At 66.0% G+C, this 56,234-nt stretch carries 51 protein-coding genes and 2 pseudogenes (1 of these 53 only partly in view); 22 read left to right on the top strand and 31 right to left on the bottom strand.

The genetic code is table 11. The annotated features are described in order from the left end of the window. The 7 genes in view from AC1DE3_RS12315 to AC1DE3_RS12285 are tightly spaced (at most 4 nt apart) and all read right to left on the bottom strand, a layout consistent with a single transcriptional unit that may run on beyond the window. Positions 1-48 carry the 5' end (the start) of a hypothetical protein gene (locus AC1DE3_RS12315; RefSeq protein WP_476852402.1) on the bottom strand. It extends 2,055 nt beyond the left edge of the window, so the window shows 48 of its 2,103 coding nt (coding positions 1-48); its start codon is at positions 46-48; its stop codon lies off the left edge, out of view. After that, positions 45-2,117, bottom strand: a complete 2,073-nt coding sequence (locus tag AC1DE3_RS12310) for a hypothetical protein (RefSeq protein ID WP_476779719.1) — start codon at positions 2,115-2,117, stop codon at positions 45-47. The genes AC1DE3_RS12315 and AC1DE3_RS12310 overlap by 4 nt, the downstream gene beginning before the upstream one ends. Further along, the gene (locus AC1DE3_RS12305) at positions 2,096-2,941 is read right to left on the bottom strand and encodes a class I SAM-dependent methyltransferase (RefSeq protein WP_476779720.1); all 846 of its coding nucleotides are present in this window, start codon (positions 2,939-2,941) and stop codon (positions 2,096-2,098) included. The genes AC1DE3_RS12310 and AC1DE3_RS12305 overlap by 22 nt, the downstream gene beginning before the upstream one ends. Beyond that, on the bottom strand, positions 2,934-4,091 hold the full coding sequence (gene rffA, locus AC1DE3_RS12300) for a dTDP-4-amino-4,6-dideoxygalactose transaminase (protein ID WP_476779721.1): 1,158 nt from the start codon (positions 4,089-4,091) through the stop codon (positions 2,934-2,936). The genes AC1DE3_RS12305 and rffA overlap by 8 nt, the downstream gene beginning before the upstream one ends. Before the next feature lie 4 nt (positions 4,092-4,095). Further along, a complete protein-coding gene (locus AC1DE3_RS12295; RefSeq protein ID WP_476779722.1) occupies positions 4,096-4,500 on the bottom strand; it encodes a GtrA family protein in 405 nt (134 codons plus the stop codon). Beyond that, positions 4,497-5,291: an N-acetyltransferase family protein gene (locus tag AC1DE3_RS12290; protein WP_476779723.1), complete on the bottom strand. Its 795-nt coding sequence runs from the start codon at positions 5,289-5,291 to the stop codon at positions 4,497-4,499. The genes AC1DE3_RS12295 and AC1DE3_RS12290 overlap by 4 nt, the downstream gene beginning before the upstream one ends. Continuing rightward, positions 5,284-6,255, bottom strand: a complete 972-nt coding sequence (locus tag AC1DE3_RS12285; protein ID WP_476779724.1) for a glycosyltransferase family 2 protein — start codon at positions 6,253-6,255, stop codon at positions 5,284-5,286. Before AC1DE3_RS12285 ends, AC1DE3_RS12290 begins: the two co-directional genes overlap by 8 nt. A gap of 630 nt (positions 6,256-6,885) precedes the next feature. Here AC1DE3_RS12285 and AC1DE3_RS12280 point away from each other — a divergent pair. Both AC1DE3_RS12280 and AC1DE3_RS12275 read left to right on the top strand, forming a co-directional pair. Then, positions 6,886-7,155, top strand: a pseudogene (locus tag AC1DE3_RS12280) (IS3 family transposase); the annotation flags it as partial. A gap of 98 nt (positions 7,156-7,253) precedes the next feature. Further along, positions 7,254-7,517: pseudogene (locus AC1DE3_RS12275) on the top strand (DDE-type integrase/transposase/recombinase); the annotation flags it as partial. A gap of 406 nt (positions 7,518-7,923) precedes the next feature. On the opposite strand, the gene AC1DE3_RS12270 reads toward AC1DE3_RS12275, so the two are convergent. Continuing rightward, positions 7,924-8,586 (bottom strand): GntR family transcriptional regulator, encoded by a 663-nt coding sequence (locus tag AC1DE3_RS12270; RefSeq protein WP_476779725.1) that lies wholly within the window; start codon positions 8,584-8,586, stop codon positions 7,924-7,926. Positions 8,587-8,912: 326 nt separating this feature from the next. Between AC1DE3_RS12270 and AC1DE3_RS12265 the strand changes: the two genes are divergently transcribed. The 10 genes from AC1DE3_RS12265 to AC1DE3_RS12220 all read left to right on the top strand — a co-directional run bounded on the left by AC1DE3_RS12265 (position 8,913) and on the right by AC1DE3_RS12220 (position 18,678). After that, positions 8,913-10,445, top strand: coding sequence for an ABC transporter substrate-binding protein (locus AC1DE3_RS12265; protein WP_476852401.1), 1,533 nt, complete (start codon positions 8,913-8,915; stop codon positions 10,443-10,445). Continuing rightward, the gene (locus AC1DE3_RS12260; protein WP_476779727.1) at positions 10,442-11,398 is read left to right on the top strand and encodes an ABC transporter permease; all 957 of its coding nucleotides are present in this window, start codon (positions 10,442-10,444) and stop codon (positions 11,396-11,398) included. The genes AC1DE3_RS12265 and AC1DE3_RS12260 overlap by 4 nt, the downstream gene beginning before the upstream one ends. Further along, positions 11,395-12,213 carry an ABC transporter permease gene (locus tag AC1DE3_RS12255; RefSeq protein WP_476779728.1) on the top strand — a complete coding sequence of 273 codons (819 nt, stop codon included), beginning with the start codon at positions 11,395-11,397 and terminating at the stop codon, positions 12,211-12,213. The genes AC1DE3_RS12260 and AC1DE3_RS12255 overlap by 4 nt, the downstream gene beginning before the upstream one ends. Positions 12,214-12,245: 32 nt before the next feature. After that, a complete protein-coding gene (locus AC1DE3_RS12250) occupies positions 12,246-13,070 on the top strand; it encodes a creatininase family protein (RefSeq protein WP_476779729.1) in 825 nt (274 codons plus the stop codon). 73 nt (positions 13,071-13,143) lie between these two features. Beyond that, positions 13,144-14,199 carry an extracellular solute-binding protein gene (locus tag AC1DE3_RS12245; RefSeq protein WP_476852400.1) on the top strand — a complete coding sequence of 352 codons (1,056 nt, stop codon included), beginning with the start codon at positions 13,144-13,146 and terminating at the stop codon, positions 14,197-14,199. A 10-nt stretch (positions 14,200-14,209) separates the two neighbouring features. Next, on the top strand, positions 14,210-15,262 hold the full coding sequence (locus AC1DE3_RS12240) for an ABC transporter ATP-binding protein (protein ID WP_476779731.1): 1,053 nt from the start codon (positions 14,210-14,212) through the stop codon (positions 15,260-15,262). After that, the gene (locus AC1DE3_RS12235; protein ID WP_476779732.1) at positions 15,259-16,101 is read left to right on the top strand and encodes an ABC transporter permease; all 843 of its coding nucleotides are present in this window, start codon (positions 15,259-15,261) and stop codon (positions 16,099-16,101) included. Before AC1DE3_RS12240 ends, AC1DE3_RS12235 begins: the two co-directional genes overlap by 4 nt. Continuing rightward, positions 16,098-16,886 (top strand): ABC transporter permease, encoded by a 789-nt coding sequence (locus AC1DE3_RS12230; protein ID WP_476779733.1) that lies wholly within the window; start codon positions 16,098-16,100, stop codon positions 16,884-16,886. Before AC1DE3_RS12235 ends, AC1DE3_RS12230 begins: the two co-directional genes overlap by 4 nt. Before the next feature lie 9 nt (positions 16,887-16,895). Continuing rightward, the gene (locus AC1DE3_RS12225; protein WP_476779734.1) at positions 16,896-17,573 is read left to right on the top strand and encodes an RraA family protein; all 678 of its coding nucleotides are present in this window, start codon (positions 16,896-16,898) and stop codon (positions 17,571-17,573) included. Between the two features lie 139 nt (positions 17,574-17,712). After that, a complete protein-coding gene (locus AC1DE3_RS12220; RefSeq protein ID WP_476779735.1) occupies positions 17,713-18,678 on the top strand; it encodes a 2-hydroxyacid dehydrogenase in 966 nt (321 codons plus the stop codon). 331 nt (positions 18,679-19,009) lie between these two features. On the opposite strand, the gene AC1DE3_RS12215 is transcribed toward AC1DE3_RS12220, so the two are convergent. The 4 genes from AC1DE3_RS12215 to AC1DE3_RS12200 all read right to left on the bottom strand — a co-directional run bounded on the left by AC1DE3_RS12215 (position 19,010) and on the right by AC1DE3_RS12200 (position 23,106). Next, positions 19,010-19,792 carry an amino acid ABC transporter ATP-binding protein gene (locus tag AC1DE3_RS12215; protein ID WP_441509550.1) on the bottom strand — a complete coding sequence of 261 codons (783 nt, stop codon included), beginning with the start codon at positions 19,790-19,792 and terminating at the stop codon, positions 19,010-19,012. Next, a complete protein-coding gene (locus AC1DE3_RS12210; protein WP_441509549.1) occupies positions 19,777-20,445 on the bottom strand; it encodes an amino acid ABC transporter permease in 669 nt (222 codons plus the stop codon). The genes AC1DE3_RS12215 and AC1DE3_RS12210 overlap by 16 nt, the downstream gene beginning before the upstream one ends. A gap of 82 nt (positions 20,446-20,527) precedes the next feature. After that, on the bottom strand, positions 20,528-21,340 hold the full coding sequence (locus tag AC1DE3_RS12205) for a transporter substrate-binding domain-containing protein (protein ID WP_441509548.1): 813 nt from the start codon (positions 21,338-21,340) through the stop codon (positions 20,528-20,530). Between the two features lie 65 nt (positions 21,341-21,405). After that, on the bottom strand, positions 21,406-23,106 hold the full coding sequence (locus AC1DE3_RS12200) for a thiamine pyrophosphate-binding protein (RefSeq protein WP_476779736.1): 1,701 nt from the start codon (positions 23,104-23,106) through the stop codon (positions 21,406-21,408). Between the two features lie 105 nt (positions 23,107-23,211). On the opposite strand from AC1DE3_RS12200, the gene AC1DE3_RS12195 reads away from it, so the two are divergent. Continuing rightward, positions 23,212-23,967 carry an IclR family transcriptional regulator gene (locus AC1DE3_RS12195; protein WP_441509546.1) on the top strand — a complete coding sequence of 252 codons (756 nt, stop codon included), beginning with the start codon at positions 23,212-23,214 and terminating at the stop codon, positions 23,965-23,967. A gap of 321 nt (positions 23,968-24,288) precedes the next feature. Here the strand turns inward: AC1DE3_RS12195 and AC1DE3_RS12190 are convergent, their stop codons facing one another. From AC1DE3_RS12190 to AC1DE3_RS12175, 4 genes are read right to left on the bottom strand one after another with little or no spacing between them, the layout of a single operon-like run. Beyond that, complete coding sequence (locus AC1DE3_RS12190) at positions 24,289-25,536, bottom strand: aminotransferase class III-fold pyridoxal phosphate-dependent enzyme (protein ID WP_476852399.1); 1,248 nt, start codon at positions 25,534-25,536, stop codon at positions 24,289-24,291. Beyond that, on the bottom strand, positions 25,537-27,651 hold the full coding sequence (locus tag AC1DE3_RS12185; RefSeq protein ID WP_476779738.1) for an ABC transporter permease: 2,115 nt from the start codon (positions 27,649-27,651) through the stop codon (positions 25,537-25,539). Beyond that, positions 27,651-28,766 carry an ABC transporter ATP-binding protein gene (locus AC1DE3_RS12180; protein ID WP_476779739.1) on the bottom strand — a complete coding sequence of 372 codons (1,116 nt, stop codon included), beginning with the start codon at positions 28,764-28,766 and terminating at the stop codon, positions 27,651-27,653. Before AC1DE3_RS12180 ends, AC1DE3_RS12185 begins: the two co-directional genes overlap by 1 nt. A gap of 13 nt (positions 28,767-28,779) precedes the next feature. Next, a complete protein-coding gene (locus tag AC1DE3_RS12175; RefSeq protein ID WP_476779740.1) occupies positions 28,780-29,745 on the bottom strand; it encodes an extracellular solute-binding protein in 966 nt (321 codons plus the stop codon). Between the two features lie 93 nt (positions 29,746-29,838). Between AC1DE3_RS12175 and AC1DE3_RS12170 the strand changes: the two genes are divergently transcribed. Then, the gene (locus AC1DE3_RS12170) at positions 29,839-30,729 is read left to right on the top strand and encodes a LysR substrate-binding domain-containing protein (protein ID WP_476779741.1); all 891 of its coding nucleotides are present in this window, start codon (positions 29,839-29,841) and stop codon (positions 30,727-30,729) included. 94 nt (positions 30,730-30,823) lie between these two features. On the opposite strand, the gene AC1DE3_RS12165 is transcribed toward AC1DE3_RS12170, so the two are convergent. After that, positions 30,824-31,837 (bottom strand): LacI family DNA-binding transcriptional regulator, encoded by a 1,014-nt coding sequence (locus tag AC1DE3_RS12165; RefSeq protein ID WP_476779742.1) that lies wholly within the window; start codon positions 31,835-31,837, stop codon positions 30,824-30,826. Positions 31,838-32,041: 204 nt separating this feature from the next. Here AC1DE3_RS12165 and AC1DE3_RS12160 point away from each other — a divergent pair, with 204 nt between their 5' ends. The 7 genes from AC1DE3_RS12160 to AC1DE3_RS12130 all read left to right on the top strand — a co-directional run bounded on the left by AC1DE3_RS12160 (position 32,042) and on the right by AC1DE3_RS12130 (position 41,144). Then, positions 32,042-33,955, top strand: a complete 1,914-nt coding sequence (locus tag AC1DE3_RS12160) for an ABC transporter substrate-binding protein (protein ID WP_476779743.1) — start codon at positions 32,042-32,044, stop codon at positions 33,953-33,955. A gap of 73 nt (positions 33,956-34,028) precedes the next feature. After that, positions 34,029-35,015: an ABC transporter permease gene (locus AC1DE3_RS12155; protein ID WP_476779744.1), complete on the top strand. Its 987-nt coding sequence runs from the start codon at positions 34,029-34,031 to the stop codon at positions 35,013-35,015. 9 nt (positions 35,016-35,024) lie between these two features. Continuing rightward, positions 35,025-36,164 carry an ABC transporter permease gene (locus tag AC1DE3_RS12150; RefSeq protein ID WP_476779745.1) on the top strand — a complete coding sequence of 380 codons (1,140 nt, stop codon included), beginning with the start codon at positions 35,025-35,027 and terminating at the stop codon, positions 36,162-36,164. Continuing rightward, positions 36,142-37,224, top strand: a complete 1,083-nt coding sequence (locus tag AC1DE3_RS12145) for an ABC transporter ATP-binding protein (protein ID WP_476779746.1) — start codon at positions 36,142-36,144, stop codon at positions 37,222-37,224. The genes AC1DE3_RS12150 and AC1DE3_RS12145 overlap by 23 nt, the downstream gene beginning before the upstream one ends. Beyond that, positions 37,217-38,281 (top strand): ABC transporter ATP-binding protein, encoded by a 1,065-nt coding sequence (locus AC1DE3_RS12140; protein ID WP_476779747.1) that lies wholly within the window; start codon positions 37,217-37,219, stop codon positions 38,279-38,281. The genes AC1DE3_RS12145 and AC1DE3_RS12140 overlap by 8 nt, the downstream gene beginning before the upstream one ends. Next, a complete protein-coding gene (locus tag AC1DE3_RS12135) occupies positions 38,274-39,107 on the top strand; it encodes a 5-deoxy-glucuronate isomerase (protein ID WP_476779748.1) in 834 nt (277 codons plus the stop codon). The genes AC1DE3_RS12140 and AC1DE3_RS12135 overlap by 8 nt, the downstream gene beginning before the upstream one ends. 198 nt (positions 39,108-39,305) lie before the next feature. Then, the gene (locus AC1DE3_RS12130; protein ID WP_476779749.1) at positions 39,306-41,144 is read left to right on the top strand and encodes a GH39 family glycosyl hydrolase; all 1,839 of its coding nucleotides are present in this window, start codon (positions 39,306-39,308) and stop codon (positions 41,142-41,144) included. Between the two features lie 54 nt (positions 41,145-41,198). Here AC1DE3_RS12130 and AC1DE3_RS12125 read toward each other — a convergent pair whose 3' ends face one another. The 13 genes from AC1DE3_RS12125 to AC1DE3_RS12065 form a co-directional block, all read right to left on the bottom strand. Further along, positions 41,199-41,546, bottom strand: a complete 348-nt coding sequence (locus AC1DE3_RS12125; protein WP_476779750.1) for a hypothetical protein — start codon at positions 41,544-41,546, stop codon at positions 41,199-41,201. Between the two features lie 137 nt (positions 41,547-41,683). Then, entirely contained in the window at positions 41,684-43,369 is a 1,686-nt protein-coding gene (locus tag AC1DE3_RS12120; protein WP_476779806.1) for an IlvD/Edd family dehydratase, read from the bottom strand. Between the two features lie 188 nt (positions 43,370-43,557). Beyond that, on the bottom strand, positions 43,558-44,463 hold the full coding sequence (locus AC1DE3_RS12115) for a LysR family transcriptional regulator (protein WP_476779751.1): 906 nt from the start codon (positions 44,461-44,463) through the stop codon (positions 43,558-43,560). 12 nt (positions 44,464-44,475) lie between these two features. Then, complete coding sequence (gene fdxA / locus AC1DE3_RS12110) at positions 44,476-44,811, bottom strand: ferredoxin (protein WP_441509530.1); 336 nt, start codon at positions 44,809-44,811, stop codon at positions 44,476-44,478. 117 nt (positions 44,812-44,928) lie between these two features. After that, positions 44,929-45,708, bottom strand: coding sequence for an enoyl-CoA hydratase-related protein (locus tag AC1DE3_RS12105; protein ID WP_476779753.1), 780 nt, complete (start codon positions 45,706-45,708; stop codon positions 44,929-44,931). After that, complete coding sequence (locus tag AC1DE3_RS12100) at positions 45,708-46,874, bottom strand: CaiB/BaiF CoA transferase family protein (protein ID WP_476779754.1); 1,167 nt, start codon at positions 46,872-46,874, stop codon at positions 45,708-45,710. The genes AC1DE3_RS12105 and AC1DE3_RS12100 overlap by 1 nt, the downstream gene beginning before the upstream one ends. Next, complete coding sequence (locus AC1DE3_RS12095; protein WP_476779755.1) at positions 46,871-48,220, bottom strand: FAD-dependent oxidoreductase; 1,350 nt, start codon at positions 48,218-48,220, stop codon at positions 46,871-46,873. Before AC1DE3_RS12095 ends, AC1DE3_RS12100 begins: the two co-directional genes overlap by 4 nt. Positions 48,221-48,246: 26 nt before the next feature. After that, positions 48,247-49,080 (bottom strand): ABC transporter permease, encoded by an 834-nt coding sequence (locus tag AC1DE3_RS12090; RefSeq protein ID WP_441509526.1) that lies wholly within the window; start codon positions 49,078-49,080, stop codon positions 48,247-48,249. Further along, positions 49,077-49,901, bottom strand: a complete 825-nt coding sequence (locus AC1DE3_RS12085) for an ABC transporter ATP-binding protein (protein ID WP_476779757.1) — start codon at positions 49,899-49,901, stop codon at positions 49,077-49,079. Before AC1DE3_RS12085 ends, AC1DE3_RS12090 begins: the two co-directional genes overlap by 4 nt. Positions 49,902-49,905: 4 nt before the next feature. Beyond that, positions 49,906-50,925 (bottom strand): ABC transporter substrate-binding protein, encoded by a 1,020-nt coding sequence (locus tag AC1DE3_RS12080; RefSeq protein ID WP_476779758.1) that lies wholly within the window; start codon positions 50,923-50,925, stop codon positions 49,906-49,908. A gap of 151 nt (positions 50,926-51,076) precedes the next feature. Next, entirely contained in the window at positions 51,077-51,505 is a 429-nt protein-coding gene (locus tag AC1DE3_RS12075; protein WP_476779759.1) for a hypothetical protein, read from the bottom strand. A 26-nt stretch (positions 51,506-51,531) separates the two neighbouring features. Next, positions 51,532-52,560, bottom strand: coding sequence for an ABC transporter substrate-binding protein (locus AC1DE3_RS12070; RefSeq protein ID WP_476779760.1), 1,029 nt, complete (start codon positions 52,558-52,560; stop codon positions 51,532-51,534). Then, entirely contained in the window at positions 52,560-53,945 is a 1,386-nt protein-coding gene (locus AC1DE3_RS12065) for an amidohydrolase (protein ID WP_476779761.1), read from the bottom strand. Before AC1DE3_RS12065 ends, AC1DE3_RS12070 begins: the two co-directional genes overlap by 1 nt. 442 nt (positions 53,946-54,387) lie before the next feature. Between AC1DE3_RS12065 and AC1DE3_RS12060 the strand changes: the two genes are divergently transcribed. Next, positions 54,388-54,600, top strand: coding sequence for a hypothetical protein (locus AC1DE3_RS12060; RefSeq protein WP_441509520.1), 213 nt, complete (start codon positions 54,388-54,390; stop codon positions 54,598-54,600). Positions 54,601-54,746: 146 nt separating this feature from the next. Here AC1DE3_RS12060 and hydA read toward each other — a convergent pair whose 3' ends face one another. Further along, complete coding sequence (gene hydA / locus AC1DE3_RS12055; protein WP_476779762.1) at positions 54,747-56,228, bottom strand: dihydropyrimidinase; 1,482 nt, start codon at positions 56,226-56,228, stop codon at positions 54,747-54,749. Between the last annotated feature and the right edge of the window lie 6 nt (positions 56,229-56,234).

Genomic DNA, 56,234 nt, shown 5'->3' with positions numbered 1-56,234 from the left:
CGCCATAGGCGACCAGCCATGGCGCTCTGATTCCGAATCTCCGATCATTCCGCCAGCCCGACGGGAAACCGCCCGAGCCCTTTGCGGAGCCGTAGCGCCTGCCAATCGAGCGGAAGCACCGCAGTAAGCACCATGGGAAGATCGTAGGTGATAGGAACGGTCCAGACGCGCAGGTCGCATTGCTCGTGGGACGCGGGCAACCTGATCCCCGCGAAAGCTTGCGTCGCCCGATAGAAGGCCGGGAAGACGGCGATCGATCCCGGGGCCACATTGAGAGTGGAGTCCAGGCTCTGCCAACGGCCCGGGCGAGCATCGTAGATCAATTCGATCCGCGCCGGTGTGAGCGGACAGGTCGGCCCGTCGATCTGCAGCAGCATGCGCGCACCGAAGGCGCGGACCGCATGCTCGATGCCCACCTCAGCAATTCGGTCTGTCATGGAATCAGGCATGGCGGTCATTACGGACTGAGCGCCAGCCGGCACGGGCACACGCCAGAATGTTTGTCCCTCCTTGGTACCCTCATGAACTGGAAGGACTTCCTCCCGTGGTAAGGAAAGCAGATTAGCGAAGGCCTCGGTCAGGCGCCGTTGTTGCCACGCGGCAGCGGCTGAATAGCTTCCGGCCAACGCCAGGACAACGGCCGCACTAGCCAGCAGGAAGCGCGGCATGACCGCGAGATTTCGTCGCCACTGCCAAATAGCACAGGGAATTGAAAGCACGCTGATCACCCAGATGAACTCCAGGTGAAAGACGTGGCGGCCGGCGAATTGCAGGGCTGGATAAGTCATGAGCGCCAACAATAGGCCGGCCAGACCCCAGGCCTCCTGTGGTCGGTCGGCTGCGGTCCGCAGCAGCCAGCACATCATACCGACAACGCCGAGGATCGGCATCCACGGCTTGCCCAATGCCTCGTAAAGCATCGCGACCCATACGGTCAGCGGCGGCTCCAAGCGCGGCGGCGCGCCGGGCCCGAATTCCCCATGCGATGGACGCGCGAGCGTCGGGTAGGCAAGAATCCAGGCAGCGCCTTTCAATCCCTGCGCCATAAAATCCGCCGCGAAGTTTGGCCCCCATTCCAGGAGGTTTTGTGTGGAAAGGGTAATCGCCTGGCTCACTCCATGGATCGGTGCGCCCTCTGCAGCATCCCATCCGGGGCTACGAGGCATTTCCGCCGCGGCGACACCGCTCAAGGTGAGTTCGTCAAGATAAGCATGCCCCAGCGCATAGGGCGCCGGCCGGAGCGCCAGGAAGGCGCGGAAGGGCTCGGTGGCGCCCTGCATGGCGAGCATCCCGGCATTCCCGCCGTTTCCCAATGCGAGGATTGGCGCGGCAGCCAGCAGAAACATTGCGGCGAAGGAGCCAGCCGCGCCCATTCGTGCAAAGGATTGCGGGCGGGAGCCGATCGCGAGGAACACAACACCGAGCGGCAGCATGATGGCGAGGTCCGAACGAAACCCGTAGCCGACCCCCGCGACGAACCCTGCCACGCCCGCAACGCAGCCCGCCCGCCATGCGCGTCCCTTGGTTTCATCGGCGCGCACAGCCATCACGAGCAATGCAATGACCCAGAGAAAGAAAGGAGCCTTGGCGTAGTCGCGCAGCTGAAAGATCATGCTGGTCGCCACCGGGGACAACGTGATCACCGCGGCCGCGAGAATTGCCAGCCCGACCGGCAGGAACAGCCGCGCCAGGCAAAACGCCGCCGCCGCGTAGCCGGCCGTCAACGTCATCACGAGCGGAGCAAGGCTCATCTGGCTCGGCCCCAGCCAACGCCAAAGGCCGGCCGCCGCCCATGTAAGGTAGATCTGCATCCGGGAGAAAAAGCCTGGCGGCCCCGTCAGCAGATCTGCCGGGATGCTCGTGCAGTCAAAATGCGCCGCGCGACGGTATAGCAGGAAATCCAACATTTCGGGTGAAAGCGTAAGCGGGTGCACGAAACCGCGCCCACATGCCCACATCAGGGCTTCGGGCGTGAACATTTGATAGAAGAAAACCGAACCTGCCCGCCCGATGAGATCCCAACCGAGATAGGCACCCAGTGCCGCGAAGCATGCCAGCAGCAGGGTATGGGCCCGAGTGAACCTACCGTTACACATCAATCCCGGGTCGCCACGCACAGGCAGCTTGTTCCCATCTGGATAGGTCGTCCTGAATCCAGGCGCCGGAACTCCGCATCCAACATCTGGTCTATCGCGCGTGAGGCAAAGCCTCCCGGCACATGCTCCGCTTCGTCGCGCTGCGCGTCGCGCCCTTTGCGCAGGCCGAGCTTGCCAGGCAGCACGCGGAACAGCAGCACCGGCAGAGGCAGCGGCGCGAAGAGGTAGGAGCAGAAACTGGTGCGAAAGCCGGCAGCGCTCAAGGCTTTGGTCAGGCTTTTTCGGCTATACCGCCGAAAGTGCCCGGCCTCGATATCCTCGCTCGAGAACAGCGCTTGGTGAGCCGGCACCGAGATATAGATCTTCCCGCCGGGTTCGAGCAGGTGATGCACCTGCCGCAGTGCCCCCACATCATCCTCGATATGCTCCAGGACGTCGAACATGCCGGCAGCGGCGAAACTTCCTTGTCGGAAAGCAACATCCTCCAGCCCGGCGCAGATGACGCGGACGATGCCGCGCTCATGAGCGGCGAGGGCACCTTCCAATCCTGGTTCCAGAAGTGTGCACGACACGCCGCTGTCGGCGAGCCCTTTGGCGACAAAGCCATTACCCCCGCCGATGTCGAGGAAATCCCCGCCGGTTGAGAAACGATGGACCAAGCTCACGATACAACGATTGCGATGCCTGAACCAGAAGGAGCGCTCCTCGATCTGGCGGCAAAGGGCGTTGCCGTCGTCAGGGTAGGAGACTGTCGCGCGACTGCGGGAGAACCAGATGCCGGGTGGCCGAAGGTCCAGTGCGAGGTCGGGCACGGCGGGATCGAAAGGCTTGGCGGCGTCAGGCATCGACCGCCTCTCGATCGCTGTAGAAGGCGTGCACCGCATCCGCGACCTCGGCCACTTCGTGGTCGGTGAGGGCGTAGTACATTGGCAATCGCAGCAGGCGGCTGCTGATATCATCCGTCACGAGAAGATTACTTGCGGGAAGGCCGATCTTCTGCGCGAAAGGCGAGGTGTGCAGCGGGACATAATGGAACACCGACAAGATGTTCTGCTGCCGCAGATGCGCTATAAGCGCCGTGCGTTCCTCGATATTCGCCGCGAGGATATGGAACATGTGATAGTTTGTGGAGCAGTCCTGCGGGATCTTGGGCAGTCGTATCAGCCCCGCCCTCTCCAACGGCGCCAGTCGGGCCATATACTGATCGTAGATCGCGCCGCGCCTCCGTGTGATCTTATCCATGTTTTCGAGCTGGCCCAGCAGGAAGGCCGCCAGCATGTCGGATGGCACATAGGAGGATCCGATGTCCGTCCAGGTATACTTGTCGGATTGGCCGCGCAGGAACTGGCTACGGTTGGTGCCCTTCTCGCGGATGATCTCGGCCCGCTTTTCGAACTCGGGCCGGTTCACGACCAGGGCGCCACCCTCGCCGCAGCTGAAGTTCTTTGTCTCGTGGAAGCTGTAGCATCCCATATGCCCGATGGTGCCGAGCCAACGCCCGCGATGCTGCGCGAATACGCCCTGGGCTGCATCTTCCACGACCAGGAGCCCATGGCGTTCGGCAATCTCCATGATCATATCCATGTCGCAGGCAACGCCCGCGTAGTGGACCGGAAATATGGCCTTGGTCCTTGGTGTGATCGCCGCTTCGATCAAGTTGGCATCGATGTTGTGCGTATCGGGGCGGACGTCCACGAAGACCGGCTTCGCACCGCGCAGGACCACGGCATTGGCCGTCGATACGAAGGTGAACGACGGCATGATAACCTCGTCGCCCGGCCCAAGGTCGCAGAGCATAGCGGCCATCTCTAGCGCGGCGGTGCATGATGTCGTCAGCAGGACGCGCCGCGCGTCGAAACGCTCTTGCAGCAGTTTCTCCGCCTTGCGCGTGAATGGGCCATCTCCGCTGGCATGCCCGTCAGCCACCGCCTGCCCGACATAGATCAGCTCGGAGCCGACAACGCTGGGCTTGTTGAATGGGATACGGAAAGCCAAGGCGCTACCCTTTCATCATTCGGTTGAGCCTCGTGGCATCAGAAAACACCCAGAAGCGCTGCATCAGGAAAAAGAGAATCGCCAGCACCACCACCAGGAAACCCTGAGCGACCGCGTGCGGTACTCCGAAATAGCCGACAAGGGCAGAAAGACCGCCAAGGTTTAGCACATAGCCGATCGCGTAGGTCGCGACATAGCGATGGAACGCCGAGGAAGTCCGGCCATCATGCCCGAATGTGAGGCGGCGGTTGAACGCGAAACCGAGAACCATCGCTCCGACATAGGTCAGCGTCATGGCGGTTGCAGGTGTGAACGATGCGTGCGTGAGCAGCAAATACAGCAAGAAGAACGCGCCGTTTACCCCCAGGCCGACAAGCACATAGCGCACGAATTGCCAATGAACGCTCATGCGGCTGCCCGCAATGGGCCGAGTGGACACCAGTGAAGCGTGATGGCTGGAACCGGGAAGCGGAAGCCGAGCGACACGTAGAGATTATGCGCTGCGGTATTGTGCGATGAGATGCTGGTCGACACTTCCGTCACCCCCTCGGCAGCAAGGCCTGCGAGGACCGTCCGCCAGATGCGGCGTCCCAGCCCCTGTCCTCTCAGCCCGGGCGCAAGGCCCACGAGGCTCCAGAAGCGAGCCGTGGGCGAGGGGGCTTCGGTCACCATGAATGCCGCGATGCGGTTGCCCTGCAGGCAGACCAGCACCTGTTGCTCCGAGTTTTGAAAGGCATTCGCCGCCCAGGCCGCATAGCGGCGATCGCCGATCTCCCTTCCGACCTCGGGATCTGCATGCAGGCGGCCCGCATCGAAGATTTGGGAGGCCATCGCCACGATCTCCGCTTCGTCGTCTGGCGTTGCATCTCGGATCGCCAAGCCCGGGTCGGGCGTAAAACCAGACAGGTCCCGGAGAACGGGGCGATAATTGAGCTCGACAAAGCGGAAGCCGCGAGCTTCGAGGAAGCCGCATTCCGCAATGCGCTCGTGGTCCAGGCGGCAATTCACCAACAGGACACGGTGCCTGGCGCACCATGCGCGAAACTCGGCGAAGGTTGGCTCGGCCGTGGTTGCATCGGTCAGTCGGACCCCCGAGATCACGGCGCTCTCTCCCTGCAGGATGGGCCGATCCCAGGGCGCAAGATGGTAGCTCAGATCAATCCCCGGACCAGTGCTGCGCTCCGTGGTATAGCTAAACACCGGCTAGATCCCCAACCTGCAGCGAAGCCCCCCGGGCAGGCGCTCCTCCCGCAGTTTCGGCGATCAGGTAGACCGGCCGATCCATGCTGCGGAAATGCATGCGCGCTAGGTATTCGCCGATCACGCCCAAGCTGAACAACTGCGCGCCGGAGAAAATGGCTATCATGGAGGCCAGCGAGGCGAAACCTGGCACAGCATCTCCGCGCAGCAGATAGTTGACAATCACAACCAGCAGGATGCCCACGCCCAAGAGGACAAACACGAACCCGATGAGACTGGCGATCTGCAAGGGAAGCGTGCTGAAGCCCGTCATGAGGTTTACGGCATGGTTTATCAGCTTGCGGAGCGAATAACCGGATTGGCCCAGCGTCCGCGGCTCATGCCTGACCTTGATGGCGGTAAACCGCGATGTCGTCCAGGTTAGCAGGACGTCGATGGAAACCGAGGGGCTGCGATAGGTCTGAAAGCCATCACGCAGCCGGGTGCGGAAGACGCGCAGCGCGCTGACACTGCGCGCCGTCTCCGCCCCCATCGCCTCGGACAGCGCCAGCTTGGTCATGCGGGACGCCAGATTACGCAGAAAGCCATGCTGCTCCTGCAGCGGCGCGCCGTACACCACATCCCAGGTCGTGCCGAGGGCGGCGAGGAGTGACCCGATCTCGCTCACTGGATGCTGCAGGTCGTCATCCATGGTGAGGATGAGCTCGAACCGAGCGGCCCTAATCCCGGCGAGCAGCGCGTTGTGTTGGCCGTAGTTGCGGCCCATGCGGATGCCCCGCACCGCCTCATCCGCTGCGGCTAACTCGCTGATGACATCCCAGGATCCATCCCCGCCGCAGTCCTCGACAAAAATGATCTCGAACGAATGGGCGTGAAGGGGCAATTCAGCCTTTAGCTGGCGGTGCAGTTCACGGAGAGACGCCTCACCACGGAAAACAGGGATAACAACCGAGAGACTTACCATGGTTTGGCAAGGCCCCTTTCCATGATCGCCTGGCATTGGCAGCAACTTGCCCCTCCTTGCTCAGGGAAATGGTATAACTGTTGCATCACGCTCCTCAAAAGTGCGGCGCTTCATCGCCGCCCAAGCCTTCATTCCGCCGCCCTGCGAAGCCCCAACTCCGTCAAGGCGTCACCGCTCAGCCCTTGCCTTCTTCCACCAGGCAAGAATGAAAGCTTCAATGCCTTGAAACGCGCGGAACCGCAATTGAGATTATGACCGCCCTGGAGTTGGAGTTGACCCGGTTTTGCGGACACCCTTGATGACATTTCTGGAGTGTCCGACGCCGCGTTTTCGAGCCGCGTATCCGCCGGAGTTCCGGCGACAGATGGTCGAGTTGGTCCGATCCGGGCGAATATCTGACGAGCTTTCACGAGAGTTCGAGCCGACCCCGCAATCCATCGCGAACTGGGTCCGCTAGGCTGATCGAGATGCCGGCAGGCGCAGTGTGACGGAGCGACGACGGCCGAGCGCGAAGAGTTGACCCGCCTTCGTCGCGAGAACCAGCGCCTGCGCCAGGAGCGCGATATCCTGTCAAAGGCGGCAGCCTGGTTCGCGCGAGAGCAAGGCGAACCCGAACGGGTTTTCCGGTTCATGAGCGCGCACCAGGCCGTCTTCCCGATCAAGACCATGTGCCGCGTCTTCAAAGTCTCCGCGTCAGGCTATTACGCTTGGCGCGGCAGACCCGCCTCGGCGCGGGCGACAGCCGACTTCGATCTCACCCGCAAGATCCGCACGATCCATGCGGCCTCGCGCAAAACCTATGGTGCGCCGCGCATCCATGCCGAGCTCAAGGCCGACGGGGTCGCCATCGGCAAGAAGCGTGTGGCCCGCCTGATGGGCGCGGCCGGGCTCGTCGTCGCCAGCCGGCGCAGGAGCGTCACGACGACACGGCGCGATCCCGACCATCGGCCGGCGAACGATCTGGTTCGAAGGAACTTTTCGTCCGGAAGCCGAAGGAGCTATGGGTCGCCGACATCACCTTCGTGCCCACGCTCGTCGGCTTCCCGTTCCTGGCCGCCGTCCTGGATACCTGGTCACGTCGGATCGTCGGACGGGCCTTCTCGGCCGATCGGAAGACGCGGGTCGTGCTCGACGCTCTCAACATGGCGCTTGCCGCCCGCAAGCCCGAGAACGTCATCCACCATAGCAATCAGGGCTCGCAAGACGAATTCAACTGGTCGTCGCAATGGGGCATTGGTTGGCCGATTGGAGCAACGCGTTAAGGGCCTCTGCTGGCGTCAGACCCTCGACTCGGCGAAGCCTTGATCGCTATGAGGAGCCGTTCATGGAAGCGCCGTTCGGGTGACGCTGCACTGATCCTCGCCAACAAAGTTGACGGCCGCGATCTGTCCAAGCTCAGCTGGCCCGAACGCGGGAAGCTTGTCGTCGACTTCTATCGCAACGTGCTGCGTCCCGCCGCCACCAGCCGCCTGGCGACATCGAGGCCCGTGCAGAGTTGTTCGACGAATGGTCGGAAACGCTGGCTCGCATGAACGACGACCTCGATGAGCAAGGTAGCGAGCGGGTGCAGCGGACAGTCGGCCACATCTTGCTTTCGGTCGACTGCGGCGCGCGGCCCGGTTCCGGGCGATCCTCGCTGTCCCCAAGACCATGCCTCGGGAGCCCGGCTCAATCCGGCAGGCGCGAGATCACGCCGACGATCGGGCGCAGATGCTGCTCCAGTATGGCGAGGGCCTTCTCCTCGTCCCATTCGGCGAGCGCCGCGAACAAGGCATGATGCTCCTTGCTGATGCGCGCGATGCGGCTGGGGTCGGTGTGGATCGCGGTCATCGCGACGCGTTGCTGGCGCGCGCCAAGCGACTGGTAGAGTTCTGAGAGTACGATATTGCCGACGGCTGCGACCATGACGAAATGGAATTGGCGGTTCAGCTCGACCCGGTTGAAATAGTCGTCCTGCGGCATGCGTTCGAGCTCGTCGAGAATGGCCTGCATATCGGCAGGCAATGGAATTTCTTCCCGGCAGATGCGGCTGATCGCATGCCCTTCGATCATGCGCCGGGCTTCGTAGAGATCGAGCAATTCCTGGGCTGTGACTTGCCGGACGAGCGCGCCGCGGCGCGGAAGCAGGTCGATGAACCTCTCAGCTTCGAGCCGATGGAAGGCTTCGCGGACCGGCGTGCGCGAAACGCCGAGCGCCGAGGAGATTTCCTCCTCCTCGACAAAGGAGCCGCCGGGGAAGCGCCCGCGCAGGATCTGCTCCCGCACATAGAGGTAGACCCGCTCGCGGGTCGGCTTGCTGCGCGCGGCAGCCGTTTCATCTTGCTCGATCATTGTCATCGTTGGTGCCCCCATTCTGCGCGGTATAGGGCAAGTCGGCAGTAGACAGCAAAAAATCCACCACGTATACATGGCGCATCAAGAGCATGGATCGAGCGACGAAGCGCGCCGAAGCCACGCCGGGGAACCTCATGACCGTGCTGCCTCTCATGATGCTGCGAAGCCGGCTTCCGGATCGAGATTTCGGATTCGTCCGGCATGTCGAGAACGCTGGCGCGGCAATTGCTCGTACCCGAACGGTTCCGCCACTCGTCTCCTTCCCAGGCCACGAGCCGGGATAGTCCGGCGGGCCATTGGACAAAGCAGCAGAGGATCAGCCGATGACCATCTCTCGCCGTTCCGTCCTTGGTGGTGGCCTTGCCGCTCCACTCCTGGCTTCGCCCTTCCTGAGCAGTCCGGCGCGCGCACAGCGCTCCTCCGGTATCATCCGCTACGGGCTCTCCGCCTTCCCGCCCAATCTGCAGCCATGGGTTTCGACCGGTGCATCGGCGGGCACTGTGAAGATGCTGACCCATCGCAGTCTCGTCTCTTATGATCCCAAGGGCGAATTGCGCGGTGAACTGGCTGAATCCTGGTCACGCGACGCGGATGGCGCCTGGGTCTTCAAGCTGCGCAAGGGCTGCGTCTTCCACAATGGCGAACCGGTGACCGCCGATGACGTGAAGTGGTCGATCGAGCAGATCGCCGGCGAGAAATCGACCGCCTATATGCGGTCGCAATTCCAGCTGGTCGAGCGGGTCGAGATTCCCGATCCGCAGACCGTTCGCCTTGTCACCAAGGGGCCGCAGGCGACGCTGCCGAGCTGGTTTGCCAACTACAACACGTTCGTCATCTGGCGAAAGTCGAGCCCGAACGAGCCGATCGGCGCTGGCCCCTATCGTCTCGTCGGGCAGGAGCGAGGCACTTCGCTTGAGCTCGCCGCCTTCGACAAGTTCTACAAGCCGGGCATTCCGAAGCTCAAAGGCATCAAGTTCGTCGTCTACGCCGATGAGAACCTGCGCAACGCGGCGCTGATCTCCGGCGATGTCGACATGATCGAGTATGTGCCCTGGCAGTCGATGGCGGCGGTCGAAGCCGATCCCCGGCTCAAGCTCGACAACCAGGAAGGGCCGTTCATGGACGTGCTGTTCAACGGCACGAAGCCGCCCTTCAACGACCCGCGCGTGCGCCGCGCCGTCGCCCATGCCGTGAAGCGCGATGACATCGTCAAGGTCGCCTTCTTCGGCCGCGGCAAGCCGCTCGAGGGCTTGCCGATCGTCGAGGGCACGCCCTGGTACGACAAGGAGCTGGCGCATGGCTGGAACTACGATCCGGCGCGCGCCAAGGCCCTGCTGGCCGAGGCCGGCTTCGCCAACGGCTTCCAGACGACGCTGCTCGCCACGGCTCAGTTCGGCATGCACAAGGACACCGCCGAGATCGTCCAGCAGTACCTCGCGGCGATCGGGATTCAGGCGGAGCTGCAGCTGCCGGACTGGTCGACACGGGTGAGCCGCGGCTCGCGCGGGCAATACGACATGGCGATCCATGGCGTCTCCTCGGACAACAACGACCCCGATGGCCTGACCGTCGTGCTGGATACCTCGCTCTCGCCCTCGCATGGCCGCTCCTTCAAGGTGGACGCGCCGCGCACGATCGCTGCGCTCGCCGCGGGGCGCGCGGAATTCGATCAGGCCAAGCGCGTCGACATCTACAAGGAGATGCAGCGCGCCGCATTGGAGGAGGTGCCGCTGGTCGGCCTCGCCTGGCGGCAGCAGGGCTACGGGATGGACAAGAGCGTGCAGGGGTTCACCAACCTGCCCGGCGCGCTCTCCAACTCCTCAGGCAACATGCTCGAGGAGACCTATTTCGGATGAGCGCGGCCTGGCTCGGACGACGACTGATCCTGACCGTGCTGACGGCCTGGCTGGTGGCGACGATCGTCTTCCTGGCGCTCCATATGGTGCCGGGCGATCCGGCGGAGCTTCTGCTGTCGACCTCGGGCGCGATGCCCGATCCGGCTTCGGTAGCGGAACTGCGCGAGAAGCTCGGTCTCGATCGGCCACTGCTCGTGCAATACGGGAACTTCCTCGCGGGGCTGCTGCGCGGCGACCTCGGCAACTCCCTCGTCGACGACTATCCCGTCCTGCAGGAGATCGCGCTCAGGCTGCCGCGGACGTTGGAGCTGATCCTCGCCGGCACCGTCATCGCGATCACCTTCGGCGTGCCGGCGGGAATCTATGCGGCGGTCCATCGCGGCGGAACCTTCGACCGCGTCTCGTCCTGGATCACTGCGCTCCTTCTGGCCGTGCCCGTCTTCGTCGTCGGCACGCTGCTGGTGCTGGTGCTGGCGCAGATGCTGCGGCTGATGCCAGCGGGCGGCTACGTGCCCTTCGCACAGGACCCGGCGCAGCATCTCAAGCTCCTCGCCCTGCCGGCGATCGCCATCGCCAAGGGGCTTGCCGCCGTCCTGTTCCGGATGACGCGGGCGGCGACGCTCGATGCGCTCGCCCATGACTATGTCCGCACAGCCCGCGCCAAGGGCCTGTCGCCGCGGCGGGTCCTGGTCGTGCATGTGCTGCGCAACGCGCTGAACCCGGTCGTCACCGTGCTCGGCCTGCAGATGGGCACGCTGCTCGGGGGCACCGTGCTCGTCGAATACGTCTTCAACTGGCCGGGGCTGTCGACGCCGCTGCTGCGCGCGGTCGAGGGCCGCGACTACCCGATGGTCGTCGGCATCATCCTGACGATCTCGGTGCTCTTCCTGTTGATCAATCTCCTCGTCGAGCTGCTGCATGCGGCGATCGATCCGCGGGTCCAGGCGGCATGAGACGGCGTGGCCTGACCAAGCTGGCTCTGCCGGGGGGCTGCGTTGCCCTGATCCTCCTGATCGCGCTCGCCGCGCCGCTGCTGCCGCTGCCCGATCCGGTCCGTCAGGACGTCGCGAACCGGCTGGCCGGGCCCATGACCGGATCCTGGCTCGGCCGCGACGAGTTCGGCCGCGACGTGCTCTCGCGGCTGATCTGGGGCGCGCGCACCAGCCTTTCCGTCGCCTTCGCCTCGGCGCTGGCCGCCGGGCTCGTCGGCGTCACGCTGGGGCTGATCGGCGGGTGGGCAAGGAGCTGGGGAGCGTTCCTCACGGTCCGCAGCGTCGAGATCATCATGTGCTTCCCGCCGGTTCTGCTGGCGCTGCTGGTGGTGACGCTGCTCGGCCCGGGAGCCGCGACGCTGATCCTGGTCCTGTCTGTGCTCTATCTGCCCGGCTTTGCGCGCGTGACCTACGCCGAGGTGCTGGCGGTGAAGGGGCGCGACTATGTGGAGGCGACGCGGGCGCTCGGCGCCAGCTCCACGCATCTGCTGTTCAAGACGGTGCTGCCCAATATCGCGGGGCCGTTGCTCGTGCAGTTCTCGCTCGCCGTCGCGGCCGCGGTGGTGATCGAGAGCGGCCTATCGTTTCTCGGGCTCGGCGTCGTGCCGCCCGCGCCGTCCTGGGGGCTGATGATCCGTGGGGCGCGCTCGACGATGGAGCAGGCACCGCTGCTGCTGCTCTGGCCCTGCGCCGTGCTGACGCTGACCATCCTCGCGATGAACCTGCTCTGCGACGCGCTGCGCGACATCCTCGATCCGCGCACGGCGGAACGCTGAACACCAACCGAAATCAAGGGAAGGACCTCGCCATGGCCGCCAAGACCGAACCTCTCGTCCATATGGGCACCATCACCGGCGGGGAGGCGCGTGAGCTGCTCAAGTCCAACCCAGTGATCCTGCTGCCGATGGGCAGCCATGAGGACCAGGGGCCCCACGCCCCGATGGGCGACTATTTGCTCGCCGAGAAGATTGCGGAGCTCGCCGCGCTCCAGGCGAGCAAGGCCGGTGTCCGGACGCTTGTCGCGCCGGTGCTGCCCTATGGCGGCGCCGACTGGTTCGGGCCGATGATCGGCGGCATTGCGATCTCGCAGGCGACGCTGACGGCGGTGATCGCCGAGATGGTCGACTCGCTGCATCGCAACGGCCTGACCCGGATCATCGTCATCAACGGCCATGGCGGCAATGTCGGGCCGATCTCGGAGGTTGCGCGCGAACTCTACCAGCGCGAGCGCATCGTGCTGCCGAGCCTCTATCTCTGGCGGATCGCCTACGGCCTCCTGCCGGGCATCGTCGGCGCCGAGATGTCGGCCAAGGTCTCCGGCCACGGCGCAGATCCGCTGACCAGCCTCGGCCTGCATCTCTTCCCGGAACTGATGCGTCCTGACTTCGTGCCGGCCGGCAAGCCGCTGAAGCGCGATCCCGTGCTCGATCTGCCCTTCACCGGGCTCGGCACCGCCAGCTTTGAAGGGGCCGAGGTCGGCGTGCCGCACGAATACGACGAGGTCTATCATGACGGTGTCGGCAAGGGCGATCCGAAGCTGTGCTCGCCCGAGACCGGAGCCAAGCTGGCCGAAAAGCTGAGCGAGATCGTCTCCCGCTTCGTCGCTCATTTCGCCGCCAAGGTTCCGGCCTGAGCTGCGACACGCCCACCACCGCAGCACGCTGCTCCGGCGCCCGGCCGAAGCAGCGCTTCAGCAGGAGGTTTTGATGATCACCCGCCGTCTCGTCGTCCAGTCCGGTCTCGCCACCATCGCCGCGCCTGCCATCCTGAGGGCGCAGACGCTCTCGGGGCAGATCACGTTGATGTCCTATTCCGGCATCTTTCAGGACAATTACACAAAGGCGGTGATCGAGCCGTTCCTGCAGGCGCATCCCGGCGTCAAGGTGAACTACGTGCCCGGCGGCACCTCGGCCCAGATGGTCGGCAGCGTGCGGGCGCAGAAGGCCGACCCGCAGACCGACGTCGCGATCATGGACGTCACCACCTCCAGCATCGGCAATATCGAAGGGCTGTTCGAGAAGCTGACGCCCGCCGAGTTCCCGGTGCTGAACGAGCTGTTGCCGGAGGCGCGCGCCGCTGGAGGCGAGTACGGTCCTGCCGTGACTTTCGACCATCTCGTGATCGTTCAGGATGCGGCGCTCAAGCCGCAGCTCGCCAAGCTCGCCGATCTCTGGCGGCCCGATCTCAAGGGGCAGATCGCGCTCGCCGCGCCGCCGAACATCCAGGGTCTCGCGCTGACGGCAATGGTCGAGAAGATGGAAGGCGGCGACTACCGCAAATCCATCGATGCCGCGATGAAGAAGCTCAAGGAACTCGCGCCCGGCGTGACCACCTTCGAGCCCAACCCCGACGGCTATTCGCTGATCCTCAACGGCGTGGCGAAGGTGGCGACAGGATGGAACGCCCGCGCTCAGCTCTATTCCGACCAGACCGGCGGCAAGATCAACGCCTTGCTCCCGCCGGAAGGCTCGGTCTTCCAGGTCAACACGATCAACCTGACTGCGGGCTCGAAGAACAGGGCGGCAGCCGCCGCCTTCGTGGCGCATGCATTGTCGCAAGCCGCGCAGAAGGCGTTCACCGAGCGGATGTTCTATGCGCCGGTCAACGGCAAGGCCGAGATCGATCCCAAGGCGTTGGCCCGCACGGCCGCCTCGCCGGAAAATCGCGCCCGGATGATCGGCGTCGACTGGAACGAGATCCTGAAGCTGCGCGACCAGTGGAACAATCGCTGGCGGCGCGAGGTCATCGCGGCGGCGCGCTGAACGGTTTGCGATGAGCTACCTCGAACTCTCCAGCCTGCAGAAGCGCTACGGCAACGCCGTGGCCGTGGACGATGTATCGCTGTCCATGGAGCGGGGTGAATCCGTCGCGCTGCTCGGCCCCTCCGGCTGCGGCAAGACGACGACGCTGCGCATGCTGGCCGGTCTCGTCGCGCCCGATCGGGGCGCGATCTCTCTCGATGGCACCGAGATCACGCGATTGCCGCCGCACCGGCGCAACATGGGTTACGTCTTCCAGTCCTATGCGCTGTTTCCGCATCTGTCGGTGGCCCGCAACATCGCCTTCGGGCTGGAGGAACGGGGCGTAGCCAAGCGGGAGATCACCAATCGCATCGAGGAGGCGCTGGCGCTCGTCAGACTGGCCGGGCTCGGCCTGCGCCGCCCCAAGGAGCTTTCGGGCGGCCAGCAGCAGCGTGTCGCGCTGGCGCGGGCGCTTGTGATCCAGCCTTCCCTCCTCTTGCTCGACGAATCCCTCTCCAATCTCGATGCCAAGCTGCGCGATGCGATGCGGCACGAGATCCGCTCGATCCAGCGCTCGCTCGGCATTACCACGCTGTTCGTCACGCATGATCAGGTCGAGGCGCTAACGATGTGCGACCGCATCGCCGTGATGCATCGCGGCCGGATCGCGCAGATCGGCAGCGCCGAGGACATCTACGAGCGACCTGCGACCCGCTTCGTCGCGGAATTCGTCGGGCGGGCGAACGTGCTGCCGCTGGCGCGCGATGGGCAGGGCCGGGCGACCGTGTGGGGGCAATCCCTGCCCGTGGACGCTGCCGCGGATTCCGATCTCTTCGTCAGGCCGCAGCGCATGCGGATCGTGCCGGTTTCCGAACCGGCCGGCGGCGATACGGCGCGCCTGACCGGCCGGGTGCTGCGCAGCGTCTATGTCGGCGACCATGTCGAGGTACTGGTCGAGGACGGCGGCCATGGACAGCTCACCGTCGAGATGCCGTCCGGAATTGCGGTTCCCGCAGAGGGCGCCGAGGTGGCGGTCGTCTGGCCGCGCAGCGAGAGCCGCATCTTCGCACGCGAGGCGTCATGACCGCCTCGCAACGCCTGCCGCTTCTCCTGATCCCGGCGGCGCTGTTCCTGCTCGTCATCTATGCCTGGCCATCGCTCGGGCTGTTCCGCAACGCCTTCAACGAGGTCGGGCCGACCGGCGCGATGGTGGAGGCCTGGTCGCTGGAGACCTGGCGCGCCACGCTGCATGACGGCTTCACCTTCGAACTGACGCTGAATTCGCTCTGGCTATCGACGCTTTCGACGCTGATCGCGTTGTGCCTCGCCTATCCCGTTTCGCTCTTCCTGTTCAGGACGGACACTCGCTTTCGCGGCCTGCTGGCGGTGGTCGCGATCATGCCGATGCTGGTTTCGGGCGTGGTGCGCGTCTTCGGCTGGCTCGCCATTCTCGGCGATCGCGGGCTCGTCAACACGACCCTGCAGTCTCTTGGCCTGATCTCAGCGCCGCTGAAGCTCGTCTTTAACTGGACCGGCGTCACCATCGGCCTCGCCGAAAGCATCATGCCCTATATGATTCTGGCGCTGCTTGCCGGCTTCGGCCGCCTCGACCGCACGCTTGAGGAAGCCGCGCGCTCGCTCGGCGCCTCGCCGTTCCGGACCTTCTGGCGCGTCACCTTGCCACTCAGCCTGCCGGCCATCGCGCTCGCGGCGGGCTTGGGCTTCGTGCTGTCGATGTCGGCCTATATCACGCCCAAGCTCCTCGGTGGCGGGCGCGTCTTCGTGCTGGCGACCGAGATCTTTGAGCAGGCGACGACCAACACCAACTGGCCGGTCGCGGCAGTGCTGGCGATATACACACTCGTGCTGCTGCTCGCCCTGCTCGTGGTCTCCAACCTGGTGGCGGGGAGGCTGCAGCGATGACCGGGGCAGGGCGCGTTCTCTCCGGCTTTGCGGCGCTGGTCTATGTGCTGATCCTGTCGCCGATCGTCGTGGTGGTAATGTTGTCCTTCTCGGCGGACAACTTCATCCTGTTCCCGCCCTCCGGCTATTCGCTGCGCTGGTTTCGGCAGCTCGCCGGCAACGGGCCGTTGCTTGCGGCGCTCTGGCTCAGCGTGCGGATCGCCGCGGTGGTGTCCTTGCTCTCGCTCGCGATCGGTGTGCCGGCGGCGCTCGCCCTCGCGAAAGGGCGCTTTGCCGGAAAGGATGCGCTGAACGGCTTTTTCCTGGCGCCGCTCTTGCTGCCGACGCTGATCACGGGTCTGGCACTCCTGCTGTTCTTCTCGCCTCTCAAACTGACGGCGACGCTGCCAGGCCTCGTGCTCGGTCACATGACGGTGACGGTGCCTTTCGTCATTCGGATGATGACGACGGCGCTCGCGAACCTGCCGGATGATATCGAGGCGGCTGCGGCGACGCTTGGAGCTTCGCCCTGGCGCGTCGTTCGCCGGGTGACGCTGCCGCTGGCAACGCCCGGCCTCATCGCCTGCGCTTGCCTGTCCTTCCTGCTGTCCTTCGACGAGACCGTGATCTCGCTTTTCATCGCCGGGCCGCGCGCCTCGACGCTACCGGTCGAGATGGTCCGCTATGTCGAAGGCCGCACAGATCCGCTCATCGCGGCGCTGTCCGTTGTTCTGATCGTTGCCACGCTCGCCGTCGTCCTCGTGGTCGAGCGCCTCGTCGGCGTCGCCCGTGCCGTAGGGAAATAGGAGACTCTCATGCCCGATTACCGCATCGAAGCCATGCCCGAGCAGTTGCCGGCCGCGCTGGTCGAGAAGCTGCAGAAGGTCGAGACCGCGACCATCGGCCATTCCCAGCACTGGGGCTTTATGGATCGTGGCATCCAGCCGCTGTTGCGCGGCAAGCGCATCGCCGCAGCGGCCGTGACGCTGGCGATCCCCGGGCAGGATTCGACCCTGCTGCATCACACGCTCGGTCTGCTTCGCCCTGGCGATATCCTGGTTGTCGATCGGCTCGGCGACGACAAGCATGCCTGCTGGGGCGGCGGCGTCACCGTCGCGGCCAAGGCTGCCGGCGCGGTCGGCGGCATCGTCGATGGTCCCTGCACCGATCTCGCCGAGATTGAGGATTCCGATTTCCCGATGTGGTGCCGCGGCATGTCGCCGATCACCACGCGGCTCTACAATCTCGGCGGCACGCTCAACCTGCCGATCTCCTGCGGCAATGTCTCGGTCAAGGCCGGCGACGTCATCCTTGCCGACGAATCCGGCGTGCTGGTGCTGCCGCGGGCCGAGGCGGAGGCGATTGCCGACGCCGCCATCGCCCGGCAGGAGCGCGGTGAACGCAACCAGGAGCGCGTGAAGGCCGGCGAGAAGCTCGGAGACATCTCCGGCGCGACCAAGATGGTCCTCGACGCGCTGGCACAGAAGGGCTGATGTCCGGCGCGGAAGCGCGCCGATATCTGCCTTCGTGCTCCACCTCCGCCGTTCCGGGGTAGGGCCAGCGATTGGGGCCCTGAACTCGCCGACCGCATCTCCGTGCATTCCTGACTTGAGTATTCGACTGGACCTTTCCATGCCCGAGACCATCGTCCTCCTCGACATGACCAGCCCCGAGCGGGCCGACCGGCTTCGCGCGCTGCTGCCTGATGGCTTCGTGCTGACGCATGGGACCGCGCGCGGCGAAGAGCACATGAAGGAAATCATCGCCGAGGCCGACTACGCGATCTCCGGGCAGGTCGGCGTCTCCGCCGATGTGCTGCGTGCGGCGAAGAAGCTGAAGCTGCTGCACAAATGGGGCGTCGGCTACGACAACATCGACATCGCCGCAGCCAAGGAGCTCGGCATCAGGGTCGCGCGTACGACCGGCTCCAACGCGGTGCCCGTCGCCGAATTCGCGCTCGGCCTCACGCTCTCGGCACTGCGCTTCATCGCCTATGGCAATGCCGAGCTGAAGCAGGGGCATTGGGCCACCGGCAAGCTGCCGGGCGACACCTTCATGCTGTCGGGCAAGACGGTCGGCATCATCGGCTTCGGCGCGATCGGCCAGAGCCTGGCGAAGCTGCTCAAGGGCTTTGGCTGCACCATCCTCTACAGCAAGCGCCAGCCGCTCGATGCCGCCGAAGAAGCAGCGCTGGGCGTAAAGCATGCGTCGCTGCCGGAGATACTGGCGCAGGCGGACGTCGTCTCGCTGCATTGCCCGCTGACGCCGGAGACGACCAATCTGATCGATGCGGCGGCGCTGCGGGCGATGAAGCGGACGGCGGTGCTGATCAATGTCGCGCGCGGCGGCGTCGTCAACGAGGCCGATCTGGTCGCGGCGCTGAAGGCGAAGGAGATCGCCGGCGCGGCCATGGATGTGTTCTCGGTCGAGCCGCTGCCGGCCGATAGCGAATTGCTGACGCTCGACAATCTCGTGGTGACGCCGCATCTCGCCGCGATGGCCGCCGATAATTTCGAGCCGACGGTCAAGCGCATGTTCGACAACATGGCACGCGTCTCCCGCGGCGAACCCGTGCCGGAGCGCGATCTGGTGGTGTGAAGCCGGCCGCTATCTGTTCGTCGAACGACCTGTCGTTCGTCCAGCAATGACGGCGGCAGGAAGGTTGCCGCCCCGGATTGGGGCGCACCTTGCCCCTGATGTGCGGGATGTGAACGCCCGCTTGCTGGCCGTGACCCAATGTCCAGTGATGGCGCGTGCTTCGCATCCTCGGGCCCGCTTCGTCATGCTCCTTGGCCACGCTAGCCAGCCGTTTGTGGCAGCGGAGCCTAGCGAAGCCCGAGGTCACGCTGCACCACGAGCAGACCTCGGCTTTTCGCCAGGAAGCGGAGGTTCCGGCGGTGAGGTTGTCCCCCGCACCGGCTCACCGTGGCTAGTCGTTGACGATCGCTCGCAGGAAGCGGCGGGTGCGTTCCTGGCTCGGATTGGCGAAGAAGCTGCGGGCCGGCGCCTCCTCGACGATCTCGCCGGCGTCGAGCAGCATGGCGCGGCTGGCGACGCTCTTGGCGAAGCCGATCTCGTGCGTGACCACGACCATGGTCATGCCGTGATCATGATGGACCTGGCGGATCACCTGCAGCACCTCCTCGCGCATCTCCGGGTCGAGCGCCGAGGTCGGTTCGTCGAACAGCATCAGCGTCGGCTTCATTGCCAGCGCACGAGCGATCGCGACGCGCTGGCGCTGGCCGCCGGAAAGCTGGAACGGGTAGGAGGCGGCCTTGTCGGCCATCCCCACGCGCTCGAGGAGCCGGCGGCCCTCGTCACTGGCGTCACGTGCCGATCGGCCCAGGATCTTCATCGGCGCGATCGTGATGTTCTGCAGCGCCGTCATATGCGGGAACAGGTTGAAATTCTGGAAGACGAAGCCGGTCGACAGCCGAATCTTCTGGAGCTCGTCGGACGATGCGGTCGCGACGTTGCGGCCGCTGACCGTGATGGTGCCGGCATTGATCGTCTCCAGCCCGTTGATGCAGCGCAGCAGCGTGCTCTTGCCACAACCGCTCGGCCCGCACAGAACCAGCACCTCGCCCTCGGCGACATCGAGCGAGATCCCGTTGAGGACCTTCACCTCGCCATAGGATTTATGGACGTCCTGGATGCGAATGAAGTCACGCGCGGCAGGCATGGCGGTGGCCGCCCTCAGATCGGTTGCCATTTCTGCAGCCTTTCGATCATGCGCATCAGGATGGTGTAGCCCCAGATCAGCGCGACATAGAGCAGCGCCGCGCCGGTGTAGAATTCGAGTGGGCGGAAGAATTGAACCGTCAGTTCCTGCGCGCGGAACATCACCTCGGGCACCGCGATCAGCACGGTCACGGTCACGTTCTTGATCACGGTGATGTGGACGTTGGTCAGCGATGGCAAGGTGGCGAAGAAGGCCTGCGGCAGGGTGATGTAGCGCATCACCTTCCAGCGGGAGAAGCCGAGCGACTGCGCCGCCTGCACCTGCGTCTGCGGGATCGCCTCGAGCCCGCCGCGGAAGGCCTCGCAGGCCAGGGCGGCTCCGTTCAGCGAGAGCGCGATGATCGAGCTCATCGTCGGCGAGAGCGAGGCGCCGGTCAGGATCGGCAGCACGTAGTGGATCCAGATCAGCAGCACCACCACGGGCAATGTGCGGAACAGGTCGACGAAGACGATCGAGACACCGCGCACCGCTCTGCTGCGCGACATGCTCATCGCAGCCAAGGCGATGCCGAGCACGGTCGAAAACAGGATGGCCGGAAAGCTCGTCCACCAGGCATGCCAGAGGCCCCAGGCGAGATACGGCCCATAGTCGGTGAGAACACCGAATTGGAAGGTATAGTTCATGTGCGGACCTGAACGCGCGATGCAGACGAAATGAGAGCGCGATGCGCGGCGGAGCGGCCGCGCATCGCCGGGCCGCCTTGGCTCAGCGCGGCCCGGTGGCAAGCTCGGGCGGCAGGTTCCACTTCTCGGCGAGGCTGCGGTACCAGCCGCGCAACTGCATCGCCCGGACATAGGTGTTGAGGAACACCACGAGGTCGAGGTCGGCGTAGCGAACCGCGTGGTTCATGCTCGTCCATTCGGTCTTGTCGGCCGCAAACCTGACGTTGCGCAGCTCGGTCGGGCGCTCCTCGGCCCGCAGCGCATTCGAGACGGAATCGCCGATATAGGCGGTCGAACGTCCCTGCATGACCTCGAGAACCGCGGCAGCCGTATCGGAGAGCGGGGTCACCTTGGCGTTCTTGAAGCTTCGCTGCGCGAATTGCTGTGCCGCGGTTCCGCTGACCACCGAGACGGTGTTGCCCGGCTTGTCGAGGTCCTCGAAGCGCTGAATGGGGCTGTCGGCGCGCACCATCGCGGTCGAGGACAGGTAGCCGATCGGGTCGGTGAAGGCGACGGCGGTGGCGCGCTCGGGAGTGGCGCCCAGCCCGCTCATCACTACGTCCCATTGCCCGGCCTGGAGCCCGGCGACCAGCCCGCTCCACGTGGTGTTGACGAGCTGGACCTTGATCCCGGTCATCTGCTCGAAGTTGCGAATATCGTCGGCGATGAAGCCCTCGTATTCGTTGGTTTTCGGATTGAGCAGGACGAAGCGGTTCCAGGGCGCGACGCCCACGACCATCTTCTTATCCTTCATGATCCGGTCGAGCGTCGGTCCCGCCTCGGCGGTGGAAGCCGCCAGGCTCGCGACCGCCGCAAGGGCGACTGCCATCGTCATGGCTGCGATGCGTTTCAACATGCTGTTCCCCTCCCTGATTGGGGCTGTCTCTCCGGCAGCCCCTTCGATCGTTGGTGAGCGCGGTGTCAGTGAACGGCGTCCTCGGCGAGGATGGTCTCGAAGCCGACGATCGGCGCGGTGGCGTCCGGGTCGATCACGACATCGAGGATGTAAGGACCCTTCGCCGCTTGCCCGCGCGCCAGCCCGGCGGAGATTCCGGCCGGATCGGTGATGCGCTCGCCCTGGCATTTCAGCGCGCGGCCGAGTTCGCCGAAATCGATGTCGAGAAAGTCGCATTCGAGATAGCGACCCATGACCTTCTGCTCCCAGTGCCGCTGGAAGCCGAGTGTGCCGTTGTTGAAGACGACGACTACGACCTCGACGCCGTAGCGCGCGGCAGTCTCAAGCTCGTTGAAGACGTAGCCGAAGGCGCCGTCGCCGGTGACGCAGACGACCTTGAGCGAGGGATCGCCCATCTTGGCGCCGATCGCCGCCGGCAGGCTCCAGCCGATGCCGCCGGTGCCGCGTGGCGACAGGATGAAGCGGCCGGCGCGGGGCACGTCGATATGGCTCATCGCCCAGCCGGTGACATAGCTCGCATCGGTGACGACCAGGGTCTTCTCATCCGCTCGGGTCGAGATTTCGGCCAGCAGCCTCTCGGGCCGGATCGGAATCTGGTCGGATACGGCGACGGGGCGGAACTCGTCGCGCCAGTCGCGCGTCAGGGCATGGAGACGCGCGCGGTTGGCCGCGTCGGTTCGTGCCAGGCCCTGCTCGGCACAATGGGCCAGGAGGTCACGGAGCGTGTCGCGCACGTCGCCGACCATGGCGACATCGGTGGCGAAGTTGCGGCCGATCTCGGCCGGGTCGATGTCGAGATGGATCAGCTTGGTGCCCGGCTTCGGCAGCGACCAGTCGCTGTAGCAGATCTGCCCGGTGCGCGAGCCCAGCACGAAGACGACATCCGCCTCGGCGAACAGCGTGTTCGAGATGCGGCCGCGGCCATAGCGCCCTCCGGTGGTCGAACCGAGCGGGCCTGCTGCCAGGGGGTGGGAATCCGGGATGGCGCCGCGACCGGTCATCGTGGTCGCGACGGGCATGTCGAACAGCTCCGCCAGGATGCGGATTTCCTCTTCGGCGCCGGAGATGATCGAGCCGCCGCCGGCGATCAGCAGCGGCCGGCGGGCTGCCGCCAGCAACCGGGCGGCGCCGGCGATCGACTCCCGGCTCGCCCGCACGCGATTGGCCGGGAAATGGGCATAGGTCGGATCCGCCCAGGTCTCGGCCTCGGCTTCGGCCGCCATCACATCGCCCGGGCAGAGAAGCACGACCGGGCCGGGCCGCCCCGTCGTCGCGATCCGGAAAGCCTTCCGCACTGCATCGCCGGCCTGCTCCGCCATGTCGATGCGGATGACCTCCTTGACGTAAGGATTGAGTGCCGTGGCGTGGTCGAGCGCGCTGCTGGCATGCTTATTCTTCAGCCGCAGCGCGTGGTCCTGCACCAGCGCGATTACCGGCACGGAGGAACGCTGTGCCTCCAGCAGGCCAGTGATCAGATTGGTCGCGCCCGGCCCGAAGGTCGCCGCGCAGACGCCGGGTCGGCCGGTCACCTGAGCATAGCCATGAGCCATGATGGCAGCGTGCTTCTCGTCGCGCACCGTCACGATGCGGGTGAACGACCGATCGACCGCGTGGAAGACATGGATCGGGTCCTCCATCCCGAACAAGCACTTCACGCCGTGGCTCTTCAGGGTCGCGTAGAGCAGCGCGCCGCCGGTTCCTCGCATCGTCTTCTCCCGTTGACGTTTTCGTTGTGTTGCGTATTATGCAACGTGTTGTTTATTTATGGTGGCGGCGCTTTGCCGCCGCGTCAAGCCGCAATGTGAGGTCAGGTGAAATCGATCGAGAAGGCCGTCAGCGCGTTGCAGCTCATGGTTGAATCAGGTGGCGAGCTGCGGGTCGGCGACGTCAGTCGTCATCTCAAGGTCAACCGCAGCACGGCCTCGCGCCTGCTGGCTTCCCTGGCAGGCGGCGGCTTGATCGAGCAGGACGCTCTAACCCAGCGCTACGGCGCAGGAATTCTCGCTGTGCAGCTCGCTGCCGGCTTCCATCGCAAGTTCGACATCGTCGAGCAGGCGCAGAAGGAGATGGAGGCGCTCGCCCGCGAGACGCAGCACACGGTCTGGTTGGGGGTGCTCTCCGGAGCCGAGGTCGTCGTGCTCAAGACGGTGCGCGGTTCGCAGCCGATTCAGTTCGCCGTCGAGCCTGGACACCGGCTGCCGGCACATGCCGCGGCAATGGGTAAGGCGCTGCTCTCGCTCAAGCCCGATGCAGAGATTCGCGGCTTGTTCGAAGACTCCCTGGCTGCGACCACCAGGCAGACGCTCCACTCGGTCGACGAATTGCTCCGTGAGCTGGCCCTGACGCGGCTGCGTGGCTACGCCATCTCCGATCAGGAACTCTTCGACGGCGTCAAGGCGATCTCGATCGCTCTCACGGAGAAGCACAAGGGCACGTCGATCGCCGTCAGCGTCTCCTATCCGCTCTTCGCCCTGTCTGAGGGCAACGATCAGACGATCATCGATGCGCTGCTTGCGTTTGGCCGCCATTTCGGCGCCCGCATTGGTGATGCCCGGTGGACACGCTGAGTTACCGATCCGCGAGAAACCTCACAGTTTGAAACGCTGATATCGAGGCATTGGCTGGAGAAGGCCACGTGCGACGGTGGCCATCTGCTCGGCGCCTCGGGCTTCTGGCGCGCGACGGCCGGAAAGGCGCTATCGAGCCCGCAAGGCGTGACGAGCGCCATCATGTGTCCTTCCTCGCCGCYGGCATTCTGGAGCCGGGCGGATGTCGCGCCGGTAGCGGTCCAGCCCTCGGGCGCCCTCCAACCGAACGGCGACGATGCGACCGGCTCTCCGCCCGTGGGGCTGCCGAAGCCATGGTCGATTGCGGACGCGCGTCTGCGCCTAGCGTTGAAGCAGCTCGGCCAGCTTCCGGACTTGTTCGAATATCAGATCGAGTTCGGCGTCGCTCACGGTCATGGGCAAGGAAAACCCTATGCTGGAGTCGCCCTTGGAGGTGGTCGAGAGACCGGCTTCCATGCAGGCCCGCACGAGGTCGGCCGCAAAGCCGGGGCCCGGTCCCAGGCCGCACATCTCAGGGTCGAATTCGAGCGCAAGCAGCAGGCCGGCGCCCCGAACCCCGCGGATGGCCGGCCACGCGCGGGCGAGTTCGGCGACCCGCGATCTGATCCGCTGCTCCAGCAGAGCGGCCCGCTCGACCAGCTGATCGCGTTCGATGATCTCGATCGCCGTCAGGGCGGCGAGCGTCGTCAGCGGATTCTTCTCATGAGTGTAGTGGCCGAGGTCGAGCTCCGGAGCGATATCGAGCCTTGCATCCGCGATCACGGCGGCGATCGGCAGCACGCCGCCACCGAGCGCCTTGCCGAGCACGACCGCGTCGGGCACGGCGCCGACATGCTCGAAGCCGAAGAAGCGGCCGGTCTTGCCGAGCCCCGAGGGGATCTCGTCGAAGATCAGAAGGGTGCCGTGCCGGTCACAAAGATCGCGAACCTCGGCCCAGAGCCCATCCGGGGGCATGTGGCAGTTCGAGCGGATCGGCTCAGCCACGACCGCGGCGATGCCTGTCTCCGACTGCGCGAAGGCGGCGCGCATCTCCGCGAGCATGCGCTGGGCTCCGTCGGGCGCCCAGTAAGGCGTCACATGCCGGCGCCCCGGCAGAAATGGGCCGAGACGCGGATCGGGCGCGGCCTTGGACAGGCCGAAGCTGCCGAAGCCGTGGCCGTGATACGAGCCTTCGAGCGAGATCGTTTCATGGCGGGCGGTCGCGACGCGGGCCAATTTCAAGGCGATCTCGATCGCGTCCGAGCCGCCGGTGGCGAAGAGGACTTTGGCGGGCGCTCCGGGCCAGCGCGCGAGCAGCTTCTCGGCGAGCGCAACGGCAGGTTCATTGGTGTAGCGCCGCGGCGAGAAAGGCAGTGTGTCGAGCTGGCGCTTCAACGCAGCGATGATGTGCGGATGGCGATGCCCGAGATGATGGACGGTATTGCCATGCAGGTCGATGAAGCGCCGTCCGTCGACGTCCTCCAGCCAGATGCCCTGGGCGGCCCGCAGAGCCGAAAGACAAGGGCTCGATCCCTCCTGATGAAAGAAAGCGGCAGCATCGCGCGAGACGAGATCGGGGGGCATCGGCATCTACCGGGAGATCGCTGAAGGGAGGCCGGGCAGAGCCGAAGGCGGGCGGCGGTGCCTTGCGGTCTCCCGATGGCGCTCGATCAGCCGCGCCAGAGCGATGGCCGTGAGCGCGAAGGCGAGCAGGACGAGGCTCTTGGCGGCGGCATAGCCGTATTCGCCGGAATTGGCGTGGTTGAAGATCGCGACCGAGGCGAGCTTGTGGTTGCCCGAGACCAGGAAGATCACCGAGGAGAGGGTCGTCAGTGCGTCGATGAAGACATAGAGGGTCCCGAGCAGCAGGGCCGGCAGAAGGATCGGCAGGGTTACGCTCACGAAGCGCGAGATGAGCCCGGCGCCGAGGCTCTCGGCGGCCTCGTCGATCGAGCGGTCGACGCGCTGAAGCGCGGCGCGCGCGGCGAGCACGCCGACGAAGATGTTCGAAAACAGGATGTTGACGACCAGGATCGCCGAAGTGCCGGTCAACGACAGGGCGGGAATGCCGAAGGGGAGGTTGAAGGCGACGATGTAGCCGATGCCGAAGATGATGCCGGGCAGTATCGCCGGCACCAGCACCAGAAAGACGATGAGATTGGCGCCGGGCGGCCGCAGGCGCTCGACGACATAGGCAATCACCACGGCAAAAAGCCCGCCGATCGGGCCGGCGACGATGCCGATGCGCAGGCTCTCCCAGACGAGCCCGAGGCCGCGGTCCGAGCTGCCATAGCCGGCGCCGGCGAGGCCGATATTGACACCCTCGGCCGTGAAATAGCCGAGTGTCAGGCTCCAATCCGTGCCCCAGACTCGGGTCACCGCGCCGAGCGCCATGGTGCCGTAAACTGCGAAGATCAGGACCGCGACGGTTCCCGCAATGGCCGTCAGGCCGATACGCCAGGAGCGTGGCGCCGAGAGCTCCGAGCGCGCCGCGACGCTTGCGCTCGTGTAGCCCTTGCGCCGCCCCAGCAGTTCGAGGCCGAGATAGAGAACAAGCGAGGGAATGATGAGCCAGACGCAGAGCGCCGCCGCCAGCGGCGTGTTCCGATAGGCGGTGATCTCGTCGTAGATGATGCCGGCGAGCACGGGCGTATCGCGGCCGAGGATCAGCGGGTTGCCGAAATCGGTGAGGCTCATGATGAAGACCAGCACGATCGCGCGCTTGGTCGCGGGCCAGGCGAGCGGCAGCGTGACGTGCCGGAAGGTGGTGAAGTGGTCCGCGCCGAGACTGGCGGCGGCGTCGTCGACCCGGCCGTCCTGCCGCCGCAGGATGTTGTCGAAGATGATCAGCGTCGCCGGCATGAAGGGCAGCATCTGCGCCAGCACGACGCCGAGCAGGCCGTAGAGATTGGTCTCGTCGGCGTCGATCAGGCCCAGGCCTCGGTCGAACAGCGTATGCGTCACCAGCCCGCGCCGGCCGAAGAGCATCACCGTGGCGGTCGCGATCAGCACCGGCGGGGCGACCAGCGGCATCAGAAAGACGCCTCTCATCGTTGCCGGCCAAGGCACGCCGCCGCAATTGATGCCATAGGCGAGCGCGAAGGCGAGGGGCACCGTGAACATCACCGACAAGGCGGCGAGTGACAGGCTGTTGAGCGCGGCGTTGCGCAGATAGGAATCCTGGAAGAGCTTGAGATAGTGGTCGAAACCCCGGCGCGCCTCGCTCCCGTTGCGCAACGTGTCGAAGCCTTGCTGATCGATCAGGTCCCTGACCTTGAAGGCGAGCGCGGTCCGCTTGTGCAGCATCACATGAGCGAGCGTCACGATCTGCGTCACCTGCTCGCGGTCTTGCGGTGGCAGGGCTGAGAGTGCGGTCTCCATGGCCCGCGCCTGATCCGAATAGGGCGCCTTGCGGTCCCATGACGGCGGGGGCCCGACGAGCTGGAAAGCCGCGGCGGTCGCCTCGACACGCTCGGCCTCCGTCGCGGTCTCGCCCCAGCGCTGGATCAGGGCAGCGCTCTCCTGCTCCGGCAGCCGGCTCAGCGCGTCGACCGTGACGGCCTTGAGCCGCACAGGGGACATCGGGCCGGAGATCACGAAGCTCTCGACCAGGACGGCGCCGACCGGCACGCCGATGAAGACGATCAGCAGCAGCGCGACGACGCCGCTGATGAGCGCGCGCGGCATTTGGCGCAGCAGTCGCATCACGCGCAGGTCCGGGCAGGAATCAGCGCCGCGCGTTGCGGGTCCGGCAGGAGCGCGACGGGCGCGCCGCGCGGACCGAAAGACTCGGCCTGGTGCGATGGGCAATCCGCGATGACCGTGCGCCCGGATTCGAGCGTCACGGTGAGGCGGACGACCGCCCCGAGAAAGGCCGCGCCTACGACCCGCCCGGCAAGCCCCTCTCCCGCGCCGGAAACCACGATGTGCTCCGGCCGATAGACGGCCGTCACGCGCTCTCCCGGCCTTACATGCGCCGGGAGCGCGATCGGCCAGAACTCGCCATCGGCATCGATGCCGCCGCGCGCCGCATGGCCCTCGACCAGATTGGAGATGCCGACGAATTGCGCGACGAAGGCGGAGCAGGGCCGGTGGTAGATCTCGGTCGGCGCGCCGATCTGCGCGATGCGGCCGTTGCGCATGACGGCGACCCGGTCGGAGAGGGCGAGCGCCTCCTCCTGATCATGCGTCACATAGAGCGTGGTGATGCCGAGCCTGTCGATGATCATGCGCAGCTCGTTGCGCAGCTTCACGCGGATGCGCGCATCCAGCGCCGACATCGGCTCGTCGAGCAGCAGCACCTCGGGATCGGAGGCGAGAGCGCGCGCCAGAGCGACGCGCTGCTGCTGGCCGCCGGACAACTGGTGCGGATAATGTCCGAGCAGCCGCTCCAGCTCGACCAGGCGCGCGAGTTCGCAAACCCGATGCTCGCGCTCGGCCCGGCTGCGAGAAGCGATCGTGAGCGCGAAGCCGATATTCTCCGCGACCGTTTTCGTCGGAAACAATGCGTAGGACTGGAACACGAAGCCCATGCGTCGGCGCGCCGGCGCCAGCTCTGTTACATCCTGCCCGGAACGGGTGACCTGCCCGCCATCCGGTCGGACGAAGCCGGCGATGATCCTGAGCAGGGTCGTCTTGCCGCAGCCGGAATCGCCGAGCAGCGTGACGAACTCGCCCTTGGCCAGAGCAAGCGTGACGCCGTCGACGGCGAGCATCGGGCCGCCATAGGATTTGACGATGTCGCGGACGGCCAGATGCGGCCGCCCCGTCGTCAGGGTCGGCCGCTCGGTGGCAGCGGGCGGAGCCGTCAGTTCGATCACCGCTGCGGATCCGTCACTGCTTGAGGATGCGGCTGGCGAATTCGCGCCGGAAGGCTGTCATGTCGACGGGGCGGCGCATCTGCCAGAGCGCGATCTGCTTGAGGTCGATCAGGCCGTGCCCGGGCACCGCCGTGGCGCCGACCACCTTGCCGAGCACGGCGGCAGCCTCGTCGCCCGCCATGAAGTCGAGGAAGATCTTCGCCTCGGCCGGGTTCGGGCCGCCGGCGACGAGACCGCCGCCTTCGGTGACGTTGGGGGTGATCCGGCCGTAGACGATCTCGACCGGCTTGCCCGCGGCCTTGGTCTCGAAACAGGTGGTGTCGAAGGTCAGGCCGATCGCAACCTCGCCGGCGCCGGCGAGTTGCGCGCCGCCGGAGCCGCCGTCCGAATACTGATAGACGTTCTCGTTCAGGTTCTCGACGAAGGGCCAGCCGAAGGCGTCGACGAAGGTCGTCAGGATGGCGCCGCCGGTCCCGGATTTCAGCGGCGAGGGCAGCGAGATCTCCTTGCGGTAGACCGGCTTGATCAGGTCCTCCCAGGTCGCCGGCATGGGCAGCCCCTTCTGCGCCAGCCGCTCCTTGTTGACGACCATGCACATCGTGGTGGCGAAGTACTTGCTGTAGAAGCCGTCCTCGTCGCGGAAGGCGGGGAGGATCTTCGATCCCTTCGGCTCGTAGGGCTCGAACACGCCGGCCTGCTTGAGCTGCTCGAGGGCGACGTTGTTGACGAGATAGACGATATCCGCCTGCGGCTTGCCCTTCTCGGCGATGGCCCGCTCGGCGATCGGGCCAGTGGAGCCGGAGACGAATTTCACCTCGATATCCGGGTGCTTCTTCTTGAAGGCCCCGACGAGCGCGCTGTTGACGCTGTCGGAGGCGTTGTAGATCACGACTTCCTTGGCGAAGGCGGCGCCGCTCGCCAGCGCGAACGCCGCCGTGGCGGCGAGACGCGCGATCATCGTTGTGGAGAGGCTGAGCATGAAAGTCTCCGTACCGTCTGGCAATCCGTCGTGATATAAGTGTCGCTAAATCATGTGACATTGAAATGAAGTCGAACTTATTCCAGCGGCCCTATGAATCTCGCTCAGCTCCGCGCCTTCCACGCCGTCGCGAACCACGCGACCTTTTCGGCCGCTGCACAGGCGCTCGGCGTCAGCCAGTCAGCGATCACCCAGCATGTGAAATCTCTGGAAGACGCCGTCGGGACGCGCCTCTTCCTGCGCACGGCGAGCGGCGTCGAGCTGACGGCTGACGCGCTCGACCTGCTGCCGAAAGTGCGCCAGGCCATCCTGATGCTCGACGATATCTCGGCGCGAATGAGCGACGGCCGCAGTCTTGCCACCGGCCATCTCGCGATCGGCCTTTGCGCACCCTATGTGGCGATGCCGATCTTGGAGCGGTTCACCGCAGAGCATCCGGGCGTGCAACTCGAGGTGCGGCTGGCGAACTCGAAAAATCTGCTGGAGCTCGTCGCGCAGCACCGTATCGACATCGCCATCGCGACCCTGAGGGAGCCCCACCCCGATTTCGCCTGCGATTTCCTGGTCAAACAGCGCGTCGAGATTCTGGTTCACGCCGGCCACCCCTGGTGGGATCGCCTGCAGGTCGAGGCGCGGGACTTGCCTGGTCAGCGCCTGGTAACGCGCGAGCCCGGCTCAATGACGCGCCACCTCTTCGAGGCCGCTCTGGCAGAGCGCAAACTCGAACTTCCGCCCCATTTGGTCCTGGGCAGCCGTGAAGCGGTGAAGGAGGCGGTTGCGGCCGGGGTCGGCATTGGCATCGTGCTCGATCAGGAGCGAGGTTTCGACCCTCGGCTCAGGGCCATCGCGGTTTCCGATTTTGATGTCGTGGCCGGGGAGTATCTCGTGACGCGCAGGGAAACCCGTAGCCTGGGCAGCGTGGCTGCCTTTTCCGCCATAGCCTCTGTGGTCGGGAAGGAAAAAGCCCCGGATCGCCCCGCTTAAAGGCGATTGCGGAGCCGTCATCCGCATTGCAAATGCCTTGAGGCGCAAATGGCCGCATTCCAACCGGCAGACAGCCGAGCATCCGAGCCTTCCCTTATGCGGGGGGGGTCGTCGCCCTCCAGATCAGGTCCGGTTCGATCACGATGCCTTGCTGGGCGTTGCGGCCGGCGATCCGGTCGAGCAGCATCCGCATCGCCATCTCGCCGAGGTCCTGCTTGGCGATCCTCAGCGTGGTCAAAGCCGGCGACACCAGCGAGGCGGCGGGAATGTCGTCGCAGCCCACGATCGCGATATCGTCCGGCACCCTGATGCCGGCCTGCTCGAGCGGCTTCATCAAGCCGAGCGCGATCAGGTCGTTATAGCAGATCATGGCATCGATCCGTGCTGCGTCGGGCAGCAATCGGGCGGCGATGTCGGCTCCGCCCTGAAGGTCCGGCGAGCAGGGGAGATCGAGGGCGAGGGAAAGGCCGTGGCGCGCCAGCGCCGCCTCGATCCCTTCCCGCCGCTTGCGCCCGCCATGCGACGAAGCCAACCCGGCCGCGAAGCCGAATTGTCGTCGCCCTTGGGCGACGAGCTGCGTGACGGCGGCTTCCACGCCGGAGCGATAGTCGACTTCGATCGTGCCGGCATGGCGTTTCGCAACGGACCGATTGATCAGCACTGCAGCCCGGTGCTGCGCGACTGCGTGCAGAAGCCGTTCGTCGTCGAGGCGGGCGCTGCAGATGATGACGCCGTCGACACGTTTGTCGAGCAGCGTGCCCAGGACCTCCTCCTCGCGTTCGGGGTCCTCGATGACGTTGCAGGAGAGCAGTGTGTAGCCGGCCGGTCGCGCCACCAGCTCGGCGCCGCGAATGATCTCGGGGAAGAACGGATTGACGATGTCGGGCACGACGATGCCGACCGTGTACGAGCGGTCACTTTTCAGGCTCTGGGCGAAGGCGTTGGGCCGGTAGTTCAGTGCCTGGGCCGCCTGCAGCACGCGCTGGCGCGTGTCCTCGCCAGCGCCGCCGCGGCCGTTGAGGACGCGCGAAACCGTCATCGGCGAGACGCCGGCAGCGGTAGCGACATCGGTGATGGTTGGCGGCCGCAAGGCCGGCTTCATGTTCATGTCGCCTTATCTCACGATAACGATATCTCTTTCCAGTGCATTTCTCGGTGATCGCGAACGCCAGAAATGCGACTTTCGATTGCAGTTATTCTCCTTGGAGGGGTCTTGCACTGCCTTTCTAAAGAGGGTTGACGCTATAAGTGAGATAACGATAACGTAACTCCATAGCGCCCGCCATGAGCAGAAGGCGCAGCGGAGGAAACGATGGCAGCTTTTCCTGGGCGCGCCCTGCGTGGCGTCGCGCTGTCCCTGATCCTTGTCCTCTCCGGCGCGGCCGGGGCCGCGGACTACAAGGAGGCGCCGGGGCTTTCCGAATTGGTCAAGGGCGGCAAGCTGCCGCCGGTTGAGCAGCGCCTGCCCGAGCAGCCCTTGGTGCTGAAGCCGGTCGAGAAGGTCGGAAAATATGGCGGCACCTGGCGTCAGGCACTGATGGGCGGCAGCGACTCGCTGATCGAGCGCTCGGTCGGCTACACCCGCCTCGTCCGCTGGAACCGCGATTGGACTGCGGTCGAACCCGACGTCGCCGAGAAGGTCGACGTCAAGCCGGACGGCACCGAATACGTCTTCCATCTGCGCAAGGGCACGCGCTGGTCCGACGGCGCGCCGTTCACGGCCGACGATCTCGTGTTCTGGTATCAGGACGTGCTGATGAACAAGGAGCTGACGCCGTCGGTGCCGCGCTGGCTGCGCAGCGGCAACGACCCCGTTATCGTCGAGAAGATCGACGACGCCACCGTCCGCTTCCGCTTCACCGGGCCGAACGGCATGTTGCTGGAGAACATGGCGACGACCTTCGGGTCGGACATTCTCGCGGCGGCGCCGGCGCATTACCTCAAGCAGTTCCACAAGAAGTACAATCCCGATGGCATCGACAAGCTCGTCACCGAGGCCAAGGCGGCGAACTGGGCGGCGCTCTTCCTCAACAAGGTGAGCTTCCCCGGTCGCTGGCGCGATACTGGCCGGCCGGTGCTCGATCCGTGGCGGCTCACCGTGCCCTATGGCGGCACGACGCAGGTCGTGCTCGAGCGCAATCCCTATTACTTCAAGGTCGATCCGGAGGGGCGGCAACTGCCCTATATCGACCGCGTCACCTTCGACATCATGGGCGACCAGCAGGCGATCGTGCTCAAGGCGATCAATGGCGAGCTCGACATGCAGAACCAGCGCCTCAACGGGCTGGAGACGCGCATCGTGCTGGCGCAGAACCGCGAGCGCAGCGGCTACCGCCTGTTCAAGGCGCAGCCGGCCTGGTCGAACGCGATGTGCATCTCGCTCAACCTGACCAGCAAGAACCCGGTGCTGCGCGAGGTCTTCCGCAGCAAGGATGTCCGCGTCGCGCTCTCGCTCGCCATCAACCGCGACGAGATCAACGACCTGATCTATGCCGGCCAGTCGCAGCCCTATCAGGCGGCGCCGCGTCCGGGCACCGCGCTCTATGACAAGGAGATGGCGACCCAGTACACGAAGTACGATCCCAAAGCCGCCAACGAGTTGCTCGACAAGGCGGGATTTGCCAAGCGCGACGCGCAGAAATTCCGGCTCGGGCCGGACGGCAAGCGCATTTCCTTCGCCGTCGATGCCGCGACCTCGCGCCGCTACCAGATCGACGCGCTCGAGCTGATCAAGAAATACTGGGCCGCGGTCGGCATCGAGATGCAGGTCAAGACCATCGAGGAATCCTTCGCCTTCGCCCGCATGCTCGCCAACGAGCATGACGCCATGGTCTGGATCGGCGGCGGCGGCTACGACTTCCTCGGCATCCTCGATCCGAAATGGTATTTCCCCTACGAGAACCAGGCGGCCTTCGCCTCGGCCTGGGGGATCTATTTCCAGAACCCGAAAGACCCCAATGCCGAGGAGCCGCCGGAGGCGGCCAAGCAGCAGCAGGCGCTCTACGTCCAGATGCAGAAGACGCCCGGCACGGCGGGCCAGATCGAGGTGATGAAGAAGATCCTCGCGATCGCCCGCGACCAGTTCTACGTGATCGGCACGAACATGGACGCGGATAATTACGGCGTCGTGAAGAACAACATGCGCAACGTGCCCGATCTGATGCCGGACACCTTCTTCTACATGACGCCCGGCCCGACCAACCCCGAGCAGTATTTCTACGAATAGCCCGGTCATCGACATCGAGCCCGGAGCGGCGCTCCGGGCCCTTCGCCCCGCTCGCCCGCACCGGAGGTCCACGATGCTCCGCTACATGCTGAGACGGCTCGTCTATACGCTGGCCACGCTGGCCGCCGTGTCGGTCGTCGCCTTCCTGGTCATCCAGTTGCCGCCGGGCGACTTCCTGACCTCGTTCAGTGCCAAATTCGCCGAGCAGGGCGGCTCGCTCGACAATGACACACTGGCTGCGCTGAAGCTGCGCTATGGGCTCGATCAGCCCTGGTATGTGCAATACTGGCTCTGGATTTCCGGCATCCTGTTCCGCGGCGATTTCGGCGAGTCCTTCGAGTGGAACAAGCCGGTATCGGAATTGATGTGGGATCGGTTCGGGCTGACCGTCCTGCTCTCCGGCGTCACCCTGATCGTCACCTGGATCGTCGCCCTGCCGATCGGCATCTACAGCGCGGTCCGGCGCTATTCCTGGCTCGACTATGTCGTGACCTTTCTCGGCTTCCTCGGCCTCGCCATCCCGAGCTTCCTGCTGGCGCTGGCGCTGATGTACGTGTTCTCGCGCTATTTCGGCATGAGCGTCAGCGGGCTGTTCTCGCCTGAATACGTCAACGCGCCCTGGAGCCTCGCCAAGGTCGGCGACCTCGCCATGCATCTGTGGCTGCCGGTCTTCGTGCTGGCGACGCATGGTACGGCGGCACTGATCCGCGTGATGCGCGCCAACCTGATCGACGAGCTCTACAAGCCCTACGTCCAGACCGCCCGCGCCAACGGCCTCGGCGAGATGGAGCTTCTGTTCAAGTACCCGGTCCGCGTCGCGCTCAACCCCTTCGTCTCGACCATCGGCTGGGTGCTGCCGAACCTCGTCTCCGGCGCGATCGTGACCTCGGTGGTGATGAGCCTGCCGACCGCCGGCCCGCTGCTGCTCTCGGCCCTGCTGGCGCAGGACATGTACCTCGCCGGCAGCTTCATCCTGATGCTGAGCGCGCTCACCGTGATCGGCACGCTGATCTCCGACCTCCTGCTCGCGTGGCTCGATCCGCGCGTGCGCTACGCCTGAGCCGCGCGCATGACCGATATGGCCGCGCCCACCGTTCCTGAAACCGTCGCCCCGGCTGCCCGCCGTCTGGCCGAGGCCAGCCAATGGCGGCTGATCTTCCGCCGCTTCCGCCGGCACCGTCTGGCCTATGCCAGCCTGTTCGTCGTCATCGGCATCTATCTCGTCGCGCTGCTGGCCGAGTTCTTCGCGCCCTTCGCGCCCGACACCTACAATGCCCGCTTCACCTATGGCCCGCCGCAGACATTGCGCTTCTTCGGCACGGATGCGGCCGGCGAGACGCATTTTATGTACGTCAACGGCTACCGGATGAGCTTTGATCCCGTCGCCCTGAAGCGGAGCTTCGTGGTCGACGAGAAATCGGTCAACCCGGTCGTCTTCTTCGCCAAGGGCGAGCCCTACAAGCTTTTCGGGCTCATTCCCTGGGATCGGCACCTGATCGGCCCGGCCGACCCGTCCCAGCCGATGTATCTCTGGGGCGCCGACCGGCTCGGCCGGGACGTGCTGTCGCGCACCGTCCATGGCGCCCGCATCTCGATGTCGATCGGCCTCGTCGGCGTCGCCATCAGCCTCTTCCTCGGCCTGATGCTCGGCGGTATCTCCGGCTATTATGGCGGCTGGATCGACGAGGTCGTCCAGCGCAGCATCGATTTCCTGAAATCGATCCCGACCATCCCGCTCTGGATGGGGCTCGCCGCCGCGGTGCCGGCGAATATGGACCCGCTGCTGGTCTATCTCTGGATCACCATCATCCTCTCCCTGATCGGCTGGACCGATCTGGCGCGCGTGGTGCGCGGCCGCTTCCTCTCGCTCAGGACCGAGGATTTCGTGCTCGCAGCGCGGCTCGACGGCTGCTCGCGCCAGCGCGTGATCTGGCGGCACATGGTGCCCTCATTCACCAGCCACATCACCGCCTCGGTGACGCTGGCGATCCCCAGCATGATCCTGGCCGAAACGGCGTTGTCCTTCCTCGGCATCGGGCTGAAGGAGCCGGTGGTGAGCTGGGGCGTGCTGCTCAAGGACGCGCAGAGCATCCTGGCCCTGACCACGGCGCCCTGGCTGCTCGCTCCCGGTGTCGCGGTGGTGGTCGCGGTGCTCGCCCTCAACTTCCTCGGTGACGGAATTCGCGATGCGGCCGATCCCTATGCCTGAACCCGGCCCCTCCGGGAGCCCGGCGCCGGCAGATGGCGCCGCACCGCTCGTCGCCGTCCGGGACCTGAAGGTCCAGATCGGCACCGATGACGGGCTGGTGCGCGCCGTCGATGGCGTCACCTTCGACGTGCCGCGCGGGCGCACGCTCTGCATCGTCGGCGAGTCCGGCTCGGGCAAGAGCGTCACCGGCCGCGCCCTGATGAGCCTGCTGCCGCCGAGCGGGCGGATCGCCGCCGGCAGCATCGTCTATGCCGGTGGCGACGGCGAGGCGCTGGACGTCACCACGCTCGACCCGCGCGGCCGGCGCATCCGTGCCTTGCGCGGCAAGGAAATAGCGCTGATCTCGCAGGAGCCGATGGCGGCGCTCTCGCCTGTCCACACCATCGGCCAGCAGCTCGTTCCGGTGATCCGCCGCCATCTCGGTCTGTCGAAGAAGGCGGCGACAATGCGTGCCGTCGAGATGCTCGGCCGGGTCGGCATTCCCCGGCCGGCGGAGCGGCTGAACAATTATCCCTTCGAGTTCTCCGGCGGCATGCGCCAGCGCGTCTGCATCGCGCTCGCTTTGTCCTGCCGGCCGCGCCTGCTCATCGCCGACGAGCCGACGACGGCGCTCGACGTCACCACCCAGGCCAACATCATCGACCTGTTGCAGGAGCTGCAGCGCGAGGACGGCCTCTCGATCCTGTTCATCACCCATGACCTCGGGGTGGTCGCCGAAATCGCCGACGATGTCGCGGTGATGTATCTCGGCAAGATCGTCGAGCGCGGCACGGTCGAGCAAATTTTCGTCGATCCGCGCCATCCCTATACGCGGGCTCTGCTGAAATCGGTGCCGCGGCTCGGTGCCGGACGCGACACCCGGCTCGCCGCCATTCGCGGCATGGTGCCGTCGCCCTTCGACCGGCCGGCGGGCTGCGATTTCCACCCGCGCTGCGATGCGGCGCTCAAGGGCATCTGCGACGTCGCCGATCCCGGCACGGTCTCGATCGGTCCGCGGCGCGACGTGCGCTGCATCCTTGCCCGCGATCCATCCATTGGGGAGGGCGTCCGCCATGGCTGATTCCGCCACGCTTCCGCCGGACGTGCTGCTCGAAGTCAGCGGGCTGACAAAGCTGTTTCCGCCGCGCCGGACCTTGTTCCAGCGCAAGGCGGCCAATCCCGTGCGCGCCGTCGAGGATGTCTCCTTCCAGATCCGGCAAGGCGAGACGCTGGGGCTCGTCGGCGAATCCGGTTGCGGCAAGTCGACGGTGACGCGCCTCCTGCTCGGCATCCACCAGCCGAGCGCCGGCGCCATGCGCTATCGCCGCAAGGATGGTGGCAGCGTCGATCTCGCGATGCTCTCCGAAGACGAGCGGCTCGCCTATTGCACGGATCTGCGCCTCGTTTTCCAGGACCCGCAATCCTCGCTCAATCCGCGCCTGCAGGTCCGCGACATCGTCGGCGAGGTCTTGAAGGTGAACAAGCTGGTGCCGCCGAGCGAGATCGAGGGCAAGGTCCGCGAGCTCCTCGCCAAGGTCGGCCTGCGCCCGGAGTACGCCCGGCGCTACCCGCACGCCTTCTCCGGCGGCGAGCGCCAGCGGGTCGGCATCGCCCGAGCGCTCGCGACGCATCCTCGTCTCGTCGTGCTGGACGAGGCCGTCTCCGCGCTCGACGTCAGCGTCCGCGCGCAGACGCTCAACCTGCTGCGCGACCTGCAGGAGGAGTTCGGGCTGACCTATCTCTTCGTCAGTCACGATCTCAGCGTCATCGAGTATATCTGCGACCGCGTCGTGGTGATGTATGTCGGCCAGGTCGTCGAGATCGCGACATCCGACGCGCTCTTCGCCCGGCCCCTGCATCCCTATACCGAGGCGCTGCTCTCGGCCCTGCCGATCCCGGACCCGGCGCACCGCCGGCAGAGCCGCCGCATCCGCCTGCCGGGCGAGGTCGCCGATCCCGCGAACCGCCCGAGCGGCTGCGCCTTCCACCCACGCTGCCGCTTCGCCACCGACATCTGCCGCACGACCCAGCCGCCTTTGCGCGAGCTCGGCGGCCGCAATGTCGCCTGCCATCACGCCGAGACGCTCACGCTGCGCGGTGTCGACGCCATCCAGACTGGACAAGCCACCCATGCCTAAGCACATCCGCGCCCGCGATAACGACAACCGCGCGATCGTCGACGATGATCCGGCTCTGCCGCATGTCCATTTCAACCTGCTGAACCTGCAGCCCGGCGAGGCGGTCGAGCAGAGCTTGCCGCGGCACGAGAGCGTCTATGTCGTACTCTCCGGGACGGTGGACCTCATCGTCGATGGCGCGCGCTTCGCGGCGGTCGGCCAACGGCGCGACATCTGGTCAGGCGAGGCGGATTCGGTCTATGTCCCGCCGGGCAGCATCGTCCGGCTGGAAAACGCCACCGGCCCCGTCGAGATCGCCGTTGCCGGCGGCCTCTGCGACGACGAGGGGCTGAAACCGTTCCGCATCGCGCCGAACGAAGTCGCGATGGTCGAGGTCGGCTCGCCCGACACCCATAGCCGCCGCCGCATCTTCCACATCCTCGGCCAGAACGGACAGGGCCGCGCGGGCAATCTCCTAGTCAGCGAGCTCTATGCCGACCCCGGCTGCTGGTCCGGCTACCCGCCGCACAAGCACGACGCCGACCGCGACGGCGAGACGGCGCATGACGAGCTCTACCATTACCGCTACCAGCCCGGCACCGGCTTCGGTGCCCAGATCATCTATGCCGACGGTCAGTCCGAATGCTTCATGGTGCAGGATCGCGACACGATCCTGGTCGATCGCGGCTATCACCCGACCGTCACCTCGCCCGGCCATCGCTGCTACATCTTCACCATCCTGGTCGGGAAGACGCAGCGCGGGCTGGTCCAGCATTTCGACGACCGCCACGCCCATCTGATGGCCGCGATCCCCGGCATCCAGTCGATGCGCGACAAGTTCAAATGAGAGTGCATCTGTGACTCCCACAAGCCCTCATCCTGAGGAGCGAGCTTCAGCTCGCGTCTTGAAGGGTGCTCCAGAGCGCACTGGATCATCCTTCGAGACGCGCCTGTGGCGCTCCTCAGGATGAGGGCTGAAGTTTCGATCTCATTAAAATTAGCCGGCAACAAATTAACTCCGCTGTCAGCGAGCGAAGGACCTGTCATGCCTGACAAGACCCGCATTCATATCGACCTTACCGCCCCGACCACCCCGTTCCGGCGCTTCTGGCGCAGCACCGGGTTTTCCCCGGCGGAGCTGCTGCTGGAGCCGGAAATGCGGCAGACTCTCGCCTATGTCGGCGGCGTGCCCAATCGCGGCATCGAATACATGCGCGTGCACTACATGCTCGACCTCGTGACCGCGCCGGGCTTCGGGAAATACGACTGGTCGCGGCTCGATGCGGCCATCGACGTCATGCTCGAACACCGCATCCGGCCCTTCTTCGAGCTGATGGGCAACCCCTCCTACCTCTACACCGACTTCAACGACGTCGCGCAGGCGCATCACTGGCGCGACTTCATGGTCGAGATGATCGAGCGCTACCGCTCGCGCTACGGCGCCGGGGAGTTGCGCGAGTGGTATTTCGAGACCTGGAACGAGCCCGACATCTGGTGGAAGCTCGGCGGCGAGACCGGCTTCAACAACTATTACGACGCCTGTTCCGAGGCGCTGAAAGCGGTCGATCCCAAGCTCAGGCTCGGCGGCCCCGGCGTCGCCCGGCGCATCCCGCCAATCTTCAAGAGCTTCCTCGCCCATTGCGACACCGGCACCAACCTCTTCACCGGCGAGACCGGCGTGCGGCTCGACTTCATCTCCGTGCATGAGAAGGGGGTGAAGAAGCACGCCGAGGATCTGACGCCGAACAGTCTCGCCATCATCCGGCACGAGATGATGGCGGTCGACTATATCCGCGAGCACCATCCCCGCTTCGCCAACCTGCCCTTCGTCAACGACGAATGCGATCCGCAGATCGGCTGGCATCTCTACCATACCTGGCACGGCATGCCCTATTTCGCCGGGCTCGCGGCCAAGATCGTCGACCAGCACCAGCGCCTGATGATCGACGGGGAGGGCGTCGACTACGAGGTCCTCAGCAACGACAACGGCTTCGTCGGCCACTGGGGCCACCGCACGCATCTCACCTATTTCGGCAAGCGCCCGGTCCGTGCCGCCCAGGCCGAGCACAAGACCGACATCGCCGCCCTGGAAGCGCGCCAGGGGGAGCCCGAGCCTTTCGATCTCGTCAAGAAGCCGGCGCTCAGCGTCATGGAGCTGCTCGGCCTGCTGAGCGAGCGCCGTTTCACGCTCGACGGCCAGGGGCTCGATCCCGACCGGAATGGTCTCGGCGCGATCGCGACCGCGCTTGGAGGCGCGGCCTCGCCCTCCGGCGCGAGCGTGCTCCTCTACAACAGCGTCGACCGCATCTGGCAGTCTGGCGAGAGCGCGGTGGAACTCGCTTTTTCCGGGTTGCAGCCTGGCGCTTATGCGCTCGCCACCTTCCGCATCGCCCATGGCAAGGGCGATCCCTTCACGGTCTGGGAGGATCTCGGCGCGCCCGATCTGCCGAACGCCGCGGAGCTCGAAGCGATGCGCCTGGCGCAGGAGGCCGCCCTGACGGTCGAGCACCTCCAGATCGGTGGGACCGTTGCCCGGCACGAATTCAGGCTCGACATGCCGCTGCCGTCGGTCGCGCTGGCTGCGCTCGTTCGGCGCGAAGGCGCGGCACCTACCGCGCCTTCTGCCCTCCGGGTCCATCACTTCGGCGGCCTCAACGGCAGCAATCGTGTGTTGTTCTGGGAGCCGGCGCCGCATGAGAGCGTCCAGCTCTTCGACGTGCTCTGGAGTGCGCAGGAGAATGGCCCCTGGCAGGTGATCAATCCGGCCGGCCTGCTTTCGAGCGTCTATCTCGACGCACGCCTCGTGAACGGCTTCTATCGCGTGCGCGCCCGGGACCTGTTCGGCCGTGTCAGCGCCGACAGCAACTCCGTCGCGGCGACCTGAGATAGCGCGACATCGGCGAGTTCCGCAGACCGAGGGTCGACGTGGAGGAACGTGTCAGGCTGGCCCGGCTGGGATGTCGTGCCCGCCGGCGATGCCCGTCGAGACCAGCGTTTCGAAGTACTCGACCTTCAGGTCGAAGGATTTGAGGAGCTTCTGGGTACTCGGCTTCACGACTGCATCGTCGAAATCGCCCTTCCCGAAATGGCCTGCCGACGCAATGTCCTCCCAAAAGCTCATGACGACGAGTTCGTTCTCGGTTCCCTTCACCTTGCGGGCCAAGGTGGCGCCGAGATGGCCGGGCAATTCGGCCATCTCGACAAAGGTCGTTTTCCGGAGGTGATCGGCATAGGCGGCCAGTACCGCGTCCGAACCTGCGACGGCGCGCCAGGAACGAATGATCATCCGTCGTTTCCTCCTGCGTTTGGGCAAGGCCGTGCTCCGAGAAGAATGCGCCCGCTATGTGGTCGTCCGCCATCGCGGCCACGCGACGATATCTCGGCACTTTGCGTCTCGCGAGCAATTGCCCGGCTCGTGGCGCTTCAGCAAAAGTCGAAATCGCAGCCTTCATTCGCCTGCAGCACAGTGGTGAGGTAGAGGCGCCGATAGCCGCGCATGGGCGCTACGAGGTGCGCCGGCGGAAGCCATTCGCTTTTCCGCCGCCGCAGCTCGGCCTCATCAACCATCAGCGTGATCTCGCGGGCGGGGACGTCGAGGCGGATCATGTCGCCGTCACGCACAAGTCCGAGGGGGCCTCCCACCGCCGATTCCGGCGCGATATGCAGCACGATGGTGCCGAAAGCAGTGCCGCTCATGCGCGCATCCGAAATCCGGACCATGTCCTTGACCCCGGCCTGGGCGAGCTTCTTCGGAATTGGGATATAGCCCGCCTCGGGCATGCCGGGCGCTCCCTTGGGGCCTGCATTGGTCAGCACCAGCACATCGTCTGCGGTCACATCGAGATCGGGGTCGTCGATGCGGCGAACCATGTCCTCGACCGACGCGAAGACGACCGCCCGCCCGGTATGCGTCAGCAAGCCCGGCGAGGCGGCGGCATGCTTGATGATCGCGCCGTCGGGCGCAAGGTTGCCGTGCAGCACGGCCATGCCACCAGTCGACTTCACCGGGTGCGCGACACTGCGGATGATGCTCTGATCGGGGACCCGCTCGGCGGCATCGGCGATCTCGCCGATCGTTCGGCCGTCGATGGCCATTGCAGCGCGGTCGAGGTGGTCGCCGAGCTCCTGCATCAGCCGGGGAACGCCGCCGGCCCAATGGAAATGCTCCATGTAATGGTCGCCGGAGGGCTTGAGATCGACCAGAACCGGCACCTTGCGGCCGATGGCATCGAACGCGTCGAGATCGATCTTCAGGCCGGCGCGTCGCGCGATCGCGGCAAGATGGACGAGGCCGTTTGTCGATCCACCGATCGCCTGCAACACCGTCAGCGCGTTGCGGAAAGCCGTCTCCGTCAGCAGCTCGCTCGGCTTCGGACCGCCCTGGGCGAGCCCCACAGCCCTTCGACCGCTCGCCTCGGCGGCACGGATGCGGTCGGCATGGGTGGCTGGGATCGTGCCCGTTCCGGGCAGCGCGATGCCCAGCGCCTCGACGAGACAGCCCATCGTGCTCGCCGTGCCCATCACCATGCACGTGCCCTGCGTCGGCGCCAGCCGCCCGCTAAGCACCTCGATCTCGTCCGCATCGATCTTGCCGGCGCGATGCTGCCCCCATAAGCGGCGGCAATCGGTGCAGGCACCGAGAACCTCGCCCTTGTGATGGCCGACGAGCATGGGCCCGGTGATGAGTTGGATAGCCGGCACATCGGCGCTGACCGCGGCCATCAATTGCGCCGGAACGGTCTTGTCGCAGCCCCCGATCAGCACGACGGCGTCGATCGGTTGGGCCCGGATCATCTCCTCGGTGTCGATCGCCATGAGATTGCGCAGGTACATCGATGTCGGATTGGCGAAGGATTCGTGGATGGAGATCGTCGGGAACTCCATCGGCAGGCCGCCCGCCAGCATGACGCCGCGCTTCACCGCTTCGATCAGCCGGGGCACATTGCCGTGGCACGGGTTGAAATCGCTGAAGGTGTTGGTGATGCCGATGATCGGCCGATCCAGCGCGTCGTCTGAAAACCCGGCCGCCTTGATGAAGGCCTTGCGCAGGAAGAGCGAGAAGCCCGGGTCGCCATAGGTCGCGAGGTTACGGCGCATGCCGCGCGGCACTGGGCCGGTACTGGGCGCATCATCGTCATGCTCGTTCATGGCTGCGAAATCCGCTCGTCGTCGCTGCACGGAACTTGTATCGGCGAGCACAATGACCCAGCGGGAAGCGAAACGGCAAAGCCTGTTTCGCTCTGCGGCGAAAGCCCCGCGCGCAATCTCGCTCCATCACTGGCTTCCGCGCCCGAAATTCAGGGGCTCGTGAGATGTCGGAGATCCTTCATCAGGCTCTTGGAAAGCTGGGCCGCCGGAGGCGACAGCGAACGATGGGTCGCCGTGATGATGCCGATGCGCAGCATGTTCACCCCGGGGGAGGACAGCGGGCGCCAGGCGATCTTGCCCTGTTCGATTTCCTTCAGGAAGCCGAGGCGGGTGAAAAAGGCGATGCCGAGTCCGAGCTCGATGCAGATCCGGATCATCTGAATCGAGTTCGAGGTGATCTTCGGTTTGAGCATCGCCTTGAACTGGCTGAAATCGGCGTCAGTGTCGGCACCGCGCGGCAACGGTCCGGTCTGGTCGAGCACCGGATAGGACAGAGCTTCCTTGAAGCTGACGCTGAGGCGCGCGGTCAGCGGATGATCGACCGGCATGACCACCCCGATCGGCGCCGGCACTTCAGCGATGAAACTGACATTCGCGGCCGATAGCGGACTGACGAAGGTCAGACCGATATCGACGGCGCCGCTGCTGACCATGCCGGCGATCTCGGCCGGCGGCGCGGCGAGCACGGTGTGGTTGATCGCTGGGAAGTCGCGCCCGAACCGCGCCAATGCCCGCGGCAGGAAGTCGACCAGCAGCGAGTCGAGCGCAGCGATCGTGACGTGGCCCGAGCGGGCTTCGCGAAGATCGTCGATCGCCGCACGAACCTGCCCAAAGGCTTCGATCGTCGAGGTGACGTGCTGCAGAAGCAGCGTGCCCGCGACGGTCAGGCGCATTCCGGCCGGAAGCCGGTCGAAAAGGGGGCCGCCGAACTCGTCCTCGAGCTTCAGGATCTGTCGGTTGATGGCACTCGCCGCCACATTCAGCCGGGCTGCGGCCCGGCGGATCGAACCCAGCCGCGCGACCTCCCGGAAATAGAACAGGGCAGCGGCGTGCATGACCGGGCATCCTCAGCTTGCGGCCTTCCTCGGCCAAGCCGCCACCGTGGGATGATCCCGCATCGTCGTCAAAGACAAGTCGGCGCCGCCGGGCTTGCCCCAGCCCGTCACGGCCGGTCCGAAGAACTCGCGGTTGACCGCCGGCCATTCGGCAAGCTCGGGTGGCAGCCGGTCGTCGGCGTGGATGGCCGCGACCGGGCAGACCGTCTCGCACAGGCCGCAATCGATGCATTCGTCAGGCTGGATATAGAGGGTGCGTCCGCCCTCGTAGATGCAGTCGACCGGGCAGGCTGCCAGGCAGGCCTTGTCCTTGATGTCGATGCAGGCGTCGGTGATCACGAAGGGCATGGCGGGCCTCCCGGCCTGAGCATTTCCGCGTTTCCCCCGAACCGCAGAAATGCTCTATCTATTTGTTTTATCGCATTTTCTTCACGCGAACCGGTGGCCACTTCGCTCGAAAATGCTCTAGCGCCCCTGCCAGACGGGCTTTCGCTTCTCGCGGAAGGCGCGGACGCCTTCGTCCGAATCCGCCGATTCCAGAGCTGCGACCAGGGCCGGCAAGCGCAGCGCCTGTGCCTCAGTCGGCGAAAGATGGGCCGTTCGGCGCGCGACCTGCTTGATCGCGCGCAGCGAAAGCGGCGCACAGGCGAGGATATCCTGCACCCAGCGGTCGACCGCCGCGTCCAGCTCGTCCGCGGCTGCGACCTCGTTGACGAGGCCGAAGCCGAGCGCTTCCTGAGCCTTGATCCGGCGCCCGGTCAGCAACATGCCGAGCGCGTGGCGATGCGCGATCTGGCGTTGCAGCAGCACCATGCCGCCGTCGAGCGGCAGGCGGCCGACGCGCGGCTCGGTCAGCCCGAAGCTCGCGTGATCAGCGGCCACGACGAGATCGCAGCCCAGCACCATTTCGAAACCGCCGCCGACCGCGTGGCCGTTGACGCGGGCGATGACGGGGATGTCGAGCGTCTGGCGCAGGGCGATGCCGCCGAAGCCTGCCGGCCGGGCCGCCGCCCAATAGGCGAGGCCGGTCAGGTCCGGATCGACATTGCGCATGTCCGCGCCGGTGCAGAAGGCGCGGTCGCCCGCGCCGGTGAGCACGACCACACGCACCGAAGGGTCCGCCTCGATACGCTGCCAGATCGCCTCCATCTCCGCCTCGGCCGGCTGGTCGAGCGCGTTCATCACCTCCGGCCGGTCGATGGTGACGCGGGCGACGTGGTCCTCGACCGAGAGGCTGACAGGCATCAGGCCACCTTTTCGAAAGCGGGCAGCCCGAGCTCGCCCAGGATTTCGTCGGTATGTTGCCCGAGGCCGGCGGGAACGATGCGGATCGTCACCGGCGCGGCTTCCATATGGATCGGCGAGCCGACCACACGCACCCGCTCCGTCGGCCCGTCGGCCTCAAGGATCATCCCGTTGACGTGGGTCTGCTCGTCGTCGAGCGCCTCCGCGAGCTGGCGCACGGGCGCGCAGAGCAGATCCTGCCGCTCGAGCCGCTCCAGCCAATAGGCCGTGGTCTGCGTCGCGAAACGCTCGGCGAAGATCGCCTGCAAGGCCGGCTTGTTGGCGACCTGCAATTCATGGCCGGCGAAGCGCGGGTCGCTTTTCAGCGCCGGCAGATCGAGCGCAGCACCGATATCGCCGAGCGGATCGGCCTTGAAGGCGCCGACCAGGACGAGGGCGCCGTCCTGCGTCGCGAAGACGCCGGTGAGCGGCATCGCTCCCCAATTCACCTCGCGCCCGCGCATCATCTGCGCGGCGGCCTCCTGCGTCTGCGCCGCCAGCATCGAGTCGAACAGCGAAACGCTGATGCGCTGGCCCTTGCCGGTCTTGTGGCGTTGCAGCAGCGCCAGCAGGATGCCCTGGACCATGTGCATGCCGGCCGAATAATCGGCAAAGGTGGTCGAGAGCACGGCAAGCGGCTGATCGGCATTGGCGCGCCGGTGCATCACGCCCGAGAGCGCCTGGGCCAGCACGTCCTGGCCGCCCTTATGGGCATAGGGCCCGGTCAGCCCGAAGCCGGTGCCGACCGCATAGATCAGCCGCGGATTGCGAACGGACAGCGTCTCATAGGAGAAGCCCATCCGCTCCATCACGCCGGCGCGGAAATTGTTGACGACGACGTCGGCCTCGTCGATCAGCCGCAATACGGCGTCCTTCGCCTCCTGCTTGCGCAGGTCGAGCACGATCGAGCGCTTGTTGCGGTTGAGCGAGCAGAACACCGGCCCCTGCAGACCGGCAGGGTCGTTGGGGAAGGATGTGCGCGAGAGATCGCCAGTGGGCGGGCGCTCGATCTTGATGACGTCGGCGCCGTAGTCTCCGAGCACCTGCGTCGCGACGGGCCCCATCATCACCTGGGTGAAGTCGACGACCTTGATGCCGGCGAGCGGCAGTTCGGCGGGGTTGGTCACGCGGCATTCTCCAGGATGGTGGCGTTCGTTGAGGGAATGTCGCCGGGGTCGCCGCCCTGGGCGCGCACGCGCTTGCAGATCTCCTGCGGAGCGATGTCGCGCAGGCGCTGCCCGCCGGCGACGGCGAGCGCAGCCGCGATGCCGGCCGATTGGCCCATCGCCATGCAGGGTGGAATCTCGCGCGACATCTTCTGCGCCTGCTCGGTCGCGGAATAATGCCGCCCGGCGACGACGAGCCCTTCGAGGCCGCGCGGCAGCATGGACCGATAGGGCGTGTAGTAGTCGCGGCCGCGCGCCACCGTGTCGGCGAAATGCACGCGATCGAGCACGTCGCGCTTGCTGACGACATAGTCGCCCTGCAGCAGCCGGGTCTGGCGCACGCCGAGCTGCGGCGCGACATCGACGACGAAGCAGTTGCGGAAGCCAGGCATGTTCTCGCGGACATAGTCGACGAGGGCATAGAGCTTGTTGCGGCCCTCGAAATCGGCGCGGGTCAGGTCCTCGACCGCGAGCGCGTCGAACCCTGCCATATGCGGGCAGTTGCACCAGACCACGCCGGGCAGCGGCGTCTTCAGCCACCACATATCCCAGGAGCCGCCCATGATGCGCTTGGCCTGCCGGTCGACGACGGCGAAGGCGTCGGGCTCCTCGTGCTGGAAGCGCTCGGCCTCGTCGGTATCGACGCCGCCAAGGCGGAACACGGTGGTGACGATGAAGGAGCCCTTCTCATGGGCCGCGCCGGCCGAGGCGGCGACATCGAGATCGCCGGAGGCGTCGACGATCGCATCGGCGAGGATCGCCTGCCGTCCCGACTTGGTCTCGCAGACGATGCCGGTGACCTTGCCGTTCTCGACCAGGGTGCGCGAGAACCAGGAATGCAGGCGCACATCGAGTTTCGCCTCGGCGACCATCTCGTTGGCGGCGCGCTTCCAGCCATCGGGGTCGAAGGCGGCGGCCATCACGATTGGCTGCGGCTTGGTCTGGGCGCGGAAGTCATGCGCGCCCCAGCGCGCCCATTTGCGGTGCATCGCCCAATCCTGGCGGCGCTCCTCGGGCGGCGGATAGACGCAGGCGCCGCGCGCCGCCATGCGCTCGATCATCTCCATGCAGATGCCCTGCACGGTGACCTCGTCGCCATTGTGCATGTCGTCGAGCACCAGCACCATGCCGCCGGAGGCGAGGCCGCCGAGATAGGGATAGCGCTCGACCATGGTGACGGCGCAGCCCTCGCGGCGGGCGGCGATCGCGGCGGCCATGCCGGCCGGCCCGCCGCCGACGACGAGCACGTCGGTCTTGGCGACGACGGGAACGGACCCGCCCGGTTCTGCGATGGTGGTCGGTGTCATGGACCTCTCCATGTTTTGGCGGGGTGTCAGTGCGCGTTGACGGGCTGCCAGCGCACGATCAGGCGCTCCAGCATGGTCACGCTCAGGAAGAACAGCATCGAGAAGCAGGAGGCGACGATCACGGTCGCGTAGAGCAGCGCCGAGTCGAAGGAGTAGGTCGCCTGGATGATCAGCGCGCCGATGCCGACATTCGAGCCGATCCATTCGCCGACAATTGCGCCGACGACCGAGGTCGAGGCGGAGATCTTCAGCGCCGAGAAAAGATAGGGCAGCGAGTTGTAGAGCCGGAGCTTGAAGAAGACCTCGCGCTTTGAGGCCGACAGCACGCGCATCAGCTCCATCGCCTGCGGGTTCACCGCCTCCAGCCCGCGCACCATGTTGACCAGAGTCGGGAAGAAACAGATCAGCGCGGCGATCGCGATCTTGGGTTCCATGCCGTTGCCGAGCAGCAGCACGAGGATCGGCGCCTTGGCCACGACCGGGATCGTGTTGATCAACACCACCGTCGGGAAGAAGGTCTCTTCCAGCGTCTTCTTATGGACGAAGGCGGTCGCGATGATGATCGCGACGATATTGCCGAGCAGGAAGCCAGCGAGAGCCTCGATCGCGGTCGGGACGAGGTTCGACAAAAGGATGCCGCTCTTGCCGATCAGCGTCTGCGCCACGAGAAGCGGCGTCGGGGCGACGAAGGGCGGGACCTTGAACAGGTAGACCAGCGCGGCCCAGATTCCGAGGAAGATGGCGATGCCGACGAAGGGCAGGATGCGCCGGCGCAATTGCGCGCGGCGCCGGGCCCGGCGAAAGCCCTCTTCGGCGTCTGCAATGGTCTCGTTATGCGAGATCGCGGTGGCAAGCGTCATTCGGTGCCTCCCAGCGCTGCGCGCAGGACCGTGGCGGTGCGCATGAACTCGGGCGTCTCGCGGATGGCGAGCGTGCGGTCCCGCGGCAGGTCGATATCGACCAGGGAGGCGACGCGGCCGGGGTTGGCGGCGAGGACCAGGACCTGCTCGCCGAGGAAAAGCGCCTCGTAGACGGAATGGGTGACGAACAGGATGGTCGTGCCGGTTTCGCGCCAGATGCGGCGCAATTCCTCGTTCAGCCGGTCGCGGGTGATCTCGTCGAGCGCGCCGAAGGGCTCGTCCATCAGCAGGAGCCGCGGGCCGCCGAGCAGCGCGCGGGCGATCGAGACGCGCTGGCGCATGCCGCCGGAGAGTTCGTGCGGAAAACTGCCTTCCCAGCCTTCCAGCCCGACGAGCTTGAGCAGTTCGCGCGGCGTCGGCATGCCCGCGGGCAGGGGCGGGCGCCCGCCGACCTCGAGCGAAAGCTCGACATTCTGCAAGGCCGTTCGCCAAGGAAGCAGGGCGGCGTCCTGGAAGACGAAGCCGAGCGCGCGCTGGAGCCTGGCCTGCTGCGGGGTCTGGCCGAGAACCGTGACCTGGCCCGAGCTCGGCGGGATCAGATCAGCGACGACCCGCAGCAAGGTGGACTTGCCGCAACCGGAAGGGCCGAGCAGGCTGAGGAAGCCGCCGCTCTCGACGGAGAAGCTGACATTCTCCAGCGCGGTCACGGTGCGCCGCTCGGTGACGAAGCGGACCGAGAGGTTGTGACAGCCGACGGCGGTGCTGCCTGCCGGCCGCGCTGCATCGGCCTGGCGCGGTTCCATCATGGCGAGCGTGGCCATCGGATCAACCGATCCGTGGCCGGGCGTCGGCCGTCATCCTGAGCACGTCGAGCGTCATCACCTCGGAGAGCTTCGGCGTGCGCTTGGTGAACTGCCCGAGCGCCGCATAGAGGTCGATCTGCTGCTGCCAGACGGTCGAATCCATCGTGCCCCAGCCCTCGGCCTTGGTCTGCGGGCCGAAGGAGAAGGCGAGCATCACATCGAGCGCCTCGCGTTCGTCGGCGGCGATCAGGTTCGGATATTCCTTGATCAGCAGGGCGACCGCCTGGTCGCGATTGGCATGGGCATAGGCCCAGCCCTTTGCGGTCGCGCGCAGGTATTTCGCCAGCACGTCGCTCTTGGATTTCAGCGTGTCGACCGTCGCGTAATAGGGCAGGGCGTAGAGCTTCACGCCGGCATCCCAGAGCGACATCCCCACGCGGTCGGGGCCGAGCACCTTGAGCGCGGTGGTGTTGGTCTCCCAGCCGGTCACGACATCGACCTGGCCGGTGAGCAGCGGCGTCATCTCCGCGCCGATCGGGACGACGGTGACGTCCTTCTCGGGGATCTTGTTCTGGGCCAGCAGCGCGCGCAGCAGGATAACGCCGGTCGACTGGATGCCGACCTTCTTGCCGATGAAGTCCTTCGGCTCGCGCACAGGGTTCTTCTTCAGCGAATAGAAGGTGTAGGGGTGCTTCTGGCAGCCAGCGGCGAAGCAGACCACCGGCAGGTCCTGCGAGGCGGCCAGCATCAGCGAGGGGCTCGACGATACCTGCCCGACCTCGAACCGTCCGCTGGCAACGACGGCGACGCCGTCGACATTCGGGCCGCCGGGCTGGATGCGCATGTCGATGCCCTCGGCCTCGTAATAGCCGAGCGCCTTTGCGCAGACCTCGCCGATCTGGTTGCCGCCGGCGATCCAGCCCAGCTGCATGTTGACGGTGGCCTTGCCCTGGGCTTCGGCTTCTATCGAGAGCAGCGGACCGGAGAAGGCGGCGGCACCGGCGCAACGCAGGAAATCACGTCTGTCGAGCGGCATGATCATCGTCCCCTTTATGTGGCGGTAACCGCCTTATCGGGGGAGTAGATCATTAACCGGCGTACTCAGATATCACAAAATTTCGTTCGAAGCGTTGCCGCAATGAGAACATGCACAAGCCGCCGGCAATTGCCGCGGCGTTGCGCAGCGCGATGCCTCAGCTGGGGGTGACCGCCGCGACGTCGACATGCCTTACGGCGACACCGCCCTCCTCCAGGATGACGCTGGATCGAATGAAGGCCTGCCCCCAGACCGGGTCTTCGAAGGCCGGTGGCGGGGTCTCCACGCAGACGATCCCTGCATCGACGATAGCGCGCGCGCAGTCGATGCAGGGAAAGAACGTTGTCGTCAGCGTGGCGCCCGCCGTCGCGATGCCGCGCCGTGCGGCGGCGAAGATCGCATGGCGCTCGGCATGCTCCATCCAGACGAAGCGGCCGTCGCCCTCGTGGCGCTCGGGCAGGTCGCGCACGCCGGCGGGGAAGGTGTTGCACGCGGCGATCGCCGTGCCGTCGCTCGCCCGAAGGATGGCGCCGACCTGGCGCACGCGGTTGGGGCTTTCGCGGGCGGCTTCGAGCGCCGCATGCATGTTCGCGTCCGGGGTGCTGCACATGGTCAGCCCAGCCGCGGGCGCGAGTCTTGCGTCAGGGCGAGGATCTCCGGCGTATAAACCTCGTCTGCCGAAGGGACGCGCGCCGTGAACTCGCCGAGTTCGCGGAACAGGTCGATCTGGTCCTGCCACACCGTCTGCGACATCGCTCCCCAGCCCTGTGTTCGCGTCGTCTCGTCATAGGCGAAGGTGATCAGCGATTTTGCGGTCGCCATCGCATTGGCCGCGTCGAGCTCGGGCTGGTTCTCCAGCAGATAGGCGACGGCCTGCTCGACATTCTGGTAGGCGAAGGCCCAGCCCTTGGCGCTGGCGCGCACGAAACGCGCGAGGACGTCCTTGTGCTTCGCCAATGTCTCGTGGGTCGCGTAATAGGGCAGGGCGTAGAGGCGCACGCCGCAGTCCCATAGGGCGAGCTCGATCCGGTCCGGGCCGACGGCAAGGCCGTTCGACATCCAGCCGGTCGCGACATCGACCTGGCCGGTGAGCAGCGGCGTCAACTCAGCCCCGATCACGGTGATCTTGACGTCGCTCTCCTTGAGGCCGTTGCGCAGCAGCATGCCGCGCAGCAGCGGCCGCGCCGTCGCCTGGATGCCGACGCGCTTGCCGACCATGTCTTGCGGCGTGCGCACGGGAGCGCGCGGCAGGGAGAAGAATGTGAACGGGTGCCGCTGCAGCGCTGAGGCGAAGCAGCGCAACGGGATGCCTTGGGAGACTGCGAGCAGCAGGGAAGGCGAGGATGAGAGCTGCCCGACATTGGCCCGGCCCGACGCGACGATGGCGACGCCGTCATTGCTGGGGCCGCCCGGCTGCATCTTCAGCTCGATGCCTTCGGCCTCGTAGTAGCCGAGCTTTATGGCGGCGATCTCGCCGAGCTGGTTGTTGCTGAGCCGCCAGCTGAGCTGTGCGTTCACGACATCCTTGCCGGCCGCGCGGGCGACCGAGATGCTCAGGCCTCCGCCGGCAAGGGCGAGGCCGGAGGCCAGGAGCGTGCGCCGGCTGGGACAGACGATCGATTGAACGGGGATCCTGCTCATCATTGCTCCGTGGCTGGGGACCGGAAGGGCCGTGCAGGCGGGATGGCGTGGCCGCCGCTCATCTCCAGCGGCGGCAGGCCGACATGCGCGGCCAGGCGCGCACCCGCCGCGCGCACCCTCGCGATTGCCGCGCCCATATCGGCATGAAGGGGGGCGCCGTCACGGGCGACGACGCGGCCATTGACGATCGTGGCGCGAACGTCGCGGGTCGTCGCGCTGAAGACGAGCGAGGTATAGACGTCGTAGAGCGGCTGCATATGCGGCTGATCCGTCCGGATAATCGCGATATCGGCCTTCTTGCCGGCTTCGAGGGAGCCGAGTTCATCGGCCATGCCTATGGCCCGCGCCGCACCGATCGTCGCCATCTCGACCACGTCGCGCGGCGGCATCGCCGCATTGCTCAACGCCATCAGATTGGCGACCTTGGCGACATAGCCGAGCTGGCCGAGGGTATCGATGCCGTTGCCGCTCATCGGGCCGTCCGTGCCCAGCCCGACGGCAATGCCGGCGCGGCGCAGCTTCGCCGCCGGGGCCACGCCTTTTCCGGCCTTGATGTTGGCGACCATGTTGTGCGCGACGCTCATGCCGCCCCGCGCCATGATCGCGATGTCCTCGTCGTCGACGAAGATGCAATGCGCGGCGATGAACACGCGCCGGGAGAAGCCGAGCGCATCGAGATGGGCGATGGGCGTCAGGCCGCGCCGCTCGCGCAGGCGCTGTGCCTCCCACTCGAATTCGGAGACATGCATGGTGACGCTGCAGCCGCTACGGTCGCTCAGCGCCACGATGCCGGCCAGCGCCTCGTCGTCGAGCGCGTAAGGCGAATGCGGCGAAAGGATCGGCGTCACCAGCGGATGGCCGGCCCAATCGGCGAGCCAGCCCTCGGCACGACGGAGCCCCGCGCGCCAGTCCGGCGAATCCGGCGTCCGCTGGTTCATGATGGTCTGGCCGATCAGGCCACGGATGCCGACTTTCTCAGCCGCCAGTGCCCGCCGCTCGGGATAAGTATAGCTGTCGACGACGCAGGTCGTGCCGGCGACGACCATTTCGATCGCGCCCAGGGTCGCCCCGGCCTCGACCAGATCGCCATCGACCATGTCGCGCTCCAATGGCCACATGAAGCGCTCCAGCCGGTCGGGCAGGCCCTCGCCGAGGCCACGAAACGGCGTCATCGCGAAATGGCAATGGCTGTTGATCAGGCCGGGGATCACCAGCCCGCCCTCGGCGTCGATCTCCTGCCTCGCCGTGAAGCCTTCGGCGATCGAGGCCGGTCCGGCAGCGGCGATCCGATTGCCGGAAACCACCACCGCGCCGCCGACATGGACCGAGAAGTCTTTGTCCATGCTGACGACATGGCCGTTGCGAATGATCAGATCGGCTTGCATGTTCCGCCTCGGCAGATGCGGCGCGCCAAGGCGGCGCTGCGTTAGCGGAGCCTAGCGCTGCCGTAGCGCGCCGGGAAGGCATCGATTTTAGCCTCGAACGTACTGATTTCGGCAACGTGCCCGTTGGCGAGCCAGATGCCCTCGGGAGCGCCATTTCCTTTCTTTCGGATCGCAACCCGGCGATGGTCGCGCTCGTAGCGCGCAGGCGGGGACGATCGTGAAAGCCCTGGCCAATGCTTTGAACCGCTTGCCAGGTCCAGCGAGAAGCCGCGCGAATGCCATGCCTCCCAAGGGCGCACGACGCGCTGGCCCCAAGCTTGCGCTTCCATCGCCTGCTATGACTGTGCCGGCCCAAATTGAAACAGTGTGTACCGCGTGGGGCCATTATGCGTTCAAAGCTCGATCGTCTGCCTCTCATGCCGCGCCGCTATCCGAGCAGGCCATGAACATGACGCAGCACATCAATCCAGATCATGACCAGTGCGTCATCTTTCTCAAATGCGCCCTGCTTTGCGTGACCGAGAAAAATCCTGAAGACGAGCGCCTGCGAAAGGCGATCGAGCTCGTGCTGGACACTGCAAGCCATGCCGAGAGCGTTCCGCCGCCTTCCAACGTCGTGCAGTTCTGCCGAAGGGATGCGCGCGTCGACGACTGAACCCGCACACGCAGGCGTCGTCTGGCGGTGCGACCGGCGAGGGCGGCCGGTGCCCTGAGGATGAATGCGCTCCGGGCCATGCGTCCCGATGAGCGCATTGTGGTTCCGGCCGCCAGCCGCTGAAAATCGCAGGCGGCATACTGCGCTCAGTCGAGGATCGCCGCGCCGAAATTCGAGCCCGGGTCCATATCGGCGACAAGGCGTCCCGTCGGCTCCGTCGCCCAGCCGCCCTTGCGGCTCAGCCAGCGGCCGGCGCCGGGTTTCCCCTGCAGCGCGCCGTCAGCGACGATCTCCTCGCCCCTGACGAGCACACGCTCGGGCCAGCCGGTGACGTGGCGGCCGGCAAAGGGGGTGAAGCCGGTGCGGTCATGCATCGCCTCGTCGGTGATGGTGACTGCCTTCTGCGGGTCCCAGATCGCGATGTCGGCGTCGTAGCCGGGCAAGAGCGTGCCCTTGCCCGGCAGGTTGTAGATCGCGGCGGGCGACGTCGCCGTCAGGTTGACGAAGGCATCGAGCCCGCGCCCGGCGAATTCCGGCCGACCTTTCGAGACCAGCGCGTCGAAGAGCAGGGGCAACCGCGTCTCCAGACCCGGCAGGCCGTTGGCGATCTGCTTGAAATTCGGGTTCGGTCCGGCCGAGAGCTTGCCGGTCTCGTCAAAGCGATAGGGGGCATGGTCGGATGAGACGGTCTGGATGTCGCCGAGCGCCAGCGCCTGCCAGAGCGCCTCCTGATCGGACTCTTCGCGCGGCGGCGGTGAGCACATCCACTTCGCGCCCTCAAGGCCCGGCTTGTCGAGATCGTGCCGGGTCAGGAAGAGATATTGCGGGCAGGTTTCGGAGAAGACCTTGAGGCCGCGCCCGCGCGCATCGCGGATCACTTGTGCCCCTTCGGCAGTCGAGACGTGGAAGATCATGATCGGCTGGTCGAGCAGTTCGGCCGCCGTGATCAGCCGGTTGAAGGCCTCGGCTTCCGAGCCGCGGGGATGGCTGATCGCGTGGTATTTCGGCGCGACATAGCCCTTCTCGACGAGCTTTTTGCCCATCCAGGAGATCATGCCGTGGTTCTCGGCATGGACGCAGACCAGCGCGCGATTCTGCCTTGCCGTCAGCAGCAGGTCGAGCAGCGGCTCGTCATCGACCTTGATCAGGTCATAGGTCATGAAGACCTTGATCGAGGCATGGCCCTCGTGGATCAGCGCCGGCAGATCCTGCGTGATCGTCTTGGCGTCGGGATTGGCGACGATGAGGTGGAAGGCGTAGTCGATCAGCGCGCCGCGCCGGGCCAGCGCGGCGTAGTCGTCGACGATCTTTCTGAGGTCGAGGCCGCGATGCTGGGCGGCAAAGGAGATCAGCGTGGTGTTGCCGCCGAAGGCTGCCGAGGCCGTGGCGCTCTCGAAGGTGTCAGCATTGAGCAGCCCGCCGGCCGAGACCTGCTCGACATGGGCATGGGTGTCGATGCCGCCCGGCAGGACGAGCTTTGCCGTCGCGTCGATCTCGCGTGCGCCGGGCGCAAGGCCGAGACCGAGTGCGGCGACCTTGCCGTCCTTGACCGCGACATCGGCGCGGAAGCTGCCGGTCGCGGAGCCGACCGTGCCGCCGCGAATGACCAGATCGTAGGTCGCCGTCATCTGCTC

It is taken from the genome of Allobosea sp. 10L417, from assembly GCF_056395485.1.
This window is presented reverse-complemented; position numbering and strand designations above follow the sequence as displayed.

What these genes read in the sequence shown, in the direction of transcription:
- AC1DE3_RS12165 (WP_476779742.1), bottom strand. Translation starts at nt 31,837, where the DNA reads ATGAACATGAAGCCGGCCTTGCGGCCGCCAACCATCACCGATGTCGCT.
- AC1DE3_RS12140 (WP_476779747.1), top strand. Translation starts at nt 37,217, where the DNA reads ATGGCTGATTCCGCCACGCTTCCGCCGGACGTGCTGCTCGAAGTCAGC.
- AC1DE3_RS12155 (WP_476779744.1), top strand. Translation starts at nt 34,029, where the DNA reads ATGCTCCGCTACATGCTGAGACGGCTCGTCTATACGCTGGCCACGCTG.
- AC1DE3_RS12095 (WP_476779755.1), bottom strand. Translation starts at nt 48,220, where the DNA reads ATGACACCGACCACCATCGCAGAACCGGGCGGGTCCGTTCCCGTCGTC.
- AC1DE3_RS12130 (WP_476779749.1), top strand. Translation starts at nt 39,306, where the DNA reads ATGCCTGACAAGACCCGCATTCATATCGACCTTACCGCCCCGACCACC.
- hydA (WP_476779762.1), bottom strand. Translation starts at nt 56,228, where the DNA reads ATGACGGCGACCTACGATCTGGTCATTCGCGGCGGCACGGTCGGCTCC.
- AC1DE3_RS12160 (WP_476779743.1), top strand. Translation starts at nt 32,042, where the DNA reads ATGGCAGCTTTTCCTGGGCGCGCCCTGCGTGGCGTCGCGCTGTCCCTG.
- AC1DE3_RS12145 (WP_476779746.1), top strand. Translation starts at nt 36,142, where the DNA reads ATGCGGCCGATCCCTATGCCTGAACCCGGCCCCTCCGGGAGCCCGGCG.
- AC1DE3_RS12230 (WP_476779733.1), top strand. Translation starts at nt 16,098, where the DNA reads ATGACCGGGGCAGGGCGCGTTCTCTCCGGCTTTGCGGCGCTGGTCTAT.
- AC1DE3_RS12170 (WP_476779741.1), top strand. Translation starts at nt 29,839, where the DNA reads ATGAATCTCGCTCAGCTCCGCGCCTTCCACGCCGTCGCGAACCACGCG.
- AC1DE3_RS12075 (WP_476779759.1), bottom strand. Translation starts at nt 51,505, where the DNA reads ATGCATGCGGCGCTCGAAGCCGCCCGCGAAAGCCCCAACCGCGTGCGC.
- AC1DE3_RS12105 (WP_476779753.1), bottom strand. Translation starts at nt 45,708, where the DNA reads ATGCCTGTCAGCCTCTCGGTCGAGGACCACGTCGCCCGCGTCACCATC.
- AC1DE3_RS12235 (WP_476779732.1), top strand. Translation starts at nt 15,259, where the DNA reads ATGACCGCCTCGCAACGCCTGCCGCTTCTCCTGATCCCGGCGGCGCTG.
- AC1DE3_RS12215 (WP_441509550.1), bottom strand. Translation starts at nt 19,792, where the DNA reads ATGGCAACCGATCTGAGGGCGGCCACCGCCATGCCTGCCGCGCGTGAC.
- AC1DE3_RS12305 (WP_476779720.1), bottom strand. Translation starts at nt 2,941, where the DNA reads ATGCCTGACGCCGCCAAGCCTTTCGATCCCGCCGTGCCCGACCTCGCA.
- AC1DE3_RS12260 (WP_476779727.1), top strand. Translation starts at nt 10,442, where the DNA reads ATGAGCGCGGCCTGGCTCGGACGACGACTGATCCTGACCGTGCTGACG.
- AC1DE3_RS12245 (WP_476852400.1), top strand. Translation starts at nt 13,144, where the DNA reads ATGATCACCCGCCGTCTCGTCGTCCAGTCCGGTCTCGCCACCATCGCC.
- AC1DE3_RS12225 (WP_476779734.1), top strand. Translation starts at nt 16,896, where the DNA reads ATGCCCGATTACCGCATCGAAGCCATGCCCGAGCAGTTGCCGGCCGCG.
- AC1DE3_RS12190 (WP_476852399.1), bottom strand. Translation starts at nt 25,536, where the DNA reads ATGCCGATGCCCCCCGATCTCGTCTCGCGCGATGCTGCCGCTTTCTTT.
- AC1DE3_RS12240 (WP_476779731.1), top strand. Translation starts at nt 14,210, where the DNA reads ATGAGCTACCTCGAACTCTCCAGCCTGCAGAAGCGCTACGGCAACGCC.
- AC1DE3_RS12255 (WP_476779728.1), top strand. Translation starts at nt 11,395, where the DNA reads ATGAGACGGCGTGGCCTGACCAAGCTGGCTCTGCCGGGGGGCTGCGTT.
- AC1DE3_RS12060 (WP_441509520.1), top strand. Translation starts at nt 54,388, where the DNA reads ATGAACATGACGCAGCACATCAATCCAGATCATGACCAGTGCGTCATC.
- fdxA (WP_441509530.1), bottom strand. Translation starts at nt 44,811, where the DNA reads ATGCCCTTCGTGATCACCGACGCCTGCATCGACATCAAGGACAAGGCC.
- AC1DE3_RS12085 (WP_476779757.1), bottom strand. Translation starts at nt 49,901, where the DNA reads ATGGCCACGCTCGCCATGATGGAACCGCGCCAGGCCGATGCAGCGCGG.
- AC1DE3_RS12070 (WP_476779760.1), bottom strand. Translation starts at nt 52,560, where the DNA reads ATGAGCAGGATCCCCGTTCAATCGATCGTCTGTCCCAGCCGGCGCACG.
- AC1DE3_RS12205 (WP_441509548.1), bottom strand. Translation starts at nt 21,340, where the DNA reads ATGTTGAAACGCATCGCAGCCATGACGATGGCAGTCGCCCTTGCGGCG.
- AC1DE3_RS12200 (WP_476779736.1), bottom strand. Translation starts at nt 23,106, where the DNA reads ATGCGAGGAACCGGCGGCGCGCTGCTCTACGCGACCCTGAAGAGCCAC.
- AC1DE3_RS12175 (WP_476779740.1), bottom strand. Translation starts at nt 29,745, where the DNA reads ATGCTCAGCCTCTCCACAACGATGATCGCGCGTCTCGCCGCCACGGCG.
- AC1DE3_RS12220 (WP_476779735.1), top strand. Translation starts at nt 17,713, where the DNA reads ATGCCCGAGACCATCGTCCTCCTCGACATGACCAGCCCCGAGCGGGCC.
- AC1DE3_RS12125 (WP_476779750.1), bottom strand. Translation starts at nt 41,546, where the DNA reads ATGATCATTCGTTCCTGGCGCGCCGTCGCAGGTTCGGACGCGGTACTG.
- AC1DE3_RS12080 (WP_476779758.1), bottom strand. Translation starts at nt 50,925, where the DNA reads ATGATCATGCCGCTCGACAGACGTGATTTCCTGCGTTGCGCCGGTGCC.
- AC1DE3_RS12150 (WP_476779745.1), top strand. Translation starts at nt 35,025, where the DNA reads ATGACCGATATGGCCGCGCCCACCGTTCCTGAAACCGTCGCCCCGGCT.
- AC1DE3_RS12295 (WP_476779722.1), bottom strand. Translation starts at nt 4,500, where the DNA reads ATGAGCGTTCATTGGCAATTCGTGCGCTATGTGCTTGTCGGCCTGGGG.
- AC1DE3_RS12065 (WP_476779761.1), bottom strand. Translation starts at nt 53,945, where the DNA reads ATGCAAGCCGATCTGATCATTCGCAACGGCCATGTCGTCAGCATGGAC.
- AC1DE3_RS12250 (WP_476779729.1), top strand. Translation starts at nt 12,246, where the DNA reads ATGGCCGCCAAGACCGAACCTCTCGTCCATATGGGCACCATCACCGGC.
- AC1DE3_RS12265 (WP_476852401.1), top strand. Translation starts at nt 8,913, where the DNA reads ATGACCATCTCTCGCCGTTCCGTCCTTGGTGGTGGCCTTGCCGCTCCA.
- AC1DE3_RS12115 (WP_476779751.1), bottom strand. Translation starts at nt 44,463, where the DNA reads ATGCACGCCGCTGCCCTGTTCTATTTCCGGGAGGTCGCGCGGCTGGGT.
- AC1DE3_RS12210 (WP_441509549.1), bottom strand. Translation starts at nt 20,445, where the DNA reads ATGAACTATACCTTCCAATTCGGTGTTCTCACCGACTATGGGCCGTAT.
- AC1DE3_RS12185 (WP_476779738.1), bottom strand. Translation starts at nt 27,651, where the DNA reads ATGCGACTGCTGCGCCAAATGCCGCGCGCGCTCATCAGCGGCGTCGTC.
- AC1DE3_RS12090 (WP_441509526.1), bottom strand. Translation starts at nt 49,080, where the DNA reads ATGACGCTTGCCACCGCGATCTCGCATAACGAGACCATTGCAGACGCC.
- AC1DE3_RS12285 (WP_476779724.1), bottom strand. Translation starts at nt 6,255, where the DNA reads ATGGTAAGTCTCTCGGTTGTTATCCCTGTTTTCCGTGGTGAGGCGTCT.
- AC1DE3_RS12135 (WP_476779748.1), top strand. Translation starts at nt 38,274, where the DNA reads ATGCCTAAGCACATCCGCGCCCGCGATAACGACAACCGCGCGATCGTC.
- AC1DE3_RS12270 (WP_476779725.1), bottom strand. Translation starts at nt 8,586, where the DNA reads ATGATCGAGCAAGATGAAACGGCTGCCGCGCGCAGCAAGCCGACCCGC.